We start from the raw sequence: 46,951 nt of genomic DNA on the forward strand, positions 1-46,951 counted from the left end.
GCGCGCCGTGATTTCAATATCTCGGACACGTACGAGGCGGGCATTGAGCTGAAAGGCACCGAGGTCAAATCGATCCGTGCCGGGAAGTCGAACATTTCCGACGCGTTCGCACGGGTCGAGAAGGGCCAGCTCTTCCTCTACGGCTGCGACATCCAGCCTTGGGAAACCGCGGCCAAGTGGTTTCAGCACGAGTCACGTCGTCCGCGGCGACTGCTGGTCCACAAGCGCGAGATCCTCAAGCTGGAGCAGGCGACCGCCATCAAGGGGGCCTCGCTGCCGTGCCTGAAGATGTATTGGAAGAACGGCAAGGTGAAGGTCGAGATCGGCGTCGGCAAGGGCAAGACCCACTCCGACCAGAGGCATGACCTAAAGGCGAAGGTGGAACTGCGCGAGGCACAGCGGGAAGTGGCGCGGTTCAACCGGCAGTGACCCGGATTTGTTGGGGCGAAACGCAACGTTTTGATGCCTTCTCCAAAGTCGGTTTACAGCGAAACTGACTGAGGCTTCTATACCGGGGCGAGCGGCCCACTTGCGGACGCGCGCAAGTGGCCTTCCCTCATGACTTCCTCCGATTCCTCGTCAGGCACTCATCATCCGAACGCCGCAGGTCGAGACCATGCGGAGACGTTGGCGTTCCTCGATCGCCTGACCACGTCGGTGCTCGGGTTGTCCGATCCTGAGGAAATCATCCAGGTCGCGGAGCGTGCGCTCGGTGAGCACCTCAAAGCATCGCGCGTGTTCGTCGCGGAGGCTTCACCCGATGAGCAGTTCGTCACGGTGCCACGCGAATGGCTGGAGGCGGGAATGCCTTCAGTCGCCGGCACTCACCGCTTGGACGACTACGGCGAGCAGCTCTTGAAGGACTACCGGGCTGGCAAGCCCCATATCCGCCGGAATGCGATGCTTGAGAATCCTCCCGGTCCGGAACTTGAGGCGTTGAAGCGCGTCAGGGCGATCGCTGCGATCGATGTGCCGATTCTGATCGATGGACGTTTCCAGATCCTGTTCGTGGTTCATCAGGCGGCGCCGCGGGATTGGACGGAAAGCGAGATTGCCCTCGTCCGCCAGGTGGCTGACCGCACGGCTGCGGAGGTGCATCGGGCGCGGGCCCTGAAGGAGGCACGCGCGGAGCGGGAGAACCTCGCGTCGATCGTCGAGCAGGCCCCTGCTTTCATCTGCGTGCTGAGGGGACCGGATCATGTGCTGGAGCTCGCAAACGACTCTTATCACCGGTTGGCGGGACGGCGGCTCGAGCTTGGGAAGCCGATCCGCGAGGTGCTGCCGGAGGTGGAAGGGCAGGGTTACTTCGAGAAGCTCGATGAGGTGTATCGCACCGGCCAGCCGTTCATCGCGAATGAAGTGCCGGTGACGCTGGCCCACGAGAGGGACGCTGATCGCCATCGCCATGTCAGCTTTGTCTATCAGGCGCTGCGCGGGCCTGATCTGAAGACCAATGGTATCTTCGTCCACGGAGTGGATGTAACCGATCTTCTGAAGAGCCGGCAGGACGTCTTGAATAGCGAGCGGCTGCGCCGGCAGTCACTGGAGGCGGCGGGGGTGGGCTCCTTCAATATCGATCCGGGTGGCAATGACTTGGAGACCGATGAAACCTTTCGTCGCATCTTTGGCTGCCAAGGCGCCTCGCTGACCTATGAGGAAGCATTCGCCATCATTCACCCGGATGATCGGCAACTGGTGCGCGATGCGGTGGCCAAGGCAACCGACCCCGACAATCCTGCACCCTACTATGCGGAATACCGGGTGATCCACCCGGATGGGACGGTGCGATGGGTGGCGGCGCGCGGCAAAACCACCACCCGCGAGACTCCCAACGGCGAACTTCTTACCAGCTTCGATGGTATCGTCGGCGATATCACGGAGCGGAAAAATTCAGAGAACGAGATCGCCTTCCAACGCCACCTTCTGGAATTGGTGTTCCGCGGCTCGCCTGCCGCGATGGCGTTGTGGCGCGGCGAGGATCTCGTATTCGAGCGCGTGAACCCCGACTACCAGGCGCTCTTTGGGCGGCGTGAGCTGTTAGGGCGGCCGCTGATGGAGGCACTGCCGGAACTGGCCGGCCAAGGATTCGATGATCTGCTCTTGAAGGTGCTGAGAACCGGTGAGCCGCATACCGCTACCGAGGTTCTTGCCAAGCTCTCCAAGAGCGATGACGGCCCGGTGGAGGATCGCTATTTCGATTTCACCTACCTCCAGGTGCAGGATCCTTCGGGCAAGCCCTATGGCGTCTACGATCACTCGATTGATGTGACCGAGCGGGTTCTGGCGAGCCGGCGATTGGCAGCCAGCCAGCAGGAACTGGAGCAGGCGCTGCACGAGCGGCAGTCCTTGCTGGATGCGGAACGCTCTGCCCGCAATGACGCCGAGGCGGCGGGGCGTATGAAGGATCAGTTCCTCGCCACGCTCTCGCATGAGCTACGGACACCTCTCAATGCGATTGTCGGCTGGACCCATCTCTTGCAGATCATGCCCGATCTTTCGGAGCGGGTGGCGGAGGGACTCAAGGTCATTTCCCGCAATGCGAAGGCGCAGACGCAGATCATCGAGGACATTCTCGACATGAGCCGGATTGTCAGCGGCAAGCTGACGCTGGATCTCAAGGACGTGGATCTTGCTGGACTGGTCAAAGCGGGCGCGGAGACGGTGCAGCCGACGGCGACGGTGAAGGGCGTGGAGCTCGAGGTATCCCTCGGAGCCTCCGACTATGAGATGCGAGGAGATCCGCATCGTCTCCATCAGGTCTTCTGGAACCTCATCTCGAATGCGGTGAAATTCACGCCGCAAGGTGGGAAGGTCCGGGTCAGTCTCGATCATGCGGGAAGCTCGGTGGTCGTGCGGGTGGCGGACACGGGGGAGGGAATCCCTCCCGAATTCCTTCCTCATGTCTTTGATCGCTTCCGGCAGGCGGATGCCACGACGACGCGCCGTCATGGTGGCCTCGGTCTTGGTCTCGCCATCGTGAAGCAGATCGTGGAACTCCACGGTGGTTCGGTCAGCGCGGAGAGTCCTGGCCCGGGTCAGGGATCGGCTTTCATCGTGAGTCTTCCGGTTTGCGCTCCGGACGACAGCGGGGTGGATGCATCGGTTTCCTTACCCGAGAGAGCTGCCACAGCCGATCACGTGGCATCGGATCGGTTGGCCGGCGTTTCTGTGGTGGCGGTGGATGACGAGCCCGACGCAGTTGCTTTTGTCGAACGTCTTCTCACAGGATGCGGGGCCAAGGTTAGGACCGCCCATTCCGCAGCCGAAGCGCTGGAGCTGATTCGTAACGAGCCGCCCACGGTGATCGTCAGCGACATCGGGATGCCGGGCGAGGATGGCTATGCCTTCATTGGGAAGGTGCGTGCGTTGCCAATCGAGGATGGGGGGCGGACTGCAGCTCTTGCCGTGACCGCTTACGCCAGGACGATCGATCGAGTGAAGGCACTGGAGGCTGGTTTTCAGATGCACATCGCCAAGCCAGTCGAGCCTGCCGAGCTTGTCGCGGCGGTCACTGCCTTGGCCAATCTCCAGCGGCCTGCCTGATCCTCGCAGTTGCGGACGACCTTGGGGCTTGGCTCTTCCGCGCAAGTCTCTAACTTCCTGACATGCGCCGGCTCCGCAATGACCTGCCCTACACCTTCCGGCCGCCAAAGCCGCGGGCGTGGTTCCGGCCACTCGGGTTGTTCGCCAATCGCTTCTACCTCCAACGGAAGTTCGCGGTCACCCGGCTGGATGATTCGGGCTTCGACAAGGTGAAGGAGCTTTCGCGCGCCGGTCATGCCGTGCTGCTGGCCCCGAATCACGCCGACCACTCGGATCCCCATGTGATGACCGAGCTGGTCGCGCGGTATGGGATGAGGTCGCATTTCATGGCGGCCCGCGAGGTTTTCGAGATCAGCAAGCTGGGGTCATTCGCGCTGGAGAGCATGGGTGTTTTCTCCGTCGACCGGGATGGCCCCGATCTGTCCGCCATCAAGACCGCCATCACTCTGTTGGAAAAGAGCAGCGATCCGCTGGTGATTTATCCCGAGGGGGAAATCTATCACCACCACGAGCGGCTCGATCCCTTGCACGAAGGTGTCGCGTCGATCCTGTTGAAAGCCGCCGCTCGGATGAAGGATGGCAAGGAGGCGTTCCTCGTGCCCGTGGGCATTCGCTTTCTCCACGATCCCGCCGTGGAGGCGAGCTTTTGCGATCGCTTGTCGGCGCTGGAGGACCGCATTGGTTGGACGCCGCGACCGGCGATGCCGCTTGACGAGCGGATCGTCCGGCTCGGCACCGGGCTGCTAGGCCTGAAGGAAATGGAGCACACCGGCGAAACCGGCCGCGGTCGCATCCAGGAGCGCCTCGCTTCGTTGTGCGATGCCTTGTTGTCGATCGCCGAGGGACGCCATGGTCGTGATGCGAAAAGCGTCACCGCTCCCGAACGTGTGCGTGGCCAGCGCTATCGCATCCGAAAGCGCCTCCTCGATGCCGAGAAGCCGCCGACCGCCAGCGAGCGAAATGATCTTCTCGATGATCTCGACCGGGTCTTCACCGCACTCCAGGCTCACAGCTACATCGGCGACTACTTCCTCGCCGAGCACACGCTCGACCGTCGCGCCGAGACGATCATGAAGCTGGAGGAGGACTTGCTGGGCTTCCCGAACTATCCGGCACCGCGCACCGCCCGCGTAATCGCCGGCGAGCCGATTCCGGTGAGCAAGATGCTTGTGGCAGAGGAACTCCCAGCGAAGGGAGGAGCCGCGGCGCTGACCGCTCTGTTAGAAGAACGGTTGGGCGGGCTGCTGGTGTGACCGGGATTCAATCGTTCGCAGGACTCACCGAGAAGTAGAAGGTGGAACCGGCCTGGGGCTCGGACTCGACCCAGATCCGGTGGCCGAGCCGCTGGACGACCTGGGCGCAGAAGGCGAGGCCGATGCCGGTGCCCTTCACTTTGTTCGCGCGGTCGCTGAAGAAGTATTCGAAAATCTTGTCCCGCTTTTCCGGCGGTATGCCGCGGCCATCGTCGCGCACGTAGATCACCGTGTCTCCGTTCTCGTCGGCACGGGTTCCGATTTCGATGCGGAGCTGCTTGGACTCGGACCGGGCATGAGTGAGGGCGTTGCGAACCAGATTGCTGAGCAAGTGCTCCATCTGTGACTTCGGCCCGCGGATGCGCGGCAGCGAAAGGATCTGGATTTCTGCGCCTTCCGTGCGGCCGCTTGCTTCGAGTTGCTCGACGACCTCACGGGCCATCTTTGCGAAGTCGATGTCCTCGATGTTCGAGTTCATCTCCGTTTCGGAGAACTCGAGCATGTCGTTGGTGAATTTGGCCAGGTTCGTGAGCGAGGTGCTGGCGAGGCCGGCGAGTTGCGAGACCGTGGAATCCATTCCTTCCTTCCGGCTCTCCAACAACGAGAGTGCCATGATGCCGGACTGGAGCTGATTCTTGACCTCGTGGGCGATGATGCCGGCGAAGCGACGGAGGTCCTGATTGGAGCGTTCGAGCAGGATATTGCGCTTTCTCACCAGCTCCAGGATGCCGGAGCGGACTTCGGTGGTGAGCTGGGTGGTGGAGTCTGGCCATGGCAGCGATTGACCGCGAACGGTCTCTTGCCAGGCGGCAAAGCTGCTTCGCGGCGAGAGGGTGCCGCTGGCATCGCGTGATTTTGCGTTGTTCGGATCGCCCGCCCATTTGACCCGCTGGATCGCTTCATCCCTGAAGAGGACCAACCATGCTTGCTCGCCGAGATGGATTGCCACGAGTCCTGCTGCCCGGGGCAAGCCTTCGGCCAGTGATGGAAACAGGGAAGAGGCCTCGTGGCTGATGAGGATGCCCTCGTTGCGGTGCTTCTCCAACTGCTGCCGCAGCGAGATCAGTTCAAGGTCGTCCGGAGCGGAGCCCTCGGAGCGCAAGCCTTGCGGGGACAGAATCGCGGCCCCGTCCGCCTTGAACAAGTCGCGCTGGGCGGGAAGGGTCCCGCCAAGGCTTCCGACCGGATCCGAGTAGTCCTTCAGGCCGGTGATGAGATCGAGCGCCATCCGGCGGGCCGAGGACATCCGGAGGTTCTCCAAGCTCGCCTGTTTCGCCTTCAGCTGCGCCGACATGACGATGGCGTAGAGACAGGCTGTAGCCCGCACGGCGTAGGAGACGAAGCGCGGCGTGCGATGATGGCAGGCGATGAGTCCCCATAGCTTGCCATCGACCACTAGGGAGATCGAAAGGGAAGCGGCCACTCCCATGTTCTTCAGATACTGCACATGGATCGGCGACATGCTGCGAAGCACTGCGCGGCTCATGTCGAGGGGCGCTCCCGTCTGCGGGTGGAGGGCAGGAACAAGCGGCACCGGAACGGCTTGCACGTCTTGTAGGAGGCGGACCGGATTCTTAAGATACAGCTCGCGCGCCTGTGGAGGGATGTCACTCGCCGGGTAGTGGAGGTCCAGGTAGGGCTCCATCTCCGGCTCCTTCGCCTCGGCGATCACCATCCCGTGATAGTCGGGCGCGAAGTGATAGATCATCACCCGGTCAAAGCCGGTGAAGCCCTTCACCTCGCGTGCCATCACGGCTGCGATGTCGCGCGCATGGCACACGCCGGAGAGTTCCGCGAGGGAGCGATGGACGATCTGCAAGTAGTTGTCCAAGCCCTCGGTCGACTCCATGTCGCGGGGTGATTCAGGATCACGCTCCAATTCGACCACCGTCTCGCCGGTTTCGAGAATGTGGACAATGCCGTCGAAGAACTTTAGTTCGTCGCCCACGGCTACGGGAACGCGGAAGGGGTTCACGTAGGTCGTCGCGGCATCACGCACCAAGCGCTCCACTGCGCCTTGCGCGTCATCAGGGATGAGTTGCAAGAACCGGGTTCCGGGAAGCTCGGTGGCCTCGCGGCCGATCAAGATTCCCGAATTCGCACTGACTTGAAGAATCGTCAGCTTCGCAGTCTCCAGAACGAACAGCACTCCATGAGGCTGGACCGAGCCGGGGATGTGAATCGGCTCGCGGGCGCAATCATCGGTATTCGGAAGCGGTGACTCGTTCATCGGGACACAACGGCGGGGGATCCAGCACCGAAGGCGGTGGCGAATCGCTCGAAAGCTTCGACCGCGGCGGCGGTCGCTGGTTTTACGAAATCGTCTCCGGTATCGAGGCCTTCGAGCCACGAAGCGAAGTCTTTCCAATGGCTGCGGTTCTGGTCGCCAAATCCCCGCATGAAGCGGCAGGTGTCCGCAGGGAGTGGGCCAGCATTTCGCTCGAGTTCCGAGAGCAGAATGGCGCCGCCGTGGATGCTACCCTCCAGCACGTAGAGGAATCCGACGGCCGATGCTGCCTGATGTGATTCATGCCTCATTTCCAGCCGTGGCACCGGATGTCCCAAGGCATGAAGATCGGCGGTCAAGGAGTGATAGCGAGCTTGGCGAGCGGCCAACTGCGGAAGTCCCAAGCTCGCGAGGAGCGCCCAATCAAGCTGGGGCCAGCAAGCGGCCAAGCCTTGGTAAAAGCGCTCCAGATACCGGGCATACGAATCCCTGCTCGCCGTGACTTCTCCTGTGGAAATCTGACGGTCGAGCTGCTGGTGGGACGCTTGAGTGGCGTTCCTCAGTGCTTGCAAGAGGGTCATGGGGCTGCGGTTGGGAACGTCGCTTGAACGCGTGTTCCGGTCTCAACCTGTCCCCAAATCCATGAGGGCGCAATGAATTCGTGCCTCGAAGGACTTCGGTAAAACCGAAGGGTCCCTTAGGAAAAATGTCGCAGTTGCTTGGAAAACAGGAGCTCCCAATTACTTCACCGGCACCAGCGTGACCGGGCCTAGCAGGCCTGACGGCAACGGCTTCCAGCCGGAGGCATCGAAGTTCTTGTAGTCGATGTTCACGAAGTTGATCTCGTGGAATGCCTTCCAAGGGACCTTGCGGCGGTCGAGGTCGGCGATGCGGTTGGCAGCGAGGTTGGTCACTTCAACTTCAAGGACGTTCTTGCCGGTGACTAACAGGTCGCGGACATCCAGCCGGTGCGGAGGTGCCCAGCAGGTGCCGGCGTCCTTGCCGTTGATCCGCACTTTTGCGGTGTGGTCGACCTCGCCGAGGTCGAGTAGGGCGGGAGTTTTCTCCTGCAGGTCGAACTCCAGGCGGTAGAGGGCGGTGCCGGAGAAGTTTTGGTAAGCATCGCCTGCTTGATTGGTCCATGAGCCGAGGGCCGAGGTTTCAAAGGCAGCAGGCAAAGCTGGGCCGCCATCGAGGAAGTTGACCTTCCACATGCCGGTCAGCGCGATGGGTGTGCCGGCGGGTTCTGGATCGGTCCAGCGCGGGCCTTCGGCTTGCTTGTTAGAGTAGGTGCGGATGATGCGAGATTCGCCGAGTGCGAGGACGAGACGGATGCCGTCCTTTGTCTCGGCGACGCCGCTCTTGCCGGTCATGGGATCGAGTAGAACGGCGGACTGATGCGAGCGGGCGAGCTTGATCTTGGCATCGACTGGCTTGCCCGAAGAGTTCACGAGAAAGTAGGCATGGCCGTCGTCCAGGGTGCGGCGAATGAAGCGGATGCCGAGGCTGGCAAGTGCCTCTTCACACGCCGTGCCATCTTTCACGGCGGCGGACTTGGCATCGCCGGGATCGGCTCTGGGGATGGAAGGAAGGCGAGCCCCGGCAGGCATTCCGGGCGCCCGACTCGAACCACCGAAGGACTGTCTCGAAAGCAACTTGATGATGGCTCCTTGTTGCTGGAGCGCTTCGATTCTTTTCGCGGTAGAATCCGGCAAGTGACGGCAGGGGGGAATCAGGAGCTCGCGGTAACGGGCTTTGCCACTGATCAATTGGGCATCCTCGACTTTGATGTCGTCAAGCATTCGATCCGATACGAAGTCGCATGGGATGCCTGCTTTCCATAGATCCATCGCGGCCTGATAGAATTCCGTGGGCTGCAGCCACTTGTCTTGGTTGTGCATCGTGAAGAGCGGCAAGCCTTCGCTGCCATCGCTCCAGATGTCGTGGATCGGAAAATAGAGCAGCACCTCTGCGTCGGGCTTGCCTGACTGGAGGACCGACTGCACGCGGGTCATGTAGGCAGTGAAGGCTGGAAGGTCCTTCCAGAGTCCGCCATTTGGGCCCATGTGGGTTGAGGCGTAGAAAAGCCAGCCGGGCCAGGGAGCATCCTCGGGCGAGTAGGGGATACCGTGGAAGAAGATGTGATTCACTCCGCCAAGCCAGACGAAGTCGGCGGCTTCCTTGAGCTGGGCGGGTGTGACTTGGAAGTGCTCGCCGAGCCAAGTGAAGGTTTCGGCTGAGACGAGTTTTTTGCCGGTCACGTGCGCGGCTGAAGATGCGAACTGGAGCATCGGAATCTGGGCTTCATCCACGTGGCGGAAGATCTCCGTCTCGGGGATATCGGCGACGGCGTAGTGGTCTAACAGATTACCCGGGGAGCCGTGGGCCTGGTTGCGGGTGAGGCTGCCACGCTCCTTTGCCCAATCGTGCCACTTGGCGAGATACTCGCGGTGTAGGTCGCTGAGCGTTTCGCGGTAGTCGGCGCGGACGCGAGCGATGGTTTCGGCATCGCCTTCGCCGTGGAAGGCGGGGAGCTGCGAGCGCAAGTCGTAGCCGCGGAGCTTTTCGAACTGTGCGAGCAAATCATCGGTCCACTCCGCGCCATAGTACTCGAAGGAGTCATGGAAGTGCGCTCGGGGCTCGGGAACATCCGGCCGGTCGAGCGCGGCACTGAAGGGCTTGAGGTAGGACTCGATGGCTGCGGGTGAAAAGGGATCGAGCACCCAACCTGCGCCACCGGGAGCGGCGCGCTTTACTTTCTGAATGGCGTGCTTGGTGACCAGGCCGTGGATGCGCCAGTTGCCCGCCGGGGGCGTCCACTCCAGCTTGCCGTCCTTCACTTGGCTGGTCAGATCGACCGGTTCGCCCTGATCCGGCCATGCGGAAAGCGCTTCCACCTTGCCCTTTGGCAGAGCCAGCGAGAACGGCTTTCCTCCCTCTGCCTTAGCCTTGATGTTTTCCAGCGAGGCCGACGCGTCCTTCTCCTCGACCCATGGTCCGCCGAACGGCCAGCCGGTGCCAGTGGTGAGGTCCACACCCATGCCGAGCCGGGCGGCTTCCTTCGCGGTATGGGCGTAGGCGGCCGTCCATTTGTCGGAAAGGAACGGCAGGTCGCGGTCTTCGTAGCCCTTGGCGCCATAGATGGGACAGATCTCCACGCCGCCTAGGCCGGCCTTGGAAAAGGACTCCAGCTCGCTGGTCAGATTCTTTGCATCCACGCCGCTGCCGAGCCACCACCAGCGGGTCCATGGCTTGGCTTCGTTCGTGACGGTCGGCCAGGCCGTGTCATCGGCGCAGGCGAGGGATGCGAGCAGGAGCAAGGCGAGGGCAGGGCGCATGGAATGAACCCTGAGCAAATCCCCGCGGAGGAGAAGTCTGCAATCCCCCGAAAAGGGTTAGGGATGGATTGAAAAAAGTGCAGTCGCCGGAGAGGAGCGAGGACTGCGGCGTTGCGTGGATCGGGCGGGATGCCCTATGTCAGATATGGCCGCGAAGAAAACCCCGGGAGGGAGTCTTGAAACCGCGCTGGCTGCTCTCAAGGAGCGGGCTACCCAAGCCACCCTTGAGGGGATGGCCCGCTACGCCATTCCCTCCGACCATGCCTTCGGCGTGGCGATGCGGGACGTGCAGGCGGTGGCGAAGTCCCTCGGGAAGAACCATGCGCTCGCTGGCGAGCTGTGGGCGAGCGGGTGGTATGAGGCGCGTCTGCTGGCCTGCTACGTGGACAATCCCGCCGAGGTGACCGCGAAGCAGATGGACGATTGGTTCCGGGACTTCGATAACTGGGCGGTCGTGGACACGGTCTGTTTCGCCCTTTTCAAGCGGGTGCCCCATGCGTGGGGAAAGGTGGAAGCGTGGTCCTCGCGCAAGAAGGAGTTCGAGCGGCGAGGGGCCTTTGCGCTGATGTGGGGACTGGCCGGCGGGGATGGCGAGGATGAGCCGTTTTTCCGCGGGCTCCAGCTCATCGAGCAGGCGGCGACCGACGAGCGGAATTTCGTGAAGAAGGCGGTGAACATGGCCCTGCGGGCCACCGGCAAGCGGAGCTTGCCCCTCCACAAGGCGGCAGTTCAGACCTCGAAACGCCTCGCTGCTTCCGAGAACCCGGCGGCCCGCTGGATCGGGAAGGATGCTTTGAAGGAGCTCGAAAGCCCGAAGGTCGTAGAAAGGCTCAAAAAGGGAGCCTGAGCCGGGTTCGCCCTCAAGACCCGTAATCCGCTGAAAGTGAACTTTCTGTACTGAAATCCGACGTCTTCGGCCGGATTGGCCACAGTCCGCTTCCGCACTTGCACCCCCCGCCCGGACGGCCCAGCCTCCGCCCTCCATGATGCCCGATCCGGACCAGCACGCCTCTCTGAAGGCGATGTATTCCGACTACTTCCTCGACTACGCCTCCTACGTCATTCTCGAGCGCGCGGTGCCGCACCTCAACGACGGCCTCAAGCCCGTCCAGCGGCGCATTCTCCACTCGATGAAGGAGCTGGACGACGGCCGCTACAACAAGGTGGCCAACGTCGTCGGAAATACGATGAAGTACCACCCGCATGGCGATACTTCCATCGGCGACGCGATGGTGCAGATCGGCCAGAAGGACCTGCTCATCGACTGCCAGGGAAACTGGGGAAATACCCTGACCGGCGACGGCGCGGCTGCCCCACGATACATCGAGGCCCGGCTCACGAAGTTCGCCCTCGACATCACCTTCAATCCGAAGACGACCGATTGGACGCCGTCCTACGACGGCCGCAACAAGGAACCGATCACCCTGCCGGTGAAGTTCCCACTGCTGCTCGCGCAGGGAGTGGAGGGCATCGCGGTCGGCCTTGCTTGCAAGATGCTGCCGCACAATTTCATCGAGCTCATCGATGCCTCGATCGCGGCCTTGCGGAAGGAACCTTTCGAACTGCTGCCTGATTTCCCGACTGGCGGGATCATGGACGCGACCGATTACAAGGATGGTCTGCGTGGCGGCCGCGTTCGGGTTCGCGCGCGCATTTCGACGGAGAAGAAGGGCATCCTTCGCATCACACAAATTCCCTTCGGCACCACCACTGGCGCGGTGATGGATTCCATCGTCGCCGCTGCGGACAAGGGGAAGATCAAGATCGCCAAGATCGAGGACAATACGGCGGCCGAGGTGGACATCCTCGTCCATTTGCCGTCTGGCGTGGATGCTGAGAACCTTCGTGACGCGCTTTACGCCTTCACCGATTGCGAGCTTAGCCTCTCGCCGAATGCGTGCGTCATCGTCGATGACAAGCCGCAGTTCCTCGGTGTCACCGAGATCCTCAAGCGCAATGCGGAGAATACGAAGGAACTACTCCGCATGGAGCTGGAGATCCGTCTCGGCGAACTAGCCGAGAAGTGGCACTTCAGCTCGCTGGAGAAGATCTTCATTGAGAATCGCATTTACCGCGACATCGAAGAAGAGACGACGTGGGAAGGCGTGATCGGTGCGATCGACAGGGGCTTGAAGCCCTTTAAGAAGCTCCTCAAGCGCGAGGTGACCGAGGAAGACATCGTTCGCCTCACCGAGATCAAGATCAAGCGCATCTCCAAGTTCGACTCCTTCAAGGCCGACGAGGAGATCAAGGCGCTGGAGAAGGACATCGAGGAGACCGAGAAGAATCTCAAGCAACTCACGAAGTACACCATCCGCTGGTTTGAGGACTTGAAAAAGAAGTATGGCAAGGGCCGCGAGCGGAAGACGGAGATCACCACCTTCGACCGTGTCGATCGCAGCCAGGTCATCCTCGCCACCGAGACGCTCTACCTCGACGACAAGAACGGCTTCGCCGGCTACGGCCTGAAGAAGGAGACGCCGCTTGAGAGGTGCTCCACGCTCGATGATGTCATCATTTTCGGCCAGGACGGCAAGATGCGGATCGTGAAGGTGGCGGACAAATTCTTCGTCGGCCAGCGCCCGTTGCGGGTGGCGATCTTGAAAAAGGATGAGGATCTCATCTACTCACTGATCTATCGCGACGGAAAGGAAGGCGCGATCCTCGCCAAGCGCTTCCGGGTTGGCGGTGTCACCCGCGACAAGGAGTATGACCTGATGAAGGGCACGCCGGGCAGCCGGATCTTCTACTTCGCCGTTCACAAGAGCGAAGCGGAGAGCGCGGAGCAGATGCTGATCGTCCACATCAAGCCGGCCCTGCGTCTGAAGAATGTCAGCCGTCCCTTCAACTTCGGCGAAGTCCCGATCAAGGGCCGCAGCAGCGGCGGTAACATCGTGACGAAGCTGCCGATTGACCGGATCGTCCGTGCGCCGAAGGACTTCGATCCGGAAGTCGGGGCTTAAGCCACCGGCTCTTCCAGTCGATCCTTCGTGACGGACAGGTAGTAGTCGTCCAACTCGATGCCGGTGAACTCCTTCACGCCCTGGCGTTTCGCCGCCACGGCGGAGCTGCCGATTCCCAGGAACGGATCCAGCAAACGCGTCTCTTCGCCCTTACCGTGGAGGCGGATGCATTGCTCCACCAGTGCGATCGGGAAGCTGGCTGGATGGGGGCGGTCGTTTTCGCGGGACTTGATGGTGTCGTAGGGGATGAACCAGGTGTTCCCGCGGCAACGCTTGTCGACTCCTCCGGTGTGTCCCCAGCGCGCGATGTTCGACTTGTCCTGATACGGAACCCCAGCAGCGCGGCGATCGAGCTTCACGTTGCCGGATTTGGTCAGGTGGAAGACGTATTCGTGGCAGTCGTTGACGAAGCGTTGTGAGTTGATCGGCTTGAAGTGCCCGGCGCTGATCTGCTCTCCGCCGCGGGTCTCGACGGTGATCGACTTGATCCAGTGGAAGGTGTTCTGGAGAGTGAAAAGCGCGCCGGGCCCCTCGGTGAATGCGAGCACGATCTGGTGCGGCATCAGGGGATTCGCGGGGGCAGCGCCGACGTTGAGGAAGAAGGAGCCGTCGTCTGTTAGGACGCGCTTCAGCTCAGCCGCCCAAGCCTTGCACCATTCGATAAACTCGGCGCGTCCTGCAGTGTCGTCGAAGCTGCGGTAATTGATGCCGAGATTATACGGCGGCGACGTGACGACGAGATCCACCGAACCCTCGGCCAAGGTTGGTAGAACTTTCAAACAATCGCCGTGGTAGAGCATGGAGAGAGGGCGGAGGATTCCGCCGGAGTTGGGCTAGGGTTCGGCGGAAAAGTCGGGAGGATTGAGGTCGGTGATCTTCATCTCATGCATTCCTCACGCTTCTTCCTGATCCAGTTCTTCTTCCTCAAAACGGTCTGTTCCTTCAATCCGCCCGAACGCAGAGCCTGCCGGGCTGCCAAGATGGGGAATAATCGCCGGGTCGTAGTTGCAGATCGTGTTGACCTCATAGAGCGCCCAATTCGTGGGCATGTCTGCATACTCTTGGCTTTCATCGCCGGAGAGAAAGCGCCAACCGGAGTCGATCTCGTTGTCTGGCTCCTGGCGATACATGTAGCCGACTTTCAAACCGTCAATGGTAATGCGGTCCGTTGCAAAACAGGACCCCATCGGCGGGATCAGTTGTCTGATCTCATCGGGAGCGATGCAGAAATTGGAATCGCGGGAGGCCACGCCGTTACTGGAGCTTTCCCTTCAGGAGATCCGTCACCTGCTTCGGGTTCGGCTTGGTGGAGGACGCTTTCATTACTTGGCCGGTGAGGAAGTTCAGGAGCTTCTCATTGCCCCCTTTGATCTCCTCAACTTGCTTGGGATTGGCGGCGATGACTTGGTCGCACAGTGCGTCAAGTTCGCCAGCATCGGCGGGCTCGAATCCGAGCTCCTTTGCCACTGCGGCGGGGTCTTTGTCGGGCGCATCGAGCAGCACGGCGAGGACTTCCTTCGCCTGACTTGAGGCGAGGGCTCCGCTTTCGACCAAACCTAACAGCGCGCCGGTTTTCTCCGCGGAAAGCGGCGAGTCGGAGATGGCCACGGAACGGTCGTTGAGTGCTCCGAGCAGGTTGTTGAGCAGGAAGTTTGCAGCCTTCTTGCCGGGGACGCCGGTGGCGGCGAGGGCTTCGAAGTATTTTGCGAGAGGAAGATCAGAGGACAGGACCGAGGCATCGTAGGCGCTCACGCCGTAGTCGGCTTCGTAGCGTGCCGAGCGTTCGTGCGGGCGCTCGGTCAGCAGCGGGCGGACCTTTTCCAAGATGGGCGCGGTGACGATTGGTAGCAGGTCGGGGCATGGGAAGTAGCGGTAGTCGTGCGCATCTTCCTTCGTTCGCATGAGTTGCGTTTCACCGCGGTCGTCATCCCAGCGGCGGGTCGATTGGATCTGTGCGATGCCTGCGTCGAGTTCCTCGGCCTGGCGCTCGACCTCGTGCGCGATGGCGCGACGGACGGCGGAGATGGAGTTGAGGTTCTTCAGCTCGACCTTCGCGCCGAGTGGATCGTTTTCCTTTAGGCGCAGGGAGATATTCACGTCGCAGCGCATCTGGCCCTTTTCCATGTCGGCATCGGAAATGCCGCCCTGTTGCAGGATCATCTGGAGCGAGCGCAAGTAGGCACCGGCTTCTTCGCCGGATTCAAGGTCGGGCTCAGTGACGATTTCCATCAGTGGCGTGCCGGCGCGGTTGAAGTCGATGAGTGAGGAGCTCCCGAGGTGCGTTGACTTCGCGACGTCCTCTTCAAGGTGGATGCGGTTCAGGCGCACCTTGTGACCGGGGCGGGCGATGTTCTTCCGTGCGTCGGTCGGGTAGCAGTGATCGTAGAGGGGGACGGCGCCGCCGAGGCAGAGGGGGAAGTCCATCTGCGTCGTCTGGAAATTCTTCGGCATGTCCGGGTAGAAGTAGCTCTTCCGGTCCCAGCGGGAGATTTCGGGCGATCCGCAATCCAGCAGCAGGCCGGCGAGCAGGGTCTTCTCAATGGCGTAGCGGTTCAGGACCGGCAGGGCGCCGGGGAGGCCGAGGCAGACCGGGCATGTGCGGGTATTCGGCTCCTCGCCGAAGGAGGTTTCGCAGGCGCAGAACATCTTCGTGCGCGTCTTGACCTGGCAGTGGACTTCGAGGCCGATGGTGACGAGGTAGGGCATTTCGGGAAAGCGGCTGGCGGTGAGCGTGACGGAGGATTTCCCGCTGGCCAATCCCGAATGCGTCCCCGCGGTGATGGCTTGTCCGGGGCTTGCCATTTCCGGCCTCCCGGTGCATGGCCGGGGCCGGTCGACCCCACACGGGGAGACGAAAAATCCCATGATGACTTTCCAAATCGGCCTGACCTTGGCGGTCATCGCCTTGACGCTGATCGCGTTCATCCGCGAGTGGGCGGCCCCGGATGTGATCGCCCTGACGGTGCTGTGCGGCGTTGTCGCGCTCGGGCTGGTCGGCATGAACGAGATGACCTCGGTCTTCAAAAACGAGGCGCCGTTGGCGATCGCTGCGCTTTTCATCATCGGCGGTGCCCTGGAGGCGTCCGGGGCGGTCGATCACATCGGCCGTGTGCTGCGGGACAAGCTGCCGAGCAATATCCGCCTCGCGATCCTCGGGTTCTCCATCCTGACCTGCTTTTTCAGTGCCTGGATGAATAATACCGCCATCGTGGCAATCCTGCTGCCGGTGGCGCTTGGCTTCGCTCGTTCCCGAGATTTTGCGCCGTCCCGGCTGCTGATGCCGCTGTCCTACTGCTCCATTCTCGGTGGCGTCTGCACCCTGATCGGCACCTCCACCAACCTGCTCGTCAACGGCACGCTGAAGGATCTCAAGATGGAGCCGATGACGATGTTCCAGCTCGCCCCCATCGGCATCCCGCTGTCGATCGCAGGCGTTGCCTATCTCTCGATCTTCGGGCCGAAGCTGATCCCATCGCGGACCACGATTTCAGGCAGCTTGGACATCAAGGATCGCGCGACGCCGCTCTATCACATTCTGATCGGCGAGAATTCGCCACTGATCGGCAAGCGGCTGAGTGAAACCCCGCTGTTTGATCACGGCCGGCATGTCCACATCATGGAAGTCCGCCGCAAAGGTGCGCGGGAAATGCACGCACTCAATACGCTGACGATCGAGAAGAACGACCGCTTCCTGATCGCCCTGCATGGTCGCAGGGCGAAGGCGGGCAAAGCCGAGGATCTCTGTGCGGAAATCGGCGCGAGTTTGCTTTCGACTATCGATGGTGTGGTGACCGAGCTCGTGGTTCGTGACGAGTCTTCGCTTGCTGGCCAAACACTGGCCCGGTCGGATTTCCGCCAACGCTACAATAGCGTCGTGATGGCGGTGCATCGCAATGGGGTAAACATCACCCATCAGCTCGCCGAGATTCCGCTGGATGCAGGGGACACGCTGCTGGTCATCACGGGGCTCAATAATCTCGATACCCTTGAGGCGACCCGTGACTTTATCCTGACCGATGCGCCGGAGGACACGCCGGTGTCGACTGAGAACAAGAAGCCTCCGCATCATGCCTGGGTTTCGTGGGCTGTGCTGATTGGTGTGGTGGTTGTCGCTACCTTGACCGATCTCCTTTGTGGCGAAGGAAATCTGTTCCCCAAGGCACCTGTCATCCCGATCCACTACGCGGCCATGGTCGGCGCGCTGATCCTGCTGTGGTCGAAGATCGTCACGCCACGCGAGGCCTATGCCAGCATCGATTGGCAGGTGCTGCTGATGCTCTACGGCTTGTTAGGCCTCGGTATGGCGATGCAGTCGACGGGCACCGCGAAATGGTTGGCCGAGGGTTTGGTGACCGTGGCAGGGGGCTTCGTGGCTCCACAGTGGATGCCGCTGGTGATGCTGTGGTTGGTATTCCTTCTCACCATTCTCCTTACGGAGGTGCTCTCGAATAACGCCACGGCGGTGATGATGGTGCCCATCGTGGTAACGCTCGCCCACAGCCTCGGCGTCAGCCATTGGCCGTATGTGATGGGCGTGACCGTCGCGGCCTCGACTGCCTTTGCCCTCCCCATGGGCTACCAGACGCACATGATGGTCTATGGTCCCGGCGGCTTCAAATTCACCGACTTCCTGCGCGTCGGCATCCCGCTGAACTTCATCTGCTGGATCGTCTCTTGCCTGCTGATCCCGCTGATCTGGCCGTTTCATCCGTGAATGCGGGAGCGCCGGTAGTGGACGCCGCGCTGCACGATATGGCCTATCGTTTCAGCTCGTCATAGACGGCCATGGTCCCTTCCAGCATCGCTTGCAGCGTGAAGGGATGGTCCGTCGGCACGGGTGGCGGATCCTCTAACAAACGCCTCACCACAGGCACGGCAGCGGCAGGATCATTCGCTGGAATGCGGCCTGCAGGATAGAGTAGGGCTAACTGCTCTCCCACGCCGCCATGATCGTATCCGGCGACCGGGATGCCCAAGCCGAGCGCTTCCAGAGTGGTGCGTCCGAAGGACTCGGGCTGTGTCGTGAGCGATAGGACCACGGATGAGATGGCAAGGATATCCTTCAGGTCCGAACGCCCACCCGTGAATGTCACTCGCTCGGCCAAGCCTTCCACCGTGAACAGGGCGCGGATCTCGTCCAGATATGCAGCCTTCTTCGGATGTGCTCCACCGGCAATCACCGCATGCAGGCGCTCATCCGGGGACAATGCTTTCAAGATCTTCGCGAAGTCCTCGTGTCCCTTCAACCGGGTGATCCGGCCGGGCAGGGTGAGGAGGTGCTTGCCGTGCGTCTCGGGAAATTCGTGGAAGAAGCCTGCTTTCCATTCGTTCGATGGCTCATAGCCATGGGGGTAGTCGGCGGGATCGATACCTCGGTGAACGACTCGCAGCTTGTCCGGTGAGGCCTTCGGGTAGTGCTTCAGAACATGATCGCGGATGCTCTCCGAAACGCAGATCACCCGCTCGCCGCAGGTCATGATCTCGGAGTAGCGGTTCACCGAGTTGAAGCCGTGGACCGTGGTCACCAAACGTGGTCGTGTCGCCGGGTCCATGCCACGCCACGCGAGCCAAGCCAGCCATGCGGGCACTCGCGAACGCAGGTGAAGGACGTCCGGCTTCTCCTCTGCAAAGAGACGTCGCAGCTTCGATACCAGCAGCAGAGATGACAGGCGCTTGCGGCCGACCGGCATCGTGATGTGGCGGGTGCCGCAGGCTTCGAGCTGCTGGAGCATTTTGCCGCCGCCAGAGACGACCAGCGATTCGTGGCCGAGCTCTCCCAGATGACGGGCGAGCTCCAGCGTGCCGCGTTCGACGCCGCCGGACTCCATTTCGGGGATCATTTGGAGCACCTTCATGAGGATGGCGAGATGAGTCTTTCCAGCACAATGGCAGCGCAGCGGTCGGCCTCGCGAAGCACTTGCGGTGCCTCGGCCAAGCCGGTCGATGGCGACCAGTCGGCAAAGCGAGTGACGAATCCTTCTTCCGCCAGTCGCTCGATGCCGCGCGCCACCCGGCCGGCTTTCTTGGTGGCGGGCACAGGCAGTAGTCCGACCTTCGCGCCGCTACTAAGGGCCTCGTAGATCATGGAGATGCTTTCCTCGGTCACCCAGACCTCGGCGGCCTCCGCCAGCATCTGCGGCAGCCAGTCGCGACCGGTTTCGGAATGGGGAAAGGCGGCCAGGGCCGGGCAGGCCTTGGTCAATGAGTCCAAGGTTCCTGCCGGAGAGCGTCGCGAATCGGTGACTCGCCAAGGACGATCCTTGTCGGCGGAAACGATCTCGCAAATCGCCGCTTCCACTTCCGCCGCGTCCCAGCCATGTGATGAGGATGGCCCGCCTAACAGAATCAATCCGCCATGCCGTGGCCGTCCATCGGGAGGTGGCACACGATTGAGCGCACCGATGGTGGGAATCACGTGATCCTGCGGCTCGCGTCCTCCCAAGTCGTGCTCGGGCACCAGACACAGATCGAAAAGCGCCGCGGGCAAGGTCGGCTTCATCATCAGCACGCACGGGACGTCATGCGCGCGTGACAAGGCCAACAAGGCCGGATGGACCGCGTGGCCCGCCCCGACCAAGAGCCTGGGCTTGGGCAGTTGCTTTGTTTCCTTGAACGCCTTTTTCAGCCGCGAGAAAGGGCCTCGTAACCCGGCGAGATGGATCTTTGACGTGGTCACCGGTCGCAAGCGGCCGATCGCTTCGGCCAGCCCGTAGGATTGGTTCTCGTGGCCTGGCTTGCCGTCGGACAGGACATGGATCTCCAGCGGAGTCATGCTTTGCGGTTCTTTGTGGTGAGCACCATATCCTCAGCCATCCGCCGCCAGCCCTCGGCATCGGAGGGCGTTGGAAAGGTCTTGGTCCACGGCTTGCCGGTGACCCCGGCACCGAGGATGGCGCGCAGCCCCATTCGCTTTGCAGCCTCGGCGATGGATAGCTCCCCGCCAAGTAGCAGCACGAAATCCAGGGGAACCGGGTGCGATGCATCACACTGCTCTAACAGGCCATCGCCGAGATGTCCGGGCACCTCGCGGTCCCAAGGAAAGCGCACAATCCGCGAGTCGTCAGGCAGCGCTGGCAGATTGCCGGGGTCGAGGACATCGATCCGCACATCCGGCCGCAGTTCAAGCAACGTGACCAGCGTCTCCACCGCCTCGGGCTTGCCATCGGGCAGGGTGACGGCAAAGCGGGTCGGCACCGTGGCCGCGAGGGCGGGTTCGGCCGGTGCTTGTTTGGCGAAGAAGCAAAGCGGGCGCGCCTTGTCGATGCGCCAGCGGTCGTGAAACCAGAAGACATCGGTCAACCGGTCGCGCATCGCGGTTTCCAAATGCGCGACGACCTCAGCGGTGCGGGCCTTTTCCGGCACCGGGCGCAGCTTCAGCCGCCAACGGCCGGTGCCGACGCAAAAAACCGAGAGCGTCACCATGGCGGCACCGGTGCGGCGGGCGAGCAGGGCGGGCAGGGGAGTGCAGGAGGAAAGGCGGCCAAAGAAGGGGCACAGCTCGCCATGGCCGCCCGCACGCTGGTCGGTCATCACCGTGACGACGCCACCCTCGCGGAGAAGTGCCGCGGGACCGTTGAAACCATCATGCTTGTCGAAGAGCACCGCGCCCTGCTGCGTCCGGCGCTTTACGGTCAGTTCGTCGAGAAGCGGGTTTTCGAGCCTCCGGAAAATCGGTCCGCCCTTGGCATTGGGACCGAGGGTTTTCACGAGCTGGGCGAGCACTTCCCAATTTCCCATGTGGGACCACACCAGCACCACGCCGCGGCCAGCGTGGACCGGACCTAGCAGGTGTTCCAATCCCTCGAATTCGATGTGATTTTCCAACTGCTCCGGCGTCATCAGCGCGGCGCGCTGGCTACTGAGCATATTATTGCCGGCGCGCCTGAAGGTTTCGCGGACCCGGCGGCGGATTTCCGCTTCATCCGGAGCCTCGGCCGCGGTGGCAATCCGCAGGTTGCGGGCGACCAGCTTGCGCCACTTCGGGAACAGCGCCCAAGCGATCAACCCCAGCCCCTGGCCGACCCGGACCGTGGTTTCCAGCGAGACCAGCGAAAGCAGCCCTTCCGCCGCCCGGAAAGCCGCATACTGCACCCGGTGCCTCAGGTTCGGGGGTTTGGGGGTATCATCGGCAGCTTCGCTCATGCGCGCCGGGACTTTCCACATCTCCGCGGTCCCCGGCAAGCCCTTGGGCTTGCCAGCCTGCCAACCCCACCGCTAGCCTCCCGCCGCTCCGCTCCCATAGTTCAACGGATAGAACAAGGGTTTCCTAAACTCTAGATCTGGGTTCGATTCCCGGTGGGAGTATTTCCTCACAATATGGGGACTCTGTGGCTGATCCGAAGGACCGAGCAGGTCATTCGTAATGATCAGGTTGGGAAACGAACCGTGGGTTCGAATCCCACCCCTTCACGACCTTTTAACCAATTGGTCCTGGGTCCGAGATCGGCGCTCTTTATACGCCAGAACCTAAATCAGGTGAGTCTATCGAGGCGTTAACCACTAGGTCGTAGGTTCCTCTAGGGACTCCGCGTCGTTCTGAGGATCCTGTTGCCTCAGCACCCCCAAGGAGGGATTTCCTGCTTGATTCAAATGTGAAATTAAAATGCACTGGTGAAAAGAGAGGGAAATGGACACCGCGACACTTTCACCGCCACGACGCTACGGCGCGCCTGCCTTGGACAAGGGGCTCGATATCCTGGAGCACCTTTCGAATGAGATGGTGCCGCTGGGACAGCTTGAGATCGCGCGGGCGCTGGGGCGGACGCCGGGGGAGATTTACCGGATGCTGATGTGTCTGGAGGAGCGGGGCTATGTGATGCGCGAGGAGGGGACGGGGAAATTCCGGCTGACGCTGCGCCTCTACGAGCTGAGTCATCGGCAGAATTCGACGACGTTGCTGCTGAAGGCAGCGCGGTTGCCGATGGAGATGCTCTGTGAGTCGGTGGGGCAGGCGTGCCACCTCAGCGTGGTCAATGGGGTGAACCTGATGGTGCTGATGGAGCGCATGCCCTCGTGTCAGGTGTGCCTCGCGGTTGGCGAGGGGTCGCGGATGCCGGTGCTACGAACGACCTCCGGCAAGCTGCTGCTAGCGCAATGGCCCGAGCGAGGGCGGGAGGAATTCCTGAACCAACTCGACGACTTCGCGGAGGCCTCGAGGGCGGAGCGCGAACGGATGTTGAAGACACTTTCTGAATTGAATGGAGCCACGCATCTTCAGACGGCGAGCGGTCTAACAGAGGGCGTGACGGACATTTCAGTGCCGGTGGGCGTTCCGGGTTCCGAAGTCGCGGGTGCCCTGGTCATTTCGTATCTCTCCGGCACCAAGAGCGGCGAGAAGAACGCGCCACGTTATCTGAAGGCGTTGCTGGCGAGCGCCGCCGAGATCAACCGCAACCTGGGGATCGCACGATGAACGGGACGCTGGATGCAGAGGCGATCCGTGAGCCGATAAGCCAGCGGGACATCGCGCGGCACTTCGGCGTCAGTCACGTGACGGTGTCGCTTGCGCTGCGCCATAGCCGACGGGTTTCAGCATCGCTGTCGGAGGAGATTCGCGTCTATGCCGAAAAGGTGGGCTATCGCAGTGACCCGGTGTTGCTCGCGTTGTCCGCCTATCGGGATCGCAAGAGAACCGGCCAAGTGCGTGGGGCGATTGCCTGGGTGAATGCCTGGTCGAAGCCCGGCGAGCTGCGGGCGCATCCTGAAGTCGAGCGCTTCTGGCTTGGTGCCTTCGCGGCGGCGGGAGAGAGACGCTACCGGCTGGAGGAATTCAGATTGGGCTCCGAGCTATCGGCCGAGCGTTTGCATGAGGTGCTGGAGACCCGTGATATTCGCGGGCTTATCGTGCCGCCTCATGTCTCATCGGAAGGATGGAACGGGTTTCCCTGGGAGAAGTATGCGGTGGTGAGTTTCGGACGATGCTGCAACGGACCACGGGGACACAGCGTGGTGCCATCGGCCGCGGCGAACCTTCTGCTCGCGATCCGCAAGCTGCGCGAAGCGGGGCATCGGCGGATCGGTTGCCTGACCGGTTCTTCGCTACTCAGGCAGGCGGGCTACTGCATGATGGAATGTCTGCCGATGGTGAAGCGCGGCCTGCCGGGTGACGATGACTTGGCAATTCTGGACCTCACGGGCGTGAGCGGAAGCAAGGTATCGGCAAAAGTCAGAGCCTGGGTAAGAGCGAATGAACTGGATGCCATTGTGGCGGACGACGCGACGACGATTGAAGCGATCGAGGTTCCCCATGGGGTGACGATGGTCACGCTGGCGGGTGCCGGAAGTGCAGGCGTCGATCCCGGAAGTGAAGAGATCGGTCGCACTGCGGTGCAGATGCTGGATTCACTGATGGAGGAGCGGGCGAGGGGAAACCGTGTGCTTTTCCGTGAGGTGGCGGTGGAGGGCACTTGGCGAGGGTAGTGCAGTCAGGTTGGATTTTGCCGGTTCTGCAGTGGTGCTATAGAATTGGTATGAAAACGACGATGATTGAGCCGTGACGGCTGTTGGCTTCCCCCACGTTTGGGGGGCTTGGGCATTGGAAGATGGACGGCAGCCGCGGGCTGGGGGAAGCTGGGGATCCGAATGATCTCATCGACCATGAATCTGCTTTCCGCTTTTCTTCCGGTTGGGTGCCGGGTGCTTCCTTTGGCTGCGCTCTTCGCCACCCTTCATGCTGCCGAACCGATGACGTCCATCCGCTCCGGAGAAGTTTGGCCCGATACCGAGGGCAAGATGATCGATGCCCACGGCGGCGGGATGCTTTTCCACGAAGGGACCTACTACTGGTATGGCGAGATCAAGCAGGGCAAAACCTACCTGCCTGACGTGAACAAGTCGTGGGGCGGCACGCGCGTCGATGTGACCGGTGTTTCCTGCTATTCCTCGACCGACCTGCTGAAGTGGAAAAAGGAGGGGAATGTGCTGCCGGCGGTGAACGATCCGGCGAGCGACCTGCATCCCGGGAAGGTTCTGGAACGGCCGAAGGTGATCTACAACGCGAAGACCAAGAAGTTCGTGATGTGGTTCCATGCCGACAGCCTCAATTACGCGGCGGCGGGCTGTGGCGTGGCTGTATCCGACACTCCGAACGGGACCTTCAAGTATCTCGGCAGCTTCCGTCCGGACAAGGGTGTGTGGCCGGTGAATGTGACTGAAGAGGACAAGAAGGATCCGAAGTCACCGCTGGCTCGCGATTTTGAAAAGGGGCAGATGGCCCGTGATCTGACGGTGTTCGTGGATGATGATGGCAAGGGTTACCTCTTCGCCGCCTCGGAGGACAATGCGACGATGCACATCTCCGAGCTTTCCGATGACTATCTGAAGACGACCGGCAAGTTTGCCCGCGTCTTCCCCGGCCGGTTGATGGAGGCGCCGGCGGTTTTCAAACGGGGTGGCAAGTATTACATCATCGCCTCCGGCTGTACGGCGTGGGCACCGAATGCGGCGCGCTCGGCGGTGGCGGATTCGATCTGGGGACCATGGAAGGAACTCGGGAATCCATGCCAGGGCGAGAAGGCTGACATCACCTTTCAATCCCAAGGAACCTATGTGCTCCCGGTGGCTGGAAAGGCGGACAAGTTCATCTTCATGGCGGATCGCTGGAACAAGGACAACCTGCCGGACTCGCGCTACATCTGGCTGCCCATCGGCTTCGAAGGTGAGAAGCCGGTGTTGCACTGGATGGGCGAGTGGAGCCCGAAGTGAGCGAGCCATCGTGGAGGATCGATTGCTTCACTTTCCCTTACTCTTCGGGCTTTCCGGGGAATCGGGATCGTGGTAACGCCTTGCCATGAAATATCCGTTCGTGGTGGCGATGCTGGCTTTGTGCGCAGTGTGCTTTCATTGCAGCCAGGTCGGCCCCATCGACGGAAGCGACGAGGTGGTCGGGTCATTCGGAGTGCCTGCTCCGGGATCTTCGCCGCAGCATCCGGTGACGGCGGGAGGGGGGATGTCTTCTTCCGCTCTCGCCCGCGAGATCAACCTGAAGGTGGACATGGTCGCCAAGGGAACCCACGGCCGGAAGGTGGTGCGGCCAATGAGGCCACGCTACATCACGATCCACTCGACGCAGAATTATTCGGCGGACGCGGAGCGGCATTCGCTGGCCCTGAAGCGTGGCGCGCTGCGCTCGGCGAAGCGGCCGGGTGGCAACCGCATTGGCTATTTGATCTGGCATTTCACGGTGGATGACCATGTGGCGATCCAGCACATGCCAGTGACCGAGCAGGGGGAACACGCGGACTTCGATGGTCCCGGCAACCGCTACTCGATCGGGATCGAGATGTGCGAGAACCGCGGCAATAACCAAGCCGCCACGATCGAGCGTACCGCGAAGCTCACGGCCAAGCTGATGCATGAGAACGGTATCCCGCTCAGCAACGTGGTGCCCCACTACCACTGGCCGCGCCGCGGGAAGAATCCGCCGAACAAGAACTGTCCGCATTTCCTGATGGATAATGGCCGGCCGGGCGCGAAGTGGCGGTGGTTCCTCGGTCGCGTGGATTACTACTACAAGCGTGCCTACCAGCAGAGCTACGTGGCGCGATGACCGGACCTACTCGTGAACCTTCCAGTGGCAGCCCGGGCAATCGCGAGACGCTGCTGGATCCAGAGCGCTTCTACGTCTGCCAACGCTGCACCGCGTGCTGCAAGTGGCCGGGCGATGTGCGGATCGAGGAAGATGAGATTGCCCCGATCTCTGCTTTTCTCGGCATGACCGAGGAAGAGTTCATCGCTCGCTACACCCGGCTGCGGACCAATCGCAACGGGCTGTCCCTGATCGAAAAGGACAATCACGAATGCATCATGCTGGAGGCCGGTGGATGCCGCATCCATCCGGTGAAGCCGGAGCAGTGCCGGGGCTTTCCGAACAAGTGGAACTTTCCCGGTTGGCGGGAGGTGTGCGAGGCCAAGCCGGTGCCGATGGAAGAGGCGCGGGCGAGGGGATGGGTATAACCGGACCACAAAAAAGCCCGGGCTGCTGAGGCAGACCGGGCTTGGTGGTAGAAAACGATTTTCCTAGCGACGGCGGCGGCGCAGGAGGGCCAAGAGGCCAATGCCCCCGAGCAGGGCCGTGGCAGGTTCCGGAACGACGTAGACCGAGACGCTGTCGACTGTCAGGCCTGCGGCTGAGCCCGCAGCGCCTTGGCGGAAGTGGACCGAAGCGAGCGAGGTGGCGTCGGTTCCGATGGTGGTCGCGGCGACATAGGCTGTATCGCCGGTGCCATCTTCGGTTGTTGGGTTGATGAACAACGCGCCGGTGTCATTGCCGGTGCCGCTGACCACGTCGTAGCGCACCAGAATCGAGTAAGACTGGCCGAAGCTCAAGACGGTGGTACCGTAGGTCACGGCTCCCGAGCCGGTGCCGAGCGCCATGACGAAGCCGGCACCAGAGCTCTTAATGAAGGTGCGGGCGTAGAAGTTGTTCGCTCCACCGTCGCCCAAGTGCAGGAAGTAGTCGCCGGTCGCCTGAGCGGATCCCACGGTAATCTCCGCCAGCATGTAGATGCTGCCGCTGGTGACGGCAGGAGTGAAGGTGTGCCTCAGGTCTTCGCCGGAAGTGGTCAAGCTGATCGTTCCGTCGGTGGCGGAATTGGAGACTACCGGGCTATTGGTTCCGGCACCGCTGATGGCGGACCAGCCATCTTGACCGGCCAAGGCAATGTTGGAGTAGGTGGGAGCGTTGAAGTCCGTGCTGTAGAGGACGGTGGCTGCTTGGGAGGAGGCAGGCGCGGCCCACAGGGTGCAGGCAGCAAGGGCGCAAAGGAGGGATTTTAGACGTGGGGAGTCCATGGGGCGGCTTTTTTTAGGGAGTTGGAGAGGTAAACGATTCTTTTACCTCCTGAAAAATCCCGTCTAGGAGAGCAGCCCCAATGCCACAGGGGAAGGAAAACCGTTCATTGGGTCGAACGCGTCACATGAATGAACCAACAAAAAATGCCTCCCGCCGGGATGGCGGGAGGCATTCTGCAATTTTACGCAATGAGGGCCGGGGCGATTTCAGGTCGCCTGCTCGCCGCGGGCCATCACGACCTTGCCGGTGCGGACGGTCTCGATGATGTCGAACTGCGAGAACATGCCGACGGCGGCATCGATTTTCAGGCTGTCGCCGGTGATCATGACGATCATCGAGGCCGGGGTGAGATCGACGGTTTTGCCGCCGAAGTGCTCGGTGATCTGGAGGGCCTGCGAGCGATCTTCCGGGGAGCACTTGATCTTGATCAGGATCATCTCCTTGGTCACCGAGTCCGCCGAGGTGTGCTCGAAGCAGTGGATGACGTCGATGAGCTTGGAGACCTGCTTGATGATCTGATCGAGGCCCTGTGGGTCGCCGCTGATGCCGATGGTCATCCGCGAGAAGTTCGCGTTGCGGCCTTCGGAGACGACGAGGGAGTCGATATTGAAGCCGCGACGGGAGAAGACCTGGCAGATCCGCATCAGGACGCCCGGCTCGTTATTCACGAGAATGGACAGCGTGTGGATGGCCCCACGGCGCGGGATGAAACCGGTGCCGGGTTCTTCGGTAGTGACGATGGTTTGGGACATCGGAAAGAAAGTTTTCAGTGAGAAGTTTTCAGTTTTCAGGAACAGCCGATGCGAGGGTCAGTGTTCAGCCAGGAGGTCCTGAAAACTGAACACTGGAAACTCGCAAACTTCGACGTCACGTCGAACCCACGGGCTTGGCCATCTGGGTCTTCGGCGGTTCGGTGATCATGTCCTCGAGGGCGGCGCCGGCCGGGATCATCGGGAACACGTTGTCGGTCTTCACGCACTCGGCGTGGATGAGGATGGGGCCGTCATTGTAGGCGAGGGCCTTTTCGAGCTGCTTGGTGACGTCAGCCGGGCGCTTGATGAAAACGCTCGGGATGCCGTAGGCCGCGGCGAGCTTGCAGAAGTCGGGGTTGCCGACGAGGTCCACACCGCTCTCGCGGTTTTCGAAGAACAGTTCCTGCCACTGGCGCACCATGCCGAGGTAGTGGTTGTTCAGCACCACGATCTTGATCGGCAGCTTGTGGATGGCGGCGGTGGAGAGTTCGAACAGGGTCATCTGGAAGCCGCCGTCGCCGGAGATGGAAATCACGGTCTTTTCCGGATGGGCGAGCTGAGCGCCGATGGCGGCGGGGAAGCCGAAGCCCATGGTGCCGGCACCGCCGGAGGAGAGCCAATGGAAGCTCTCGCTGTTCTTGTAGAACTGTGCGGCCCACATCTGGTGCTGGCCCACGTCGGTGGAGACGATGGCCTTGCCTTGGGTGAGTTCGCAGAGTTCATCGATCACCTGCTGCATGCGGAGGCCGCCTTGCTTCTTGTAGTTGAGCGGGAACTTCTTCTTGTAGCCGTCGAGCTTGGCGAGCCACTCGCCGGTTTCGAGCTTGCCGACCTTCTCGTTGATCTCGGCCAGCGCGGCCTTGGCGTCGCCGACGATCATCACGTCAGGCTGGATCATCTTGTTGGCTTCGGCCGGGTCGATGTCGATGTGGATGATCTTCGCGTCCTTACAGAACTTGGCAGGATTGCCGATGATGCGGTCGTCGAAGCGCGAGCCGATATTGATCAGCAGGTCGCACTCGATCATCGCCTTGTTGGCGTAGGCGGTGCCGTGCATGCCGAGCATGCCGAGCGAAAGCGGATGAGTTTCCGGGAACACGCCCTTGCCGAGCAGGGTGGAGGTCACCGGTGCGCCGATGGTTTCGGCGAAGTGGCGGAGCTCCTTGTCAGCGCGGGCGATCATGGCACCTTGGCCGGCGAGGATCACCGGGCGCTTGGCCTTGGCGATCAGCGCGGCGGCTTCCTTCACCTTGTCGCGGTCGATCTTGAAGGAAGCGCTCACGTCGTAGCCGGGCAGGTTGAAGGGCGGATTCATCGGGCCGGTGAAGGCGCCGGAGGAAATGTCCTTCGGGATATCGATCAGCACCGGGCCGGGACGGCCGGTGGTGGCGATGTGATACGCCTCGCGGGCGATCCGCGGCAGCGAGTTGGTGTCCTTGCAGAGATAGTTGTGCTTCACCACCGGCATCGTGATGCCGAAGATATCGGCCTCCTGGAAGGCGTCCTTCCCGAGCATCCAGGTCACGGTCTGGCCGCAGAGCACGATCATGGGCACGGAGTCCATCATCGCGGTCATCAGGCCGGTCACCGTATTGCCGGCACCGGGGCCGGAGGTCACGAGGACCGCGGCGGGCTTGCCGGTGGCGCGGGCATAGCCATCAGCCATGTGGACAGCGCCCTGCTCGTGGCGGACGAGAATGAACTTCATCTTCGTCTTGACCGTCTCGAGTGCGTCGAAGATCGGAATGGCTGCTCCACCGGAGTAGCCGAAAATGTACTCGATACCGAGGTCATCGAGCGTTTTGATGAGGGCTTGCGCGCCGTCTAGTTTCTCCTTGCTCATGGCAAAATGGGGTTCCGGGACGGAAGTAAGCCGGAAGTTTGCCTTGGGCAATCTGAAAATTGCGATTTTCTGCCTAAATTGAGCGATCGCTTTTCCTTGGTTGGTGAAAATCGGCGAATTTTAGGTCAAGTTTCCGAAATTACCGCGGTGATCTGACTGAAAATCGGGATCAGAAGGGAATCAGCTTCAGGGCCACCGCATAGAAGCCCTTGGGACCGGTAGCGTCGACGTAGGCGGACACGGTTCCGTCTAATTCGGGGAATAGCTCGGTGGCATTTGCCGGGCCGGCTGGGGTGAGCGAGAAGGGTATCACCGTGAATGGGCCATCGGGTTTTTCGGCATGGCGGATCTCGTATTTTGCGTAGCCGGTCACTGGGAATTGAAGCTTGAGGCGCAGATTGCCGTTCTGGTCGCGGGTCTGCATCGAGATCGAGCGGACACTGAGGGCAAGGTCCGGGATGGAGATTGAGACGATGCCGCTCGTGGCGTCGAAGGTGGTAGGAAACCGTGCGATGTCATTCTGTGCCGGCTCGGTGGATTGGCCGTTGCTGTCGCGGAAGACCTTGCCCTCGATGTCATAGCGGGAGCCATGGCAGGGGCAGCGCATGCGCGCCACGCCATCGACCACCGCGTAACGGCCGACGGTGCAGCCCTGGTGGGTGCACTTGGAGTCGAGCGTGACAAAGGTGGTGGCGTCGACGCGGTTCAACGTGAAGGGCTTCAGGTAGTCGATGAAGACGAGTTGGATGGAACCGAGCGGCTCGGCGAGCGGCGGGTAGTCGGAGATCTTCAGGCGGAGGACGGCGGGGCCCGAGGACTGTTCGGCGAGCACGGTGCCGGCCCACTGCGGGCCGAGGAGGGCGGTGGCGCTGCCAAGGACGAAGCGCTTCACCCAGGTGCGACGGGTGAAGGAGGAATCCGGGAGGGAATTCATGGCGGGGTGGGTTAGTAGCCGGGAGCACCGGAGACGAGGTTCTGGATGCGGTCGGGAGGAAGAGGAGCGGCGCGGATCTCGTCCTCACCGATCACGCCGCCTCGACGGGCTAGGGCGTAGATATCGAAGAGGGTTTGTTCCTGCAGGGGGCCGGGCTCGAGTGTCGCGGCCCATTCGAGGGCGTGACGCGGATCGCCGGCTTCCGCGATTTGGCCGGAGATGCGGGCGAGTGCGGGCTGGTAGTCAGCGAGACTGGCTTGGTGCTCCAGCCAATCGGCCGCGGCTGCCGGGTGCGCTTCGAACCAGGCGGGTAGTGCATCCTGGAGTTCCTTGGTGTCGCCGCGCTTCAAGAGGTCCGAGACCTGCCGGGCGTGATCGATGGGGACGGTGACAGGTGAGATTCCGAGGCTTGCCGGATCGATGACAGAGGGTTCGCGGGGTTTTGCGGGCGACGCCACCCGTGCGGCTTCCCAGAAGGGGGATTCGCGTGATGGCAGGCGCGCTGATTTGGTTGGGAGAGGCAAGGGTGAGGGGCGCACTCCGGTTTCCGTTCCGGGCTGCGTGAGGAAAGCAATCGCGAGCGCCGCCGCGATGCCTGCGCCCAGACAGGTGGCGACGAGGGCGCGGTTCATGCGGGAGCGGGGGCTTCGCCCGTGGCGGGCAGTTCTTCAGTAATCTCTTCCGAGATGCACTCCATGCCATCGAAGCGCAGCAGGCGGGCGCTGTTGAAGATCACGAAGAAGGCGCTGAACTCGTGGAAGAAGGCGGCGGCGATCGGATTGACGAAGCCGAGCGTGGAGAGGGTGATCGCGATGATGATGAAGACGAAACCGCAGAGCAGGTTCTGATTGATGATGCCGACCGTCTTGGCGGAGAGCAGCAGCAGGTCCGGCAGGCGGCGCAGGTCGCCGGACATCAGCGCGACATCCGAGGTGTGGACGGTGACGTCATTGCCGAGGGCGCCCATGGCCACGCCGAGATCACCTTCCGCCAGGGCTGGGGCGTCATTGAGTCCATCGCCGACGACCATCACTTTGCGGCCTTCGGCGCGGAGTAGCCGGATGAAGGCGAGCTTGTCCTCCGGCAGGCAGTTTGCTTGGAAGCGGTCGATGCCGGTGTGAGCGGAGATGTGGGCAGCGACTTCGGTGCGGTCGCCGGTGAGCATCACGAAGTCGGCGATGCCAAGCGAGCGGAGGCGAGCAAGGGCTTCGCGGGCTTCCGGACGAATGCGGTCGGCGAGCAGGAAGGTGGCGACGTGCTTGCCATCGACGGCGAGCAGCACGAGCGATTGGCGGGTGAAGTCGGGCGGGTGGATCGCGAGGGTGACGCCGGATTTCTCCAGGAACGAAGGGCGGCCAACGAGCACGCGGCGGCCCTCGACGCGGCCTTCCAAGCCGAGGCCGGAGTGCTCGGTGAAATCGCCGACTTCGGGATGGTCCGCGGTGGCGACGGCATTCGAGATCGCGCGGGCGACGGGGTGGTTTGACTTGCCCTCGATCGCGGCCGCGATGTGCAGGGAGGAGGCGGTATCGAAGTCCTCCGTGTGGACCAGGGTGTCCTCAAGCTCGAGCTTGCCTTGGGTGAGAGTGCCGGTCTTGTCGAAGACCACGGTGTCGACCATGCGAGCGGATTCGAGATGGCGGACGCTCTTGATCAAAAGCCCCATGCGGGAACCTGCGGCGATGGCGGAGACCATGGCCGAGGGACTGGCGAGCACGAAGGCGCAGGGGATGGAGACGACCAGCACGGCGATGGCGCGGCTCACGTCCTGCGTGAAGAGGAAGACGGAAGCGGCGATCAGCAGGATCAGCGGCGTGTAATAACGGGCGTAGTCTTCCGCGAGCGAGATGATCGGCGCTTCGGACTCCTTCGCTTCCTCGATGATCGATTGGACGCGGCCCATCACGGTATCGCTGCCGGCACCGGTCACGCGGGCCTCGATGGCTCCATTGAGATTCGCGGTGCCCGCGAAGATCTCCGAGCCGGGGCCGACCTCGACCGGCACGGACTCGCCGGTGATACGGGATTGATCAATGAGGGCAGTGCCGGTGAGGACGCGGGCGTCGGCAGGGATGGCCTCGCCGGGACGGACCACGATCTCATCGCCGGGCACGAGTTCGGACGCTTCCACTTCTTGCTCGGCACCATTCCTTTTCCGGCGGGCGCGGATGCGGGAAAGTTGGCGGAGCTTCGCCAAGGCCATTTCCACGCCGACGGTGGTGCGCTCCTCCAGCATCTGGCCGAAGACCAGCACGATGGCGACGATGCCGCCGGTGAGATACTTGCCGGTGGCGAGGCAGGCGGCGAGGGCGAGGACCACGTACTGGTCCATGTAGAATTGCGTGGCGGCGAATCCCGTCGAGCGGATCGCGGTGATCATGCCGGAGACGATGGGGATCGCGACGATGAGGGAGCCGGCGAGGGCGAAGGCGCCGCTCAAGCCTTCCTGGTCCGGACGCAGCCAGCCGGTCACTGCGGAGGCAATCAGCAGCATGCTGGCAACGAAAAGCAGGCGCAGGCGCTTGCGGGTGCCGGGATCGAGAGCGTAAGGGGAATCTTCAGTGTCCATACTCCGGCGACGGTTCGAGGATGAGGGAGGGCCGGGCTTGATCTGCGGGCAAGAGGGTGCGGGAGCGGATGCGTCCCATCACGGTGTCCAGGGTCTCTTGAAGCAGCCGGCCGGAGACGAGTTCCGGCTGCTGGCGGTAGTTGACTAATAGAGCAGTGAAGGCGGAGGACTCGCCCTCTGCGTCGGCGAGCAAGCCGGAGGCATGGCCTTCGGCGCGATGGCGGATCGAAGCGGCCTCGCCTTCGCTTTGAGAGAGCGTGGTCGATTCATACTGGCGGGCGTTTTCGAAGAGGGTCTTGGCGAATTGCTTGGCGTTGGTCACGTCCTCGAAGGCGGCTAGCACCTGCGAAGGGGGCGAGAGTTCGCGGATATCGATGCCGGAGATGACAACGCCGAGTTGCAGGCGGGTGGCCTCGTCCTGCACTTCCCGCGCCGCGGCGGAGGCGAGGTCGCGGCGGTCGGACGTGAGGCTGGCATCGATCTTGCGGTCCGCGAGCTGGCGGGTGATCGCGCGATAGCCGAGCTTTTCTAACAGAGTCCCAATGCCCTCGCCGGCGGAGGCGTAGCGGAAAGGCTCGGCGATGCGGTAGCGCAGGACGAAGCTGCCCTGCACCACATTGAAGTCCGAGCTGAGCGAGTAGCCACGGGTGACGGGATCGAGTGACCTGCCCTTCACGTCATCGTATTCGCTGTAGACGGCCCCACCGACGGCGGTGGTCTTCATTTTCTCCGCCATCTGGGCATCGGTGAATTGAACCGCCTTGTCGGGATCCTGGATCTTGGCGCTGTCCATTTTCCAACGGTCCAAGGGCAAGGCGAGATCCTTGCCGGTCTCGAAGCGCAGGACCTTGTCGAATGGCTCGGGCAGACCGACGAGCAAGCCGGGGCCGTGGACCTGTGGTTGGAGGCGGCCGAAGCGGAGGAGAAGCGCCTGCTCCTGCGGCTGGATGGTGCGGATGCCGGAGAGTGCGTAGAGCAGCAGCAGGATCGCGAAGACCCAGCGCGCATGGGCGGTGAGGTGCTTGAGCAGGATCAGCAACGCTTCGACCGCGCGACCTTCCGACCTGAGCGAGTGCTTCTTCATTGGTCGAGCGTGACGGGTGTCGCCGGCAGTGTGGTGGCTTCAGGAAGCTGCGCGGGCAGTTGCGGTGCAGGCTGAGATGAAACCGGCTGGTGCTCGGTGAGCGCGGGAGCGGGCACTGGTGGCGCCACCGGCTGCGAAGGCGCAGGCGACGGCACGGGCTGGAGCGAAGGCGGATGGGCATCGCTTTCCTTCAGCCAGTGGAAGGGGGCCACGCTGGTGTCCAGCACCACGGTGGTGTTCTTGTCGACGACGGTGCGCAGGCTCTGCAGCTCGCGGAGAAAGCGATAGAATTCAGGGGCCTCGCCGTGGGCCTTGGCATAGACCGCGGCGGCTTCGGCTTCGGCCTTGCCTCGGATCTCCTCGGCCTGGCGCTTGGCTCCGGCGATCATGCCGCTGGCTTGCTTGTCGGTCTCCGCTTTCATCTCGGCGGCCTTGGCGCGGCCCTCGGCACGGAATTGAGTGGCCTCGCGCTTGCGCTCGGCGCGCATGCGGCGGAAGACGGATTCGGTGTTCGCCTCGGGAAGCTGGATCTGGGTGATACCGGTGGAGAGCAACTCGATGCCCATGGTCTCGCGTGCATCGTTTGCGGCGAGGGCGAGCATTTCCTTCTCCAGGTCCTGAAGCAGTGAAAGGCGACCTTCCGCGGCGACGAGATCGCCGAAGGGATGACGGCCGAGCACGGTATTGCGCGCGGAGGTCACCAAGGCATCGAGTTTGCCGCTAGCGTTCGCGGTGTCGGAGACCGAGACGTGGAAGCGTAGAGGATCGGCGACTTTCCAAGTGAAGAAGACGGGCACGATGACGTTGCGCTGGTCCTTGGTGAGGGTTTCGCTGAGGCGGATATCGGCATGCTGGAGGCGGCGGTCGATGCGGACGACGCGCTCGATCGGCGCGGGGAGGCGCAGGTAGAAGCCGGACTTGTCCAAGGTGCGCACCGGCTTGCCGAAGCGCAGGACCAGCGCGCTCTCCGTCTCGCTGACGATGAAGCCGCAGGCGGAGGCCAGGACGGCGAGGCCTACCGTGAGGATCAGGCCGAGGCGCAGGGTGGCGGTGCGGCGTTTGCAGGATTCTTCACTCATTTCTTCTGCGGGGAGGCTTCGGGTTTGAAGAGGTAGTCATTGTCATCCGGCATGGAGACGGGTGCGGGGATCTGGCCGCGGTCGGTGCGAAGGAAGCCCTCGATGTCGAGGTCGAAGGCATCGCGCGATTTGGAGGGGCGTGGCACCAGGGTCTCCGGCGCGACGGGGGCGGTATCGACGAGATCCGGGTTCAGCACCTTGCGGAGATCGAGCTGGGTGGACATCGAGGAGCGAATGCGGTCGTCGAAGATCGCCTTCTTGGTATTGGCCAGGGTGTCGTCGAAGACCCGGAAGCCCTCGCGCAATTCAAAGAGCGGGCGGGATGCTGCCCAGGCATCGCGGCGCAGCGTGAAGCGCGTGGTTTCGCCCTTGGCGCGGTCGAGCCGGCTCGAGGCGGCGGACTCGGCATCGACGACGATCTGATAGGACTCGCCGCGGGCGCGGGTGGAAAAGTCGCGGCGATAACTTTCGCCATCGTGGATAAAGGCTTCCCGCTCTTCCATGGCGGCCAGCACTTCCTGATACGAGGGGGCGACCTGAACCGGCGGATGGACATCGCGCAGGCAGATTTCCTCAATGCGGATGCCGGCGCGGTCGTGGTCCAGCGCTTCCTGAAGCTGTTGCTGGAAGTCGCGGCGGATGTCCTCGCGCGCGGTGGTCATTACTTCCGCGGCACCACGCCGGACTGTTAGATCAAGCAGGATACGATTGCCGATGTCGCGGACGAGTCTCTCCGGATCGGCGGCACCGCGGAGATAAGCCGCGGCATCGGCGATGCGGTAGTGGATGGGCACGGAGATCGAGAGCAGGTCATCGCCGCCGCCGACGAGCGACATTTCCTCGCCCTCGTAGTGGGCGCGCTCCCAGAGGATGGGCTGGCCGGGATCGGAGCGGAAGCCGAGGACGGTCTCGTGGAGCTTGCCGGTATCGACGCGATGCACGGTGCCGAGCGGCCATGGGAGGGAAAGATGGAAGCCGGGATCGAGCGATGTTTCATCCCACGCGCCGGCGGTTTGGCGCACTCCGCTCTGAGCGGCACCGACTTCATGGAAACAGGTGCCGAGCCAAGAAAGAAGAAGTGCAGAGAGAAGGAGGGGAAGCAACTGGCGGCGCAACGCGGGCCACATCCACATTTCGGGAAGCTTCAACGAGAAGGCATCCTCATCCGTGCGCGGGGCCGGGAAACAGGCGCGGCCCTCCTTGCCCATCCAGCGAAAGAAAAAGAAGGCGCCGGGTGGCAGCAAGGTCTCCCAATGGCGGCGCGGCGTGTAGAGCCGGGAGACGAGTTTTACGAAGGTGTCTGCTGCCAGGATGGTGACGAGGCCGCAGAAGCCCCAGCCAAGAACCAACTGGACCGCCGCCGGCAAGTAGGAGGCGGCGAAGAGGATTCCAGCTGTTAGAAAATGCAGTGCCACCGCGAACCTGCCCAGCATGCCCTGCAGTGGCGAGGTCTTGTCCTTGTGGAGCGAGGCGAGGATGCCGAGGAAGGCGCAGAGGGTGCCGGCGATCAATGCGACCACCGGGAAAACGACAGGAAGGACGGACCAAGCCTGTGTCCTGTTAGAAAGGAAGAACCAAGCGCCGGAAGCGGAGAGCGCGGCAAGCAGGCCGAACCATGCGAGGCGACCGCTCGCGAGCGCAGCTAGAAGCGCAAGCGCTCCGGCGAGGGGGAAGAGCCAAGGCAGTCCTTGCGACGCGGCCAAGACGGCGAGGAGCAAGGCTTCTGCCCAGAGAAAGGCGGCTTGTAGCTTGATGCGAGGCATGGGGGTCCCGAGAACGGGGAAGACCGGCCGGGAACAAGCCCGGCCGGTCATTGTCAATGAGGCTGGAGACGAAGCTCAGGGATCAAGGCTTCGGATGCATGAGCAGCACCTGGCCGTCTTCGACGTAGGAGGCAACCGCCTGCGCCTTGGTCAGCACGCCGCCGAGACCATCCGGGCAGTTGGCACGCATGCCGGCCGGATTGCTCTGGAGGTGACCCTGAACGTTGATCAGGAAGGTGCCGGGACCGAAGACGGACTCGGTGTTGATCACGCCGGAGGTTTCCCAGAGGCCGGCGGTGTTCTGGGTCGAGTAGGTCGGAGCCACGCCGCTATCGCGGGCGAAGGTCACCGGGTAGTTGAAGGTACACTGGAGCTTGGCCGCGTAGTTGTTGTGGCGGTCGAGAGTCCAGGTGCCGCCATTGCGGCCATAACGGGCGAAGACGGCGTCAGCCGGGGCATTGCGGTCCTCGCAGATGACGATGAAGTCCTTCGAGATGGCGATGTTGTCGATGCTGACCGGGAAGTCGGTGCCGTTGGCGATGATGCCACCGGTGTAGGTGCCGAGCGTGCCGGTGGCGCCGTTGGCGGCCACGAGCTTGCCCGGGGTGCCGGTGTAGGTGCCGCCTGGGGTGACAATGTTCGCCGAGTTGTAGATGACGCTGAGGGTGCCGTTGGCCAGCGGATTGGTCGGATTGAAGGTCACCTCATAGAGACGGCCGAGCGGGTTCGGGCCGCTGCCACCGGTGGTGGAGAAGAACATGCTGCGGGTCGGCTGGGTCGGGTCGAACTCGGCGTCTTCCACGCGGACAAATCCGAAGCCACCGACATTGTCCGCGGCGACCGAGAGCTGGCCGGAGGTGAGCGTGGCGGCATTCGGGATTTCCACCCACTTGATCGGAAGGCTGCCGCTGGTGAAGCTGCCTTCGTTATGCTGGGCGGCGGCACCGGCGAGCACGTAGACCTTGCCGTTGGTGAGGCCATTCTTGTCGAGCACGCTGGTGGAGCGGCGCTCCTTGTTGCCGACATACATGTAGACGTAGGAGCAGACGTTGTTCTGCGGGGTCGGGCCGTCTTCGGTGGAGACGATGACGGTGAGCGCGTCACGGCGGGGCTGCACGATGGTCGTTTCACGGGTCACGCGGCCGAGGTCCGGCACGGTGTACATCTTGCCATCGGCGACCACCACGGTCTGTGGTCCCTGGGCATCATACATGCCGCTGGTGGACTCTTCGTTGGCGAAGAAGACGGGGCGATCGAAGCCGTGTTCAGGGCCGGCGAAGGAGCCCGAGCAGAAGCGGGTGAAGGCGGAGGTGTCGCCTTCCTGTGGCGGGCGCGCCGCCTGGAAGGTATTCTCAAGGTAGAGGTCCTTGTGGGCGACGGTGCCGCTGACGATGCCGCCGTCGTTGCTCAGCACGAAGCGGGAGATCCATGCACCTTTGTAGCGGGTCACGCCCGGGAACGGACGGGAGAGGTTGGCATCGGTCAACTCGTGGGAGCAGAAGAGGATATTCTGGCCGGTGACCGTGTCCTTATAGAGGCCCATGGCATCCGGGATGCCGCAGAAGGCGAAGTCCGTGGCGCCGGCCGGAGCGGTGCCAGCGGTGAGCGGCAAGCGGTCACCGACGGTGACGATCGGCTCGAAGTTGAAGTCAGAGGAGGCGGTGCCGAGGAGGTAAGCGCCTTCGGTGGTCTTCACGCCCTGGGCGTGGAGAGAGGACGCCAGCGCCAGGCCGACAAGCGTGATGGAGGTGGATTTCATGGTGTTGTGGAGTAGGGAGTGGGGAGAGTTTTTTCAGGCGTTGGAACGACGGCGGCGCAGCAGGGCGAGAGCGCCGAAGGCACCGAGCAAGGCGGAGGATGGCTCTGGCACGGCCATGCTGCTGATGCCGGTGCCGCTACCGAATGCGCCCACTGGAGTGGCGGCACCGGTGAGGGAGTCGATCGAGTAGAGCGTGGAGGTCAGGCCATCGGTCGAAAGCGAGGCGAAGAGGTTGCCATTGAAGTCAACGACGAGGCCGCCGAATGAAGTGACGTCGAAGCCGAGCGATCCGACGGTGAAGAGTTCAGCGAGATCCGGGCTGAAGCTGCGCACCAGGGAATTGGTGGCGCTATCGAGCATGAAGGCGGAGCCGAAGTCGCCGTCGATCCCAAGGCCGAAGATGTTCGGGGCCGAGCCTTCGTGGGCATCGCCGGAACCGTAGAAGAGGCTGGGATTGGAGGTCACGGCCCCCGCCATGTTCAGGGAGAAGTTTTCCGAGGCGTCGGTGAGGAAGGAGAGGGATCCTGAGAAAGGATCGTAGGCAAGGCCACCGCTGAAGCCAGCGGGCGAGAGAGAATGGGAGACGAGGTTCGCGGCACCGTTGGAGGCGACGCTGTAGAAGTTGGCATTACTATCGATGCCGTAGAGGACACCCGTGCTGGGATTGTAGGTGATATTGACGAGCGTCGCGAAGGGGTCGGAGGTGACACCATCGGAACCTACAAGGCCGCTCACGGCAAACGAGGAGGTGAAGACCGCTGGCGTGGCGCTATCGAACTGGACGAGGTGATTGTCCGTGGTGACGCCATAGAGCGATGCGGCCGAAGCGGCGGGGGCGAGTGCCAGGATGGCGAGTGAGAATAGCAGGTTGGTTTTCATAGGAGGTGGATCGCGTAGTGGAGGCGAGGGGCCCGATCCCCGGATATGCTCCCGGACGGGTAGCGTAGGATTGCGAAATCCCAGCGGCTGATTGCCAACATCGTGTCGAAACGAGACCGTCATATGGCAATGTCGCCATCGACGTCCGGCATGCCATTCAACCAATTCGTAACACCGACGTGCGTGCCTCGATCCGGACTTCTGTTAGATCGCGCAATGGAAAGCTCGTGCCGCGTGCTGAGGTGGCATCAAAGCACAGTCCTGAATGGCAAACACGAAGAAGCCCGCCGGGATGGCGGGCTTGGAGTGACCGGACTGCGTTGATTGAAGAAACAGAATCGATCATGTTGCGATCTTGCCTGGAATCGCCGATCTCTGGTTGGCGACGAGATCGTCAAGTGTAGCTCATTCTCTATCGTAGTTCTGATCGACGATCTGCAAGCGCTGTCTTTCCTTCTCCAATCGGTCCAGCTTGGTGGTGTCGCTGTCGAGAACGCGGGCCATTTTGAAGAAGAGGTCGGTCTGATCCCAGATGCCGGTGAACAGGCTCGCGCCGGGTCCTTCCGCGGAGATGGGGACGGGACTGGCGGTGTGGTCGTGCGTGCGGAAGCCGACGGCCATTCGATAGCGGTTGTCATTCCGGGGATAGCCGGTGGTGGAGTCGGTTTCGTAGTCGGGGAAGCCAGAGGCACCTCCGGTAAGACCTGCATAGCCGGACTCGGCGCGCACGTTTTCGGTGGCTCCGGGGGCGTCGCCGTCGACCACGCCGAGCACTTGCATTGATTGATTGTGATCCGCGGTGGCCAGCACGAGCGTGGGACGTTTCGGATTGGCCTTCGCGAAGGCCCGGCTCACGCCGATCGCCCGGTCGAGTTCGATGACGTCCCAGATGGTGCCGGCGGCCTGGTTGCCATGCGATTGCTTGTCCACCGAGCCGCCTTCCACCATGAGGATAAACGGGGAGTCGTTTTTCGATAGCGAGGCGATCGCCTTGGCGGTCATTTCCTCGAGGAAGGGTTGGTCGGGGAATGTCGGCGTGGCGGTGGACGACTCGTCAGCGGGGCGAAGGTAGCCGAGCTTGTCATAGGCGACTGTCATCGCGTCGCTGTGAAACAGGCCGATCAGCTTGTCGGGTGGCTGGGCGAGCGCATTCAAGCCACTGCGATCGGCGACGTGGACGTAACCGAGCGAGACCAGTTCCTGAATCAGATTCCGGTTGTCGGCACGGGCATCGAACTGGGTCTTGCCGCCGCCGAGGATGACATCGAATGCTGGGCCACTGTTGAACGTGCCGTCGACGAATTGGCGGGCGATGTCCTGCCACTGTCCGCGGGAGATCGTATAGGATCCTTCTGCTGCCGGTGTGGCGTCGGTGACTTGGACGGTCGTGACGATTCCGGTCTTGTAGCCATGGAGCCGGCGTAGGTAGCTCCAGAGTGTTTCAAAACGAGGGTTGTCGAGCAGGGCTTCGGAGGTTCCGCGCCAATCGTTGTTGTCGGGGAAGACGTTGAGCGCGCCGTTCACGGTCTTGTTGCCAGAGGACCAGGCGCTCGCGGTATTGGCCGAGTCCGGCACCAGTGCGTTGTGCGAGTGAGTGAGCACCATGCCAAGGTAGGGCATGCGATCCATTTCTAACAGCTGGTCAAAGAATCCGCCGCGAAATCTTCCGCCGGTACTGCGCGAGACGATGCGCCCGGCATCGCGATAGCTCTCGCCCATGGCATCGCCGATGAAGAGGATGATGTTCTTCTTGTTGCCGGGGCGCGCCTTGAAGCGCTGCACGCCGATCTTGCGAGTGTCGCTGCCCGTCCCGCTTGCGTCGTGGACTTCGGCGACGATGGTCTTCACTCCCTCGACCGGAAAACTCCTGGCGCGGAAGACCCAGGCCTTGTCGATGTCGCCGGGGAGCGAATCGTTGTCAGTGGTTGCTTCATCGGCCGTGCCGAATTGCGAGCCGATGTCGTTTCCCAGCTCATCACGCAGCACCAGCGTGGCGCTGGTATCCGTAAGACCACGGGCTTCCACCCGGAGATCGAAATACTGCCGGGTGAGCAGGCGGCAGCGTTCGGGAAGGTCGAGATTGACCTGAGGTGCGGCGAGGAGGATGGGTGAAACGGCAGCGAGACAGACAAGCGGTAGAAGCCTGGACATGGCGTGGATGGGTTTGCGGGCCCGTGACGAACCGGCGCGATCTCTCGGCGCCGGGGTTCACGGCCATCCTCCACCATGTGCATCTGTGGCGGCGCGACAACGAGATTCTCCCGCCCTCACCGACCGATCACTTGTCCACGATTCGCAGGATCGGCCCGCTTTGATCGACGATGTAGAGGTTTCCGGAGGGATCCTCGCCGAACGAGGTGATCATTCCGAGCTTGCCGCCTTCCGGCTGGAAGTCGTCGGTGTAATCCTTGAAATCGGTAGCCTTGTCGCCCTTGAGGACGAAGGACCAGACGCGGCGGCTCTGGTAGTCTGCGAAGATGTAGCGGCCTTGCAATTCCTTGACGGGACCGCGGTAGACGTAGCCGCCAGTCACGGAAAATCCTTCGTCTGACTTATTTCCATGGGCGTAGCTGTAGACCGGCTCCACGTCGTTCTTCGGGGCTGGTCCGCCGATCTTGTCGTTGGGATTCTTCTTGTCGGCTTCGCGAAGACGCCAGCCGAAGTTGGAGCCCGCGCCTTTACCCTTGGGCAGGTAATCGATTTCTTCCCAGTGGTTTTGGCCGACATCGCCGATCCAGAAATCGCCGGTCTGGCGGTCGAATGAGCAGCGCCACGGGTTTCGCATGCCGTAGGCCCAGATTTCCGGCTTCGCGTCTTTCTGGCCCACGAACGGGTTGTCCTTAGGAACCTGATAGCTGTCCTCGGGTGAGGTATCGATGCGCAGGATCTTGCCAAGGTAGGTGTTCAGATTTTGGCCGTTGTCGTGGGGATCGTCACCGGCGCCGCCATCACCGGTGCCCACGTAAAGCATTTGATCCGGTCCGTAGGCGATCCAGCCCCCATTGTGATTGTCGAAGGGTTGCTTGAAGGAAAGCAGGACGGCTTGGCTGTCCGGATCGGCTGACTTGAAGTCCGGTCCTTTTGCGACGAAGCGGGAGATGCGGGTGTTTTGGTCGCGGTCGACGAAGTTCACGCAGAAGCGGCCGCTTTTCTCGAAGTCCGGTGCGAAGGCGAGCCCGAGGAGGCCTTCTTCATTCCCCTTGCGGCGAACCTGCGAGGAGATGTCGAGAAACGGCTCCGGCTGCTTCTGGCCGGTCTTCGCGTCGATGATCCAAATGCGGCCGACTTGCTCGATCACCCACAGGCGGTCCTTTACGTGCGATGGTGCGCCGACCCAGAGCGGGCGCTCGAAGCCGGTGGCGACGGTTTCCACGCCGGGCTTGGCGTGGGCGAAGGTGACGGTGGCGAGTGACGCGACGAGAACGGTGAGGCGCATGATCGGCGAAGCTAGCGGCACTCGCGGCGGGCGCAACCCGGCAGCTTGTCTCCGTGCCGTATCCTCAATCGGGAAGGATCTCGGCGAGCGCCTGACGGGACTCGACCAGCATCTCGGCGGCGATTTCGCGGATTTCATCCGCAGTGACCAGCTCCCACTCGCGGCGCATTTCTTCCGGTGTCACGAGGCGGTCATATTGCAGCAGGCAATCGCCGACCCATGAGGCGTGGGCGGCGGTGCTTTCCATGGCCATTTTTGTCTGGCTGACGGCGAGGCGTTTGGCGCGGGCGAGTTCATCGGCTCGCGGGCCGTTTTTCCGGAGGTCTTCGATCTCGCGGAAGATGCACTCCAGCGACTCTTCCCGCGAGTCGGGTGCGAGTCCGGCGTGAATCTCCAGCGAGCCGGCTTCGGCGAAGAGATTCACGTCGCAGGAAATCTGATAGCAGAGGCCACGCTTCTCGCGCAGTTCCTGGAAGAGCCGCGAGCTCGCGCTTTCACCGAGGATCATCCCTAACAGCCGAAGCGCATGGCGGCGTGGATCGCGCCGTCCCAAGGTACGGAAGGCGAGTGCGAGCTGAAGTTGCTCGGTGTCACGCGTTTCCTTGAGGTGACGTGGTGCGGTAAGGGTTGAGGGATCGAGCTCATTGATTGAGGGCAATGAACGTGACGTGGGCAGGTGCGGCAGCAGGCGCTCGCGTGCCTCGTCCACGCTGAATGGTCCGGCGACTGCGATGACCACATCCTTGCGGAAGTGGTGAAGGTCGCGGAAGGCGGCCAAGGCCTTCTTGTCGATCTTCGTGATGCTCTTCTCCGTTCCGGCGATGGGTTCGCCGAGCGGATGAGGGGACCACAGTGCTGCGGAGATCAGGTCGCCGATGTGATCGGACGGGCTCTCGCGATACATCACGATTTCCTCGCCGATGACCTCGCGTTCCAGTTTGATCTCCGCTTCGGGAAAGGCGGGGTGCCAGACGAGATCAGAGAGCATGTCCGCCAGCAGCGGCAGCGTTTCCGCTTCGCCGCGGGCCTCGTAGGTTACTTCGTCTTCGGTCGTGCAGGCATTGAGCGAAGCACCCACGTCTTCGGTTTCGAGGCTGATCGCTCGCGCGTCGCGGCGAGCGGTGCCCTTGAAGACCATGTGCTCGACGAAGTGAGCGAGGCCGCTCTGCTTCGCAGGATCATCGCGGCTGCCGGCCGGCACGTGGATGGAAAGCGCTGCGCACTCGGATTCCGGCAAGGTTGCGACGGCCAAACGAAAGCCGCCGGGCATCTCCACCATTTCATAGCGCGCACGGCTCATGTTACTTCAGGTCGTCGACCTCGGTTCCTTGCATCAGCAGGGCAGTCGCCAGCGCAATATCGGCGGGCACCGTGATCTTGGGATTGGGAAACGCGGAGACGACCAGCTTCGTCGAGATCCCCATGGCTTCCACCACCGAGACTTCATCCGTCACGATCGTCTGGCGCTCGAGAATGCCAGCGTAGGCGCGGCGCAGGAGGGAAGTGCGGAAGATCTGCGGCGTCTCCATGGCCCACAGATTGGTGCGATCCACCGGGTAGCGGGAAAATCCCTCGGCGTCCGCCTTCTTCAAGGTGTCCGCCACTGCGTGCGCCAGGGTGGCAGCCCCAAATTTCCGTGCCGCCTCGATGCATTCGTCGATGGCTTCCGGCCGCACCAGCGGGCGGGCACCATCGTGGACGGCGACGAGCATGTCTTCCGCCCCAAGGATGGCCAGGCCATTGGCCACCGAGTCCTGGCGGTGCTCACCTCCGTCGACGCGGTCGATCGGCTTCGTGTAGACTTCGTCTTCCAGCAGGCGGAAGCGTTCTTCGGGGCAGACCAAGACCACCCGTGAGATGCCGCTGGCGCGCATGAAGGCGTCGACGGTGTGGGCTAGCACGGACCTGCCGTGGATCTCCGCGGCCAGCTTGTCGAAACCCATCCGCCGGCTGGTGCCGGAGGCCACGATGACGGCGGCGCAGCCCATGGTGTCAGGAAAGGCGTTTGGCGACTTCCTGTGAGAGGGTCTTGCCATCGGCACGACCGGCGGCGCGTTCCTGGGAGAGCTTCATGACCTTGCCCATGTCGGCCTTCGAGGCGGCGCCGGTTTCGGTCACCACGGCATCCACCAGCGCGGCGATCTCTTCGGCGGTCATGGCTTTCGGCAGGTATTTCTCCAGCACGGCGATTTCGGCCTTCTCGGTCGCGGCGAGTTCCTCGCGGCCGGCGTTGGAAAATTGCTCGAAGGAATCCTGACGCTGCTTGATCTGCTTGCGGATCAGGGCGGCGACCTCGGCGTCGTCGAGCGGCGCGGTCAGGTGGCCCTTTTCGATGGAGGCATTGCTCATCGCGGTCTTGAGGGCGCGGAGAGCATTCAGGCTCACGGCGTCCTTCGCCTTCATGGCGGATTTGATGTCTTCAGGGATGCGGGCGGCAAGATCGCTCATGGAGCGGCCTTGTTAGCCGCTTGCCTTGGGGCGGGGAAGTGGAATCCTTGCCGGGAGGCTTGTTGGCAGGCAATCGGGGAAGGGATGAGAGAAAAGTTAGGAAAGCTAAAAGAAATCGGTATTTTTGCGCGAGAATCGGCTTTACATGCCTGACTCGCTCCCTAGATTCCGCGGCCCGCACCGAACCTAACGCGCGATTTTCCCATGAAAGTTCTTTCCTCGCTCTCTTCCGCCAAGCGCCGCCACGCCGATTGCCAGGTCGTGAAGCGCAAGGGCACGCTCTACGTCATCTGCAAGAGCAACCCGAAGTTCAAGGCCCGCCAAGGCGCGACCAAGGGCACCCGCCTTTCCAAGCAGGGCGTGAAGTAATTCCCGCAGCGGAATTTCCAGTTTTAAGAAGGCAGCCTGCGGGCTGCCTTTTTGCGTGTGCAGGGGAAGGCGTGGATTACCGCTACCTGCTTATGATCCCGGCTTCCCGGAAGGAGAAGTAAGGGAGCCGCCCGCCTTCCGGCCGGCCGATGATGACGTGGTCGAGGAACACGAGCTGGAGCAGATCGGCCGACTCGATCAACCGGCGCGTAAAGCGGTCGTCGGCTCGACTTGGCGTCGGATCGCCTGAGGGGTGGTTGTGAAGGAGGACGAAGCCGTAGGCACCACGGGTGATTACGGGGCGGAGCACCTCTCGCGGATGAGCGGAGGTTTCATTCAGGGTGCCGGTGCTGATTTCCACGGTGCTGGTGTGACGCAGCCGGGTATCGACGAGAGCAACCAGCAATTGCTCGTGGCGGATCCATGCGAGCCGTGGGGCGAAGGTCTTGTAGATGATGTCGGGTGAGTCGAGGGGCTGCTGGGCCGTTTGCTCGCGAGCGGCGCGGGCTCCGAGTTCGAAGGCGGCGACGAGTTGGCAGGCCTTGGCCAGGCCGAGGCCGGTTTGGCGGGATAGCTCCTCGACGCCTGCGCTGCCGAGCGAGCCGATGGAACCGTAGTGCTCCAGCAGGTCGCGGCCGATCTGGATGGCGCTGCGGCCTTTGATGCCGGTGCGCAGGAAAATCGCCAGCAGCTCGGCATTGTCCAAGGCCCCGGCTCCGAAGCGGGCGAGCTTCTCGCGGGGGCGTTCATCGAGGGGGAGATCGGTGATCCGTAGATCCATGGTCGTATGAACACCGGTTTGGGCGGGGTTGGCGAGAAAATTTTGACGGGCGAAACGTGCGGTAGGACGCCTCGGTGATGGGCCGGAAGGTCTCCGAAGACTGCAAGGGTGGCTTCGTCCGCACTCGGAGAGTGCGGAC

The 46,951-nt window shown here is 62.4% G+C and carries 38 protein-coding genes and 2 tRNA genes (1 of these 40 running past the window's edge); 14 read left to right on the plus strand and 26 right to left on the minus strand.

Going from position 1 to position 46,951, the window contains the following annotated elements:
- The 3 genes from smpB to WKV53_RS16965 all read left to right on the plus strand — a co-directional run.
- Positions 1-429, plus strand: partial view of an SsrA-binding protein SmpB gene (gene smpB, locus WKV53_RS16955; protein WP_341405965.1) — the 3' portion only. 30 nt of this gene lie to the left of the window's left edge; the window shows 429 of its 459 coding nt (coding positions 31-459); the start codon falls outside the window, past its left edge; it ends in the stop codon at positions 427-429.
- Between the two features lie 129 nt (positions 430-558).
- The gene (locus WKV53_RS16960) at positions 559-3,543 is read left to right on the plus strand and encodes an ATP-binding protein (protein ID WP_341405966.1); all 2,985 of its coding nucleotides are present in this window, start codon (positions 559-561) and stop codon (positions 3,541-3,543) included.
- A 62-nt stretch (positions 3,544-3,605) separates the two neighbouring features.
- The gene (locus tag WKV53_RS16965; RefSeq protein ID WP_341405967.1) at positions 3,606-4,796 is read left to right on the plus strand and encodes a 1-acyl-sn-glycerol-3-phosphate acyltransferase; all 1,191 of its coding nucleotides are present in this window, start codon (positions 3,606-3,608) and stop codon (positions 4,794-4,796) included.
- A 7-nt stretch (positions 4,797-4,803) separates the two neighbouring features.
- Here WKV53_RS16965 and WKV53_RS16970 read toward each other — a convergent pair whose 3' ends face one another.
- The 3 genes from WKV53_RS16970 to WKV53_RS16980 all read right to left on the minus strand — a co-directional run bounded on the left by WKV53_RS16970 (position 4,804) and on the right by WKV53_RS16980 (position 10,361).
- Positions 4,804-7,026 (minus strand): ATP-binding protein, encoded by a 2,223-nt coding sequence (locus WKV53_RS16970; RefSeq protein ID WP_341405968.1) that lies wholly within the window; start codon positions 7,024-7,026, stop codon positions 4,804-4,806.
- Positions 7,023-7,604: a biliverdin-producing heme oxygenase gene (locus tag WKV53_RS16975; protein WP_341405969.1), complete on the minus strand. Its 582-nt coding sequence runs from the start codon at positions 7,602-7,604 to the stop codon at positions 7,023-7,025. The genes WKV53_RS16970 and WKV53_RS16975 overlap by 4 nt, the downstream gene beginning before the upstream one ends.
- Before the next feature lie 159 nt (positions 7,605-7,763).
- Entirely contained in the window at positions 7,764-10,361 is a 2,598-nt protein-coding gene (locus WKV53_RS16980; RefSeq protein ID WP_341405970.1) for a glycosyl hydrolase, read from the minus strand.
- Between the two features lie 145 nt (positions 10,362-10,506).
- Here WKV53_RS16980 and WKV53_RS16985 point away from each other — a divergent pair, with 145 nt between their 5' ends.
- Both WKV53_RS16985 and WKV53_RS16990 read left to right on the plus strand, forming a co-directional pair.
- Complete coding sequence (locus tag WKV53_RS16985) at positions 10,507-11,208, plus strand: DNA alkylation repair protein (protein ID WP_341405971.1); 702 nt, start codon at positions 10,507-10,509, stop codon at positions 11,206-11,208.
- A 136-nt stretch (positions 11,209-11,344) separates the two neighbouring features.
- On the plus strand, positions 11,345-13,324 hold the full coding sequence (locus WKV53_RS16990; protein ID WP_341405972.1) for a DNA gyrase/topoisomerase IV subunit A: 1,980 nt from the start codon (positions 11,345-11,347) through the stop codon (positions 13,322-13,324).
- Here the strand turns inward: WKV53_RS16990 and WKV53_RS16995 are convergent.
- From WKV53_RS16995 to gatB, 3 genes are all read right to left on the minus strand, one after another.
- On the minus strand, positions 13,321-14,103 hold the full coding sequence (locus tag WKV53_RS16995; protein ID WP_341405973.1) for a DNA-methyltransferase: 783 nt from the start codon (positions 14,101-14,103) through the stop codon (positions 13,321-13,323). The two genes, WKV53_RS16990 and WKV53_RS16995, sit on opposite strands and share 4 nt — an antisense overlap.
- 114 nt (positions 14,104-14,217) lie before the next feature.
- Positions 14,218-14,574: a DUF2185 domain-containing protein gene (locus WKV53_RS17000; protein WP_341405974.1), complete on the minus strand. Its 357-nt coding sequence runs from the start codon at positions 14,572-14,574 to the stop codon at positions 14,218-14,220.
- Between the two features lie 4 nt (positions 14,575-14,578).
- Positions 14,579-16,126 (minus strand): Asp-tRNA(Asn)/Glu-tRNA(Gln) amidotransferase subunit GatB, encoded by a 1,548-nt coding sequence (gene gatB / locus WKV53_RS17005; protein WP_341405975.1) that lies wholly within the window; start codon positions 16,124-16,126, stop codon positions 14,579-14,581.
- 61 nt (positions 16,127-16,187) lie between these two features.
- Between gatB and WKV53_RS17010 the strand changes: the two genes are divergently transcribed.
- Positions 16,188-18,038, plus strand: a complete 1,851-nt coding sequence (locus WKV53_RS17010) for an SLC13 family permease (protein ID WP_341405976.1) — start codon at positions 16,188-16,190, stop codon at positions 18,036-18,038.
- 43 nt (positions 18,039-18,081) lie between these two features.
- On the opposite strand, the gene WKV53_RS17015 is transcribed toward WKV53_RS17010, so the two are convergent.
- The 3 genes from WKV53_RS17015 to WKV53_RS17025 are packed head-to-tail and all read right to left on the minus strand — an operon-like array spanning position 18,082 to position 21,466.
- On the minus strand, positions 18,082-19,179 hold the full coding sequence (locus WKV53_RS17015; protein ID WP_341405977.1) for a glycosyltransferase family 4 protein: 1,098 nt from the start codon (positions 19,177-19,179) through the stop codon (positions 18,082-18,084).
- Positions 19,176-20,096: a mitochondrial fission ELM1 family protein gene (locus WKV53_RS17020; protein ID WP_341405978.1), complete on the minus strand. Its 921-nt coding sequence runs from the start codon at positions 20,094-20,096 to the stop codon at positions 19,176-19,178. Before WKV53_RS17020 ends, WKV53_RS17015 begins: the two co-directional genes overlap by 4 nt.
- A complete protein-coding gene (locus WKV53_RS17025) occupies positions 20,093-21,466 on the minus strand; it encodes a lysophospholipid acyltransferase family protein (protein ID WP_341405979.1) in 1,374 nt (457 codons plus the stop codon). The genes WKV53_RS17020 and WKV53_RS17025 overlap by 4 nt, the downstream gene beginning before the upstream one ends.
- Positions 21,467-21,556: 90 nt before the next feature.
- On the opposite strand from WKV53_RS17025, the gene WKV53_RS17030 reads away from it, so the two are divergent.
- The 7 genes from WKV53_RS17030 to WKV53_RS17060 all read left to right on the plus strand — a co-directional run bounded on the left by WKV53_RS17030 (position 21,557) and on the right by WKV53_RS17060 (position 26,278).
- Positions 21,557-21,628: transfer RNA gene (locus WKV53_RS17030), tRNA-Arg, on the plus strand.
- A gap of 14 nt (positions 21,629-21,642) precedes the next feature.
- Positions 21,643-21,730 (plus strand) — tRNA-Thr (locus tag WKV53_RS17035).
- A gap of 220 nt (positions 21,731-21,950) precedes the next feature.
- Complete coding sequence (locus WKV53_RS17040; protein WP_341405980.1) at positions 21,951-22,736, plus strand: IclR family transcriptional regulator; 786 nt, start codon at positions 21,951-21,953, stop codon at positions 22,734-22,736.
- On the plus strand, positions 22,733-23,743 hold the full coding sequence (locus tag WKV53_RS17045; protein WP_341405981.1) for a LacI family DNA-binding transcriptional regulator: 1,011 nt from the start codon (positions 22,733-22,735) through the stop codon (positions 23,741-23,743). The genes WKV53_RS17040 and WKV53_RS17045 overlap by 4 nt, the downstream gene beginning before the upstream one ends.
- A gap of 264 nt (positions 23,744-24,007) precedes the next feature.
- Positions 24,008-25,027, plus strand: a complete 1,020-nt coding sequence (locus tag WKV53_RS17050; RefSeq protein ID WP_341405982.1) for a glycoside hydrolase family 43 protein — start codon at positions 24,008-24,010, stop codon at positions 25,025-25,027.
- 85 nt (positions 25,028-25,112) lie between these two features.
- Positions 25,113-25,871 carry a peptidoglycan recognition protein family protein gene (locus WKV53_RS17055; RefSeq protein ID WP_341405983.1) on the plus strand — a complete coding sequence of 253 codons (759 nt, stop codon included), beginning with the start codon at positions 25,113-25,115 and terminating at the stop codon, positions 25,869-25,871.
- On the plus strand, positions 25,868-26,278 hold the full coding sequence (locus WKV53_RS17060; protein ID WP_341405984.1) for a YkgJ family cysteine cluster protein: 411 nt from the start codon (positions 25,868-25,870) through the stop codon (positions 26,276-26,278). Before WKV53_RS17055 ends, WKV53_RS17060 begins: the two co-directional genes overlap by 4 nt.
- Before the next feature lie 63 nt (positions 26,279-26,341).
- On the opposite strand, the gene WKV53_RS17065 is transcribed toward WKV53_RS17060, so the two are convergent.
- From WKV53_RS17065 to WKV53_RS17140, 16 genes are all read right to left on the minus strand, one after another.
- On the minus strand, positions 26,342-27,115 hold the full coding sequence (locus WKV53_RS17065) for a PEP-CTERM sorting domain-containing protein (RefSeq protein ID WP_341405985.1): 774 nt from the start codon (positions 27,113-27,115) through the stop codon (positions 26,342-26,344).
- A 207-nt stretch (positions 27,116-27,322) separates the two neighbouring features.
- On the minus strand, positions 27,323-27,868 hold the full coding sequence (gene ilvN / locus WKV53_RS17070) for an acetolactate synthase small subunit (protein WP_341405986.1): 546 nt from the start codon (positions 27,866-27,868) through the stop codon (positions 27,323-27,325).
- 115 nt (positions 27,869-27,983) lie between these two features.
- Positions 27,984-29,711 (minus strand): biosynthetic-type acetolactate synthase large subunit, encoded by a 1,728-nt coding sequence (ilvB, locus tag WKV53_RS17075; protein ID WP_341405987.1) that lies wholly within the window; start codon positions 29,709-29,711, stop codon positions 27,984-27,986.
- Positions 29,712-29,880: 169 nt separating this feature from the next.
- Complete coding sequence (locus WKV53_RS17080) at positions 29,881-30,645, minus strand: Rieske (2Fe-2S) protein (RefSeq protein ID WP_341405988.1); 765 nt, start codon at positions 30,643-30,645, stop codon at positions 29,881-29,883.
- 11 nt (positions 30,646-30,656) lie between these two features.
- Positions 30,657-31,277 (minus strand): hypothetical protein, encoded by a 621-nt coding sequence (locus WKV53_RS17085; RefSeq protein WP_341405989.1) that lies wholly within the window; start codon positions 31,275-31,277, stop codon positions 30,657-30,659.
- Positions 31,274-33,214, minus strand: a complete 1,941-nt coding sequence (locus WKV53_RS17090; RefSeq protein WP_341405990.1) for a heavy metal translocating P-type ATPase — start codon at positions 33,212-33,214, stop codon at positions 31,274-31,276. Before WKV53_RS17090 ends, WKV53_RS17085 begins: the two co-directional genes overlap by 4 nt.
- Positions 33,204-34,298 (minus strand): protease modulator HflK, encoded by a 1,095-nt coding sequence (hflK, locus tag WKV53_RS17095; RefSeq protein ID WP_341405991.1) that lies wholly within the window; start codon positions 34,296-34,298, stop codon positions 33,204-33,206. Before hflK (WKV53_RS17095) ends, WKV53_RS17090 begins: the two co-directional genes overlap by 11 nt.
- Complete coding sequence (hflC, locus tag WKV53_RS17100; RefSeq protein ID WP_341405992.1) at positions 34,295-35,377, minus strand: protease modulator HflC; 1,083 nt, start codon at positions 35,375-35,377, stop codon at positions 34,295-34,297. The genes hflK (WKV53_RS17095) and hflC overlap by 4 nt, the downstream gene beginning before the upstream one ends.
- Positions 35,374-37,140, minus strand: a complete 1,767-nt coding sequence (hflK, locus tag WKV53_RS17105) for a protease modulator HflK (RefSeq protein ID WP_341405993.1) — start codon at positions 37,138-37,140, stop codon at positions 35,374-35,376. The genes hflC and hflK (WKV53_RS17105) overlap by 4 nt, the downstream gene beginning before the upstream one ends.
- A gap of 82 nt (positions 37,141-37,222) precedes the next feature.
- Positions 37,223-38,899, minus strand: a complete 1,677-nt coding sequence (locus WKV53_RS17110) for a PhoX family protein (protein WP_341405994.1) — start codon at positions 38,897-38,899, stop codon at positions 37,223-37,225.
- A gap of 33 nt (positions 38,900-38,932) precedes the next feature.
- Positions 38,933-39,778: a DUF4394 domain-containing protein gene (locus tag WKV53_RS17115; protein WP_341405995.1), complete on the minus strand. Its 846-nt coding sequence runs from the start codon at positions 39,776-39,778 to the stop codon at positions 38,933-38,935.
- A 405-nt stretch (positions 39,779-40,183) separates the two neighbouring features.
- Positions 40,184-41,929 carry an alkaline phosphatase gene (locus WKV53_RS17120; protein ID WP_341405996.1) on the minus strand — a complete coding sequence of 582 codons (1,746 nt, stop codon included), beginning with the start codon at positions 41,927-41,929 and terminating at the stop codon, positions 40,184-40,186.
- A gap of 127 nt (positions 41,930-42,056) precedes the next feature.
- The gene (locus WKV53_RS17125; protein WP_341405997.1) at positions 42,057-43,214 is read right to left on the minus strand and encodes a PQQ-dependent sugar dehydrogenase; all 1,158 of its coding nucleotides are present in this window, start codon (positions 43,212-43,214) and stop codon (positions 42,057-42,059) included.
- Positions 43,215-43,278: 64 nt separating this feature from the next.
- Positions 43,279-44,514 carry a M16 family metallopeptidase gene (locus WKV53_RS17130; protein WP_341405998.1) on the minus strand — a complete coding sequence of 412 codons (1,236 nt, stop codon included), beginning with the start codon at positions 44,512-44,514 and terminating at the stop codon, positions 43,279-43,281.
- A gap of 1 nt (position 44,515) precedes the next feature.
- Positions 44,516-45,202 carry a 2-C-methyl-D-erythritol 4-phosphate cytidylyltransferase gene (ispD, locus tag WKV53_RS17135; protein WP_341405999.1) on the minus strand — a complete coding sequence of 229 codons (687 nt, stop codon included), beginning with the start codon at positions 45,200-45,202 and terminating at the stop codon, positions 44,516-44,518.
- Positions 45,203-45,206: 4 nt separating this feature from the next.
- Complete coding sequence (locus tag WKV53_RS17140) at positions 45,207-45,662, minus strand: GatB/YqeY domain-containing protein (protein WP_341406000.1); 456 nt, start codon at positions 45,660-45,662, stop codon at positions 45,207-45,209.
- Positions 45,663-45,866: 204 nt separating this feature from the next.
- Here WKV53_RS17140 and ykgO point away from each other — a divergent pair, with 204 nt between their 5' ends.
- Positions 45,867-46,031 (plus strand): type B 50S ribosomal protein L36, encoded by a 165-nt coding sequence (gene ykgO / locus WKV53_RS17145; RefSeq protein ID WP_264485342.1) that lies wholly within the window; start codon positions 45,867-45,869, stop codon positions 46,029-46,031.
- Positions 46,032-46,113: 82 nt separating this feature from the next.
- Here the strand turns inward: ykgO and radC are convergent, their stop codons facing one another.
- Complete coding sequence (gene radC, locus WKV53_RS17150; protein ID WP_341406001.1) at positions 46,114-46,812, minus strand: RadC family protein; 699 nt, start codon at positions 46,810-46,812, stop codon at positions 46,114-46,116.
- Between the last annotated feature and the right edge of the window lie 139 nt (positions 46,813-46,951).

The sequence above is a fragment of the Luteolibacter sp. Y139 genome (assembly GCF_038066715.1).
Lineage (GTDB): Bacteria > Verrucomicrobiota > Verrucomicrobiia > Verrucomicrobiales > Akkermansiaceae > Haloferula > Haloferula soli.

Bases quoted from the DNA above. Each gene is read 5' to 3' on its own strand.
- WKV53_RS17020 (WP_341405978.1), bottom strand. From the start codon at position 20,096: ATGACTCCGCTGGAGATCCATGTCCTGTCCGACGGCAAGCCAGGCCAC.
- WKV53_RS16990 (WP_341405972.1), top strand. From the start codon at position 11,345: ATGATGCCCGATCCGGACCAGCACGCCTCTCTGAAGGCGATGTATTCC.
- WKV53_RS17125 (WP_341405997.1), bottom strand. From the start codon at position 43,214: ATGCGCCTCACCGTTCTCGTCGCGTCACTCGCCACCGTCACCTTCGCC.
- hflK (WP_341405991.1), bottom strand. From the start codon at position 34,298: ATGAAGAAGCACTCGCTCAGGTCGGAAGGTCGCGCGGTCGAAGCGTTG.
- WKV53_RS17045 (WP_341405981.1), top strand. From the start codon at position 22,733: ATGAACGGGACGCTGGATGCAGAGGCGATCCGTGAGCCGATAAGCCAG.
- ispD (WP_341405999.1), bottom strand. From the start codon at position 45,202: ATGGGCTGCGCCGCCGTCATCGTGGCCTCCGGCACCAGCCGGCGGATG.
- ykgO (WP_264485342.1), top strand. From the start codon at position 45,867: ATGAAAGTTCTTTCCTCGCTCTCTTCCGCCAAGCGCCGCCACGCCGAT.
- WKV53_RS16980 (WP_341405970.1), bottom strand. From the start codon at position 10,361: ATGCGCCCTGCCCTCGCCTTGCTCCTGCTCGCATCCCTCGCCTGCGCC.
- ilvN (WP_341405986.1), bottom strand. From the start codon at position 27,868: ATGTCCCAAACCATCGTCACTACCGAAGAACCCGGCACCGGTTTCATC.
- WKV53_RS17060 (WP_341405984.1), top strand. From the start codon at position 25,868: ATGACCGGACCTACTCGTGAACCTTCCAGTGGCAGCCCGGGCAATCGC.
- WKV53_RS17090 (WP_341405990.1), bottom strand. From the start codon at position 33,214: ATGGACACTGAAGATTCCCCTTACGCTCTCGATCCCGGCACCCGCAAG.
- WKV53_RS17050 (WP_341405982.1), top strand. From the start codon at position 24,008: ATGACGTCCATCCGCTCCGGAGAAGTTTGGCCCGATACCGAGGGCAAG.
- gatB (WP_341405975.1), bottom strand. From the start codon at position 16,126: ATGGCAAGCCCCGGACAAGCCATCACCGCGGGGACGCATTCGGGATTG.
- WKV53_RS17120 (WP_341405996.1), bottom strand. From the start codon at position 41,929: ATGTCCAGGCTTCTACCGCTTGTCTGTCTCGCTGCCGTTTCACCCATC.
- ilvB (WP_341405987.1), bottom strand. From the start codon at position 29,711: ATGAGCAAGGAGAAACTAGACGGCGCGCAAGCCCTCATCAAAACGCTC.
- WKV53_RS17140 (WP_341406000.1), bottom strand. From the start codon at position 45,662: ATGAGCGATCTTGCCGCCCGCATCCCTGAAGACATCAAATCCGCCATG.
- WKV53_RS17130 (WP_341405998.1), bottom strand. From the start codon at position 44,514: ATGAGCCGTGCGCGCTATGAAATGGTGGAGATGCCCGGCGGCTTTCGT.
- radC (WP_341406001.1), bottom strand. From the start codon at position 46,812: ATGGATCTACGGATCACCGATCTCCCCCTCGATGAACGCCCCCGCGAG.
- WKV53_RS16975 (WP_341405969.1), bottom strand. From the start codon at position 7,604: ATGACCCTCTTGCAAGCACTGAGGAACGCCACTCAAGCGTCCCACCAG.
- WKV53_RS17085 (WP_341405989.1), bottom strand. From the start codon at position 31,277: ATGAACCGCGCCCTCGTCGCCACCTGTCTGGGCGCAGGCATCGCGGCG.
- WKV53_RS16970 (WP_341405968.1), bottom strand. From the start codon at position 7,026: ATGAACGAGTCACCGCTTCCGAATACCGATGATTGCGCCCGCGAGCCG.
- WKV53_RS16985 (WP_341405971.1), top strand. From the start codon at position 10,507: ATGGCCGCGAAGAAAACCCCGGGAGGGAGTCTTGAAACCGCGCTGGCT.
- WKV53_RS17040 (WP_341405980.1), top strand. From the start codon at position 21,951: ATGGACACCGCGACACTTTCACCGCCACGACGCTACGGCGCGCCTGCC.
- WKV53_RS17065 (WP_341405985.1), bottom strand. From the start codon at position 27,115: ATGGACTCCCCACGTCTAAAATCCCTCCTTTGCGCCCTTGCTGCCTGC.
- hflC (WP_341405992.1), bottom strand. From the start codon at position 35,377: ATGAGTGAAGAATCCTGCAAACGCCGCACCGCCACCCTGCGCCTCGGC.
- hflK (WP_341405993.1), bottom strand. From the start codon at position 37,140: ATGCCTCGCATCAAGCTACAAGCCGCCTTTCTCTGGGCAGAAGCCTTG.
- WKV53_RS17025 (WP_341405979.1), bottom strand. From the start codon at position 21,466: ATGAGCGAAGCTGCCGATGATACCCCCAAACCCCCGAACCTGAGGCAC.
- WKV53_RS17110 (WP_341405994.1), bottom strand. From the start codon at position 38,899: ATGAAATCCACCTCCATCACGCTTGTCGGCCTGGCGCTGGCGTCCTCT.
- WKV53_RS17055 (WP_341405983.1), top strand. From the start codon at position 25,113: ATGAAATATCCGTTCGTGGTGGCGATGCTGGCTTTGTGCGCAGTGTGC.
- WKV53_RS17115 (WP_341405995.1), bottom strand. From the start codon at position 39,778: ATGAAAACCAACCTGCTATTCTCACTCGCCATCCTGGCACTCGCCCCC.
- WKV53_RS17010 (WP_341405976.1), top strand. From the start codon at position 16,188: ATGATGACTTTCCAAATCGGCCTGACCTTGGCGGTCATCGCCTTGACG.
- WKV53_RS16960 (WP_341405966.1), top strand. From the start codon at position 559: ATGACTTCCTCCGATTCCTCGTCAGGCACTCATCATCCGAACGCCGCA.
- WKV53_RS17015 (WP_341405977.1), bottom strand. From the start codon at position 19,179: ATGAAGGTGCTCCAAATGATCCCCGAAATGGAGTCCGGCGGCGTCGAA.
- WKV53_RS16965 (WP_341405967.1), top strand. From the start codon at position 3,606: ATGCGCCGGCTCCGCAATGACCTGCCCTACACCTTCCGGCCGCCAAAG.
- WKV53_RS17080 (WP_341405988.1), bottom strand. From the start codon at position 30,645: ATGAATTCCCTCCCGGATTCCTCCTTCACCCGTCGCACCTGGGTGAAG.